This window comes from Mycobacteriales bacterium (assembly GCA_035690485.1).
Taxonomy (GTDB): Bacteria; Actinomycetota; Actinomycetes; order JAFAQI01; family DASSKL01; genus DASSKL01.
In genome coordinates this window covers 1-43,660 of sequence record DASSKL010000053.1, presented here as the reverse complement: position 1 = coordinate 43,660, position 43,660 = coordinate 1, and the positions used below count along the sequence as shown (strand labels likewise).

At 72.7% G+C, this 43,660-nt stretch carries 40 protein-coding genes, 1 pseudogene and 1 riboswitch; of the genes and pseudogenes, 19 read left to right on the top strand and 22 right to left on the bottom strand.

The features are described from left to right. Window positions 1-209: 209 nt before the first annotated feature. Both VFJ21_07080 and VFJ21_07075 read left to right on the top strand, forming a co-directional pair. Window positions 210-1,022 (top strand): ParA family protein, encoded by an 813-nt coding sequence (locus VFJ21_07080; GenBank protein ID HET7406887.1) that lies wholly within the window; start codon window positions 210-212, stop codon window positions 1,020-1,022. Then, on the top strand, window positions 1,019-1,966 hold the full coding sequence (locus VFJ21_07075) for a ParB/RepB/Spo0J family partition protein (protein ID HET7406886.1): 948 nt from the start codon (window positions 1,019-1,021) through the stop codon (window positions 1,964-1,966). The genes VFJ21_07080 and VFJ21_07075 overlap by 4 nt, the downstream gene beginning before the upstream one ends. Before the next feature lie 15 nt (window positions 1,967-1,981). Here VFJ21_07075 and VFJ21_07070 read toward each other — a convergent pair whose 3' ends face one another. Next, complete coding sequence (locus VFJ21_07070) at window positions 1,982-2,929, bottom strand: D-alanine--D-alanine ligase (protein ID HET7406885.1); 948 nt, start codon at window positions 2,927-2,929, stop codon at window positions 1,982-1,984. A 9-nt stretch (window positions 2,930-2,938) separates the two neighbouring features. Continuing rightward, complete coding sequence (locus VFJ21_07065) at window positions 2,939-4,312, bottom strand: PLP-dependent aminotransferase family protein (protein HET7406884.1); 1,374 nt, start codon at window positions 4,310-4,312, stop codon at window positions 2,939-2,941. Window positions 4,313-4,477: 165 nt separating this feature from the next. On the opposite strand from VFJ21_07065, the gene VFJ21_07060 reads away from it, so the two are divergent. After that, window positions 4,478-4,624: a hypothetical protein gene (locus tag VFJ21_07060; protein HET7406883.1), complete on the top strand. Its 147-nt coding sequence runs from the start codon at window positions 4,478-4,480 to the stop codon at window positions 4,622-4,624. After that, window positions 4,624-5,244, top strand: coding sequence for a GNAT family N-acetyltransferase (locus VFJ21_07055; GenBank protein HET7406882.1), 621 nt, complete (start codon window positions 4,624-4,626; stop codon window positions 5,242-5,244). The genes VFJ21_07060 and VFJ21_07055 overlap by 1 nt, the downstream gene beginning before the upstream one ends. Window positions 5,245-5,264: 20 nt before the next feature. On the opposite strand, the gene VFJ21_07050 is transcribed toward VFJ21_07055, so the two are convergent. From VFJ21_07050 to trxB, 3 genes are read right to left on the bottom strand one after another with little or no spacing between them, the layout of a single operon-like run. Beyond that, a complete protein-coding gene (locus VFJ21_07050) occupies window positions 5,265-6,455 on the bottom strand; it encodes an N-acetylmuramoyl-L-alanine amidase (protein ID HET7406881.1) in 1,191 nt (396 codons plus the stop codon). Window positions 6,456-6,488: 33 nt separating this feature from the next. After that, a complete protein-coding gene (trxA, locus tag VFJ21_07045) occupies window positions 6,489-6,815 on the bottom strand; it encodes a thioredoxin (protein HET7406880.1) in 327 nt (108 codons plus the stop codon). 31 nt (window positions 6,816-6,846) lie between these two features. After that, window positions 6,847-7,800, bottom strand: a complete 954-nt coding sequence (trxB, locus tag VFJ21_07040) for a thioredoxin-disulfide reductase (GenBank protein ID HET7406879.1) — start codon at window positions 7,798-7,800, stop codon at window positions 6,847-6,849. Between the two features lie 263 nt (window positions 7,801-8,063). Between trxB and VFJ21_07035 the strand changes: the two genes are divergently transcribed. Then, entirely contained in the window at window positions 8,064-8,444 is a 381-nt protein-coding gene (locus VFJ21_07035) for a hypothetical protein (protein HET7406878.1), read from the top strand. A 38-nt stretch (window positions 8,445-8,482) separates the two neighbouring features. On the opposite strand, the gene VFJ21_07030 is transcribed toward VFJ21_07035, so the two are convergent. From VFJ21_07030 to VFJ21_06985, 10 genes are all read right to left on the bottom strand, one after another. After that, window positions 8,483-9,508, bottom strand: coding sequence for a hypothetical protein (locus tag VFJ21_07030; protein HET7406877.1), 1,026 nt, complete (start codon window positions 9,506-9,508; stop codon window positions 8,483-8,485). Then, window positions 9,495-10,172, bottom strand: a complete 678-nt coding sequence (sigM, locus tag VFJ21_07025; protein ID HET7406876.1) for an RNA polymerase sigma factor SigM — start codon at window positions 10,170-10,172, stop codon at window positions 9,495-9,497. The genes VFJ21_07030 and sigM overlap by 14 nt, the downstream gene beginning before the upstream one ends. 48 nt (window positions 10,173-10,220) lie before the next feature. Further along, complete coding sequence (locus tag VFJ21_07020; protein ID HET7406875.1) at window positions 10,221-11,687, bottom strand: hypothetical protein; 1,467 nt, start codon at window positions 11,685-11,687, stop codon at window positions 10,221-10,223. Between the two features lie 55 nt (window positions 11,688-11,742). Beyond that, window positions 11,743-12,522, bottom strand: a complete 780-nt coding sequence (locus VFJ21_07015; protein ID HET7406874.1) for an NlpC/P60 family protein — start codon at window positions 12,520-12,522, stop codon at window positions 11,743-11,745. A gap of 5 nt (window positions 12,523-12,527) precedes the next feature. After that, a riboswitch (cyclic di-AMP (ydaO/yuaA leader) is annotated at window positions 12,528-12,691 on the bottom strand. A gap of 226 nt (window positions 12,692-12,917) precedes the next feature. Beyond that, a complete protein-coding gene (locus tag VFJ21_07010) occupies window positions 12,918-14,003 on the bottom strand; it encodes an NlpC/P60 family protein (GenBank protein ID HET7406873.1) in 1,086 nt (361 codons plus the stop codon). 89 nt (window positions 14,004-14,092) lie between these two features. Continuing rightward, window positions 14,093-14,506: a hypothetical protein gene (locus VFJ21_07005; protein ID HET7406872.1), complete on the bottom strand. Its 414-nt coding sequence runs from the start codon at window positions 14,504-14,506 to the stop codon at window positions 14,093-14,095. 64 nt (window positions 14,507-14,570) lie between these two features. Beyond that, a complete protein-coding gene (gene murJ / locus VFJ21_07000; protein ID HET7406871.1) occupies window positions 14,571-16,229 on the bottom strand; it encodes a murein biosynthesis integral membrane protein MurJ in 1,659 nt (552 codons plus the stop codon). Next, on the bottom strand, window positions 16,226-18,523 hold the full coding sequence (locus VFJ21_06995) for a DUF6049 family protein (protein ID HET7406870.1): 2,298 nt from the start codon (window positions 18,521-18,523) through the stop codon (window positions 16,226-16,228). The genes murJ and VFJ21_06995 overlap by 4 nt, the downstream gene beginning before the upstream one ends. Then, window positions 18,520-18,918 carry an NUDIX hydrolase gene (locus tag VFJ21_06990; protein HET7406869.1) on the bottom strand — a complete coding sequence of 133 codons (399 nt, stop codon included), beginning with the start codon at window positions 18,916-18,918 and terminating at the stop codon, window positions 18,520-18,522. Before VFJ21_06990 ends, VFJ21_06995 begins: the two co-directional genes overlap by 4 nt. A gap of 101 nt (window positions 18,919-19,019) precedes the next feature. Then, window positions 19,020-19,622, bottom strand: coding sequence for a YbaK/EbsC family protein (locus VFJ21_06985; protein HET7406868.1), 603 nt, complete (start codon window positions 19,620-19,622; stop codon window positions 19,020-19,022). A 207-nt stretch (window positions 19,623-19,829) separates the two neighbouring features. Here VFJ21_06985 and VFJ21_06980 point away from each other — a divergent pair, with 207 nt between their 5' ends. Both VFJ21_06980 and VFJ21_06975 read left to right on the top strand, forming a co-directional pair. Further along, complete coding sequence (locus VFJ21_06980; GenBank protein HET7406867.1) at window positions 19,830-21,260, top strand: CCA tRNA nucleotidyltransferase; 1,431 nt, start codon at window positions 19,830-19,832, stop codon at window positions 21,258-21,260. Window positions 21,261-21,308: 48 nt separating this feature from the next. Then, on the top strand, window positions 21,309-22,676 hold the full coding sequence (locus VFJ21_06975; protein HET7406866.1) for a hypothetical protein: 1,368 nt from the start codon (window positions 21,309-21,311) through the stop codon (window positions 22,674-22,676). Between the two features lie 22 nt (window positions 22,677-22,698). Here the strand turns inward: VFJ21_06975 and VFJ21_06970 are convergent, their stop codons facing one another. From VFJ21_06970 to VFJ21_06960, 3 genes are all read right to left on the bottom strand, one after another. Beyond that, window positions 22,699-23,898 (bottom strand): MFS transporter, encoded by a 1,200-nt coding sequence (locus tag VFJ21_06970; GenBank protein HET7406865.1) that lies wholly within the window; start codon window positions 23,896-23,898, stop codon window positions 22,699-22,701. Between the two features lie 127 nt (window positions 23,899-24,025). After that, entirely contained in the window at window positions 24,026-25,096 is a 1,071-nt protein-coding gene (locus tag VFJ21_06965; protein ID HET7406864.1) for an inositol-3-phosphate synthase, read from the bottom strand. Window positions 25,097-25,125: 29 nt separating this feature from the next. Then, window positions 25,126-25,683, bottom strand: coding sequence for a PadR family transcriptional regulator (locus VFJ21_06960; GenBank protein ID HET7406863.1), 558 nt, complete (start codon window positions 25,681-25,683; stop codon window positions 25,126-25,128). Window positions 25,684-25,835: 152 nt separating this feature from the next. On the opposite strand from VFJ21_06960, the gene VFJ21_06955 reads away from it, so the two are divergent. The 11 genes from VFJ21_06955 to VFJ21_06905 all read left to right on the top strand — a co-directional run bounded on the left by VFJ21_06955 (window position 25,836) and on the right by VFJ21_06905 (window position 36,103). Beyond that, a complete protein-coding gene (locus tag VFJ21_06955) occupies window positions 25,836-26,267 on the top strand; it encodes a DUF5318 family protein (protein ID HET7406862.1) in 432 nt (143 codons plus the stop codon). 66 nt (window positions 26,268-26,333) lie between these two features. Continuing rightward, window positions 26,334-28,529, top strand: a complete 2,196-nt coding sequence (locus VFJ21_06950; protein HET7406861.1) for a transglycosylase domain-containing protein — start codon at window positions 26,334-26,336, stop codon at window positions 28,527-28,529. 18 nt (window positions 28,530-28,547) lie between these two features. Then, window positions 28,548-29,972 (top strand): glycosyltransferase 87 family protein, encoded by a 1,425-nt coding sequence (locus VFJ21_06945; protein ID HET7406860.1) that lies wholly within the window; start codon window positions 28,548-28,550, stop codon window positions 29,970-29,972. Further along, window positions 29,969-31,138: a mannosyltransferase family protein gene (locus VFJ21_06940; protein ID HET7406859.1), complete on the top strand. Its 1,170-nt coding sequence runs from the start codon at window positions 29,969-29,971 to the stop codon at window positions 31,136-31,138. Before VFJ21_06945 ends, VFJ21_06940 begins: the two co-directional genes overlap by 4 nt. A 27-nt stretch (window positions 31,139-31,165) precedes the next feature. Next, on the top strand, window positions 31,166-31,948 hold the full coding sequence (locus VFJ21_06935) for a hypothetical protein (protein HET7406858.1): 783 nt from the start codon (window positions 31,166-31,168) through the stop codon (window positions 31,946-31,948). A gap of 183 nt (window positions 31,949-32,131) precedes the next feature. Beyond that, window positions 32,132-32,422: a 30S ribosomal protein S6 gene (gene rpsF / locus VFJ21_06930; protein HET7406857.1), complete on the top strand. Its 291-nt coding sequence runs from the start codon at window positions 32,132-32,134 to the stop codon at window positions 32,420-32,422. A gap of 9 nt (window positions 32,423-32,431) precedes the next feature. Beyond that, window positions 32,432-32,965 (top strand): single-stranded DNA-binding protein, encoded by a 534-nt coding sequence (locus VFJ21_06925; GenBank protein ID HET7406856.1) that lies wholly within the window; start codon window positions 32,432-32,434, stop codon window positions 32,963-32,965. A 62-nt stretch (window positions 32,966-33,027) separates the two neighbouring features. Continuing rightward, window positions 33,028-33,264 carry a 30S ribosomal protein S18 gene (gene rpsR / locus VFJ21_06920; GenBank protein ID HET7406855.1) on the top strand — a complete coding sequence of 79 codons (237 nt, stop codon included), beginning with the start codon at window positions 33,028-33,030 and terminating at the stop codon, window positions 33,262-33,264. Window positions 33,265-33,278: 14 nt separating this feature from the next. Continuing rightward, the gene (gene rplI, locus VFJ21_06915) at window positions 33,279-33,725 is read left to right on the top strand and encodes a 50S ribosomal protein L9 (GenBank protein ID HET7406854.1); all 447 of its coding nucleotides are present in this window, start codon (window positions 33,279-33,281) and stop codon (window positions 33,723-33,725) included. Window positions 33,726-34,044: 319 nt separating this feature from the next. Beyond that, on the top strand, window positions 34,045-35,403 hold the full coding sequence (gene dnaB, locus VFJ21_06910; protein ID HET7406853.1) for a replicative DNA helicase: 1,359 nt from the start codon (window positions 34,045-34,047) through the stop codon (window positions 35,401-35,403). Window positions 35,404-35,446: 43 nt separating this feature from the next. After that, on the top strand, window positions 35,447-36,103 hold the full coding sequence (locus VFJ21_06905; GenBank protein ID HET7406852.1) for a 50S ribosomal protein L11 methyltransferase: 657 nt from the start codon (window positions 35,447-35,449) through the stop codon (window positions 36,101-36,103). Here the strand turns inward: VFJ21_06905 and VFJ21_06900 are convergent. Then, entirely contained in the window at window positions 36,085-38,202 is a 2,118-nt protein-coding gene (locus tag VFJ21_06900; GenBank protein HET7406851.1) for a bifunctional diguanylate cyclase/phosphodiesterase, read from the bottom strand. The genes VFJ21_06905 and VFJ21_06900 overlap by 19 nt on opposite strands. A 117-nt stretch (window positions 38,203-38,319) precedes the next feature. On the opposite strand from VFJ21_06900, the gene VFJ21_06895 reads away from it, so the two are divergent. Continuing rightward, window positions 38,320-40,947 carry a glucosidase gene (locus VFJ21_06895; GenBank protein ID HET7406850.1) on the top strand — a complete coding sequence of 876 codons (2,628 nt, stop codon included), beginning with the start codon at window positions 38,320-38,322 and terminating at the stop codon, window positions 40,945-40,947. Window positions 40,948-40,954: 7 nt separating this feature from the next. Here VFJ21_06895 and VFJ21_06890 read toward each other — a convergent pair whose 3' ends face one another. The 3 genes and pseudogenes from VFJ21_06890 to VFJ21_06880 all read right to left on the bottom strand — a co-directional run bounded on the left by VFJ21_06890 (window position 40,955) and on the right by VFJ21_06880 (window position 43,574). Beyond that, on the bottom strand, window positions 40,955-41,758 hold the full coding sequence (locus VFJ21_06890) for a thioesterase family protein (protein HET7406849.1): 804 nt from the start codon (window positions 41,756-41,758) through the stop codon (window positions 40,955-40,957). Then, window positions 41,759-42,670, bottom strand: a complete 912-nt coding sequence (locus tag VFJ21_06885) for an LLM class F420-dependent oxidoreductase (protein HET7406848.1) — start codon at window positions 42,668-42,670, stop codon at window positions 41,759-41,761. It abuts the gene before it with no gap. Between the two features lie 67 nt (window positions 42,671-42,737). Further along, window positions 42,738-43,574, bottom strand: a pseudogene (locus VFJ21_06880) (SPFH domain-containing protein). Window positions 43,575-43,660: the final 86 nt, after the last annotated feature.

Below are 43,660 nucleotides of genomic sequence, written 5' to 3'. Positions count from 1 at the left end.
CTCCGGCGGTGGCCGGTCGAAGCAGCCGACGTGGTTACGTGCGGTGAGGGGGTTGTGGAGACGCCGACCACGGTGGTGCGAGTCCGGCTAGGGTCGGCGCCGACACGGCGGGGCCGTCCCGGGGCGGCTTCCGGTGCCAGGTCGCGGAAGGGAGGCGTGGGGTGAGCGAAGGGCCGACGGCGGTCGTTTCACGTGAAACACGCGCCACCCTGGCCGCGGGCGAGCCCTGGCCGCGTCCGTCACACGCCCGGATCATGACCGTCGCCAACCAGAAGGGCGGGGTCGGCAAGACCACGTCGGCGGTCAACCTCGCCGTCGCACTGGCGGCGGGCGGGCTACGCGTGCTGGCCATCGACCTCGACCCGCAGGGCAACGCGACGACTGCCTTCGGGATCGACCGGGAACCGGGGATGCCGTCGGTCTACGACGTCATCATGGGCGAACGCACGATTGCCGAGGTCGTGCGGCCCGCCGGCGACGCGACCGGCGTGTCCTGCGTGCCGGCCACGGTGGACCTGGCCGGCGCGGAGATCGAGCTCGTGTCCACCGTCGCCCGGGAGATGCGCCTGCAGCGCGCGGTCGCCGCGGTCGCCGCCGACTACGACTACGTGCTCATCGACTGCCCCCCCTCGCTGGGATTGCTGACGGTCAACGCGCTGGTGGCGGCGGCTGAGGTGCTGATCCCGATCCAGTGCGAGTACTACGCGCTGGAAGGACTGGGCGCGTTGCTGGGCAACGTCGAGCTCGTGCGAGCACACCTCAATCCGCAGCTGCGGGTCTCGACGATCCTGCTGACGATGTACGACGCACGCACGCGTCTCGCCGACCAGGTCGCCGCCGAGGTGCGCCAGCACTTCCCGGACATCGTGCTCACGTCGACGATCCCGCGCAGCGTGCGGATATCCGAGGCGCCGGGCTTCGGTCAGTCGGTGCTCACCTACGACCCGGCATCGCGAGGCGCCCGAGCCTACGTCGCCGCCGCACAGGAGATCGCTCAGCGAGGGGTGGAGGAACGACCGTGAGTGCTCGCCGTGGCGGCCTCGGCCGCGGGCTCGGCGCCCTGATTCCCACGGCTGCTGCCGGCACCGGCCCCGAGGGCGCCGCCGAGACGGTCCCCGGCGCGCGGTTCGCTGCGGTGCCGGTCACGGCGATCGAGCCGAACCCGCGGCAACCCCGTGACGCCTTCGACGAGGAGGCCATGGCCGAGCTGGTCACCAGCATTCGCGAAGTGGGACTCCTGCAGCCGGTGGTGGTCCGCCCGCTCGGCGACGAGCGCTACCAGCTCGTCATGGGGGAGCGACGCTGGCGAGCGGCTCGCGAGGCCGGTCTCGACGAGGTGCCGGCCATCGTCCGGGAGACCGGCGACGACCACATGCTCCGTGACGCGCTGCTCGAGAACCTGCACCGCCAGCAGCTCAATCCACTCGAGGAGGCGGCGGCGTACGAGCAGCTGCTCGGGGACTTCGGGACCACGCACGAGGAGCTGGCCGCCCGCATCGGGCGGTCCCGCTCGCAGGTGACCAACACGCTGCGGCTGCTGCGCCTGCCGCTACCGGTGCAGCGCCGGGTGGCGGCAGGCGTGTTGAGCGCCGGGCACGCCCGGGCTCTGCTGGCGCTGGAGGATCCCGAGGCCCAGGAGCGGTTGGCCGCCCGCATCGTCGCCGAGGGGTTGTCGGTGCGTGCCGTCGAGGAGATGGTCGCCGTCGGCGACGTGCCGGCGGCCCCCCGCTCGCGGCGCGGCGCCGCCGGACGTCGAAGCCTGAGCGAGGTCGCCGCGGCCTTGTCCGACCGTTACGAGACCCGGGTCAAGGTCGAGGTCGGCCGGAGCAAGGGCAAGCTGGTCGTGGAGTTCGGATCGATGGAGGACCTGCAGCGGATCCTCGACGTGATGGCACCGGGAGTTGCCGCGGAGGCCTTGCCCGGTGGCGACGAGCCGGTAGACCGGGACGAACCGGCCGTTTCCTGACGAATTGGACCGGGATCAGGCCCGGCCGGCCGCCTGCTGGAGCAGGTCGCGGCACAGGGTGCCGAGGTCGATGTCGGCGGCATCGGCCGACAACGGCAGCAGCGACGTCTCCGTCATCCCTGGCGAGACGTTGACCTCGAGGAAGTGCGCCACCCCGTCGGCGACGATGAGGTCCGTGCGCGAGAGGTCGCGCAGGCCGAGGGCGCGGTGGGCGGTCAGCGCCGCGTCGGCGGCCGCGGACGCCTCTTCCGGGGTCAGCCGCGCAGGGCAGTGGTACTCCGTCATCCCGGCCGTATAGCGCGCGGCGTAGTCGAAGGCGCCCTCCAGCGGGGTGATCTCGGTGGCCGGCAGCGCGACCGGCCCGCTTCCGGTGTCGATGACGCTGACCGCCACCTCGACCCCGGTGACGAACGCTTCGACCAGGGCAACCTCGCCGTAGGAGAAGCAGCCGACCATCGCGCTCGGGAGCTCCTCCCGGGTGCGGACGACTCCGGCGCCGAGGGCGGAACCGCCGCGAGCCGGCTTGACCATCAGGGGCAGGCCGAGTCGCTCGACGATCCGGTCGAGCACGACCGAGGCCCCCAGCTCGCGGAAGGTGGCGTGCGGTAGGGCCACCGACCCCGGGGTGAGCAGACCGGCCGCCCGCACTGCCGCCTTGGCGCTCGGCTTGTCGAAGGCCAGCCGGCAGGCGGCGGCGTCGGAGCCGACGTAGGGCAGGCCCATCAGGTCGAGCACGTCGCGGATGGCGCCGTCCTCCCCGGTGGCTCCGTGCAGGGCGATGAAGATCGCCGACGGCGGGTCGGCCGTCAGCGCCGGCAGCAGCCCTGGGTCGACATCGGCGAGCTCGGCCTCGACGCCGATGGTCCGTAGCGCGTCGACGACGCGGCGTCCGGAGTGCAGGGACACCTCTCGCTCGTAGGACAGGCCGCCCGCCAGCACCAGCACGCGGTCGAGGTCGCTCATGCTGCTCCTCTAGGAGAGGTCGGGGCCGGGGGCGCTGGCGGAGGTGGGCTGCGCCGGTCCCGGCATCAGGCCGGCGGGCGGTGGCTGCACGCCGAACGTCTCGAGCAGCTCCATCTCCTCTTCGAGCACCCCCGCGAGCCGGCGTACGCCCTCGTGGATGCGGTCGGGGTCGGGGTAGCAGTAGGACAGGCGCATGTGGCCGGCGCCGCCACCGTCGGCGTAGAAGGCGATGCCGGGGACGTAGGCGACGCGGGCCTGCACCGCCCGCGGCAGCATCGCCTTGGCATCGACTCCCTCGGGCAACGTGGCCCAGACGTAGAACCCGCCGGTCGGCTTGGTCCATGTGCAGGTCGCGGGCAGCAGCTGTTCCAGTGACGAAAGCATCGCGTCACGACGTTCTCGGTAGATCTCGCGGTAGACCTTGATCTGCTGCTGCCAGGGCTGGGTCGCGAGATACTCCGCCACGATCGCCTGGGTGTAGGAGGGCGGGCACAGCACGCTCGCCTCCGCGGCGAGGACGAGCTTCTCCTTCACCCCGCGCGGCGCGAGCGCCCAGCCGACGCGTAACCCGGACGCGAACGTCTTGGAGAACGACCCGAGGTAGATGATGCCGTCCTCCTGCTCGGCGCGCAGCGCGGGCAGCGGGTCGCCGTCGAAGCCGAGCAAGCCGTAGGGGTTGTCCTCGAGGATCAGCAGGTTGGCGGCCTGGCAGATGCGGCTGATCTCGCGGCGGCGCTCCAGCGCCAGCGAGACTCCCGCCGGATTGTGGTAGTTCGGCACGGTGTAGAGGAACTTCGCCCGCCGGCCTTCGCGGGCGAGGCGGTCGATCGCCTCCTGCAGGGCTCCCGGCACCAGCCCGTCGTCGTCGAGCGGGACGTGCACGACGTCGACCTGGTAGGACGCGAACGTCCCGAGCGCGCCGACGTAGGACGGGGCCTCGGCGAGCACCACGTCGCCCGGGTCGCAGAAGATGCGGGTGACCAGGTCGAGCGCCTGCTGCGAGCCCACGGTGACGACGACGTCGTCGGGCCCGGCCTGGATGCCTTCGAGCGCCATCACCTGGCAGATCGCCTCGCGCAGCACGGGGTTGCCCTGACCGGAGCCGTACTGCAGCGCGGTCACGCCGGTGCGGGCGGTCAGTTCACCGATCATGTCGGCGATGGCGTTCATGGGCAGCGCCGCCAGGTAGGGCATCCCCCCGGCGAGCGACACGACCTCGGGTCGGGAAGCCACGGCGAACAGCGCCCGGATCTCGGAGGCGGTCATCCCCCGGGTGCGGGCGGCGTAGCGGTCGACGTAGGGGTCGAGCCGGTTGGCGGAGCCTGCGGCCGGCGGCACTCCGGTGGGGGACGATCCGCCGGTGGCCGGCGTGGGGACGGACACGGAGGCGCTCCTTCCCGTTGCAGGCGCCACTCGGAGTGTGTGTTCAGGTTACCGCCGGCGCGGGCGCGCACCTTCTCTATTTCGGCCGCCGCCGTTAGCATCGAACCCGGTTGCGCGCCGTGTGGGGACCGGCGCTTCAGTCATCGCCTGTCGCCAGGAGCGCCCGTGCCGTCGCCGAGGCTGGTCGCACGAATTGCCACCGGCGTGCTGCTCGGCCTCGCGCTGGGCTTCCTCGGTGCGTTGCTCACCGTGTCCGACGACGCCGATGCGGCCGGTGGTTCGCCCGCCGGGGCGCCCGAGGAGGCGGCCTGATGGGCCGGCGGCTGGCAAACGTCACTCTGGACAACCTCGACGACCTGCCGAGCCGTTGTCGTTCCTGCGTCTTCTGGGAGCTCGACCCGGTCGCCCGCGGTCGGGCCGAGGACGCCGGTGACGTCTCCCTCGAGAAGGAAGCGTGGGTCTCGGCCACGCTGCTCGAGTGGGGCAGCTGCGGCAAGATCGCCTACGTCGACGGGGTGCCTGCCGGCTTCGTGCTCTTCGCTCCCCCGGCCTACGTCCCGCGGTCGGTGGCCTTCCCGACCAGCCCCGTCAGTGCTGATGCGGTGCTGCTCATGACGGCGCACGTGCTGTCGGAGTTCGCCGACGGCGGGCTCGGCCGAATGCTGCTGCAGGGCGTGGCGAAGGACCTGACCCGGCGAGGGTTGAAGGCGATCGAAGCGTTCGGCGATGCGCGGTGGAAGGAGATCGGCCACTGCGTGCTGCCCGCCGACTACCTGCGGGCGGTCGGTTTCAAGACCGTGCGCCCGCACCATCGCTACCCCCGGCTGCGCCTCGAGCTGAAGAACGCCGTGTCATGGCGGGAGGACGTCGAGGTCGCACTGGAGCGGCTGCTGGGTTCGATGTCGCCCGAAACGGCGCTGCGCCCGGTCTGACGGCAGCAGTGGGTCCGGTGTCAGCCCGCGGCGGCCAGCCCCGCGCTGCCTGCGCTGCGGAGCTCCTCGAGCTCGGGGGTCAGGTAGAGGCGGTGGACCGCGGCCACGATGCCCTCGGCGACGGTGTCGCGGAACTCCGGGCTGGCCAGCCGCGCGGCATCGCCGGCGTGTGACAGGTAGCCGACCTCGACGCGTACGGCGGGCATGCGGGTCAACCGCAGCAGCTCCCAGGTCTTCGGGTGCGTCCGGCAGTCGAGCAGGTCGGTGCGCTCGGTCAGCTCGTGCTGGATCAGGCCGGCGAGCCGTGCGCCCACCGCCGACCCCGTGCCCCGGCTACGTGCGTGCGGGCGGCCGCTGACCTGGACGGGCTGTGCCTTCGCCGGCTGCCGCTCCGCCGTGCCGTAGTAGTAGGTGGCCGCGCCGTGGCACTTCGGGCTGCTCCCGCGATCGACGTGCAGGGACAGGAACAGGTCGGCGTGCGCTTCGTTGGCGAAGGCAGCGCGATCGCTGTCCGACGGGTTCGCGTCGGGACCGCGGGTGAGGAACGCGGTCACCCCGGTCGCGCCGAGCCGGCCTTCGAGGCGGTTCGCCAGGTCCCACACCACGGCAGCCTCGGCCAGCCCGTGGCCCTCTCCGCCGGGATCGTCGCCGCCGTGACCGGGGTCGATGACGACGAACTTGCCCGCCGGGGTCGGACCGGCCGCCAGGAGCTGCTCCTCCTCCCGGATCCGCTCGGGTGAGCCGCCCACCACCGTGCGGGCCAGCCGGTGCAGCGCCTTGAGGGTGCGCGGCCCGCACGTGCCGTCGGCGGGCAGCCCGATGTTGCGCTGGAACTCCCGCAGAGCCGCTTCGGTGCGGGAACCGAACATGCCGTCGCAGCGCCCCGGGTCGAAGCCGAGCTGGAGGAGGCGGTGCTGCAGCTCGGCCACGTCGTCGCCGACGAACAGGCGGCTGGCGCCGTGGCTGAGCACCCGGTCGCCCAACCGCCACCGCGCCTCGTCGAGGGCGCGGTAGGTCTCGGGTCCGACGATGCCGTCGACCCGCAGCCCGCGCTCCTGCTGGAAGCCACGGACCGCGCGGTCGCAGGCGTCGTCGAAGACGGCGTCGTCGTGCTCGGTGGCCGAGGGGTCACCGAGGAACCCGAGCGCGCCGAGCTTGCTCCGGATCTCGGCGACGATCGGGCCGGTCGACCCGCGCCGGATCAGCTCCATGGGGATCTCATGCCGCAGCGGGGGGCGCGGCGATCAGATGAACTGGTCGAGATCCTTCAGCAGCGCCGACTTCGGCTTGGCGCCGACGATGTTCTTCACGATCTCGCCGCCGGAGAACACCGACATCGTCGGGATCGACATGATCTGGTAGCGCCGGGCGATCTCGGGGTTCTCGTCGATGTTCACCTTCGCCACCGTGATCTTGTCGGCGTGCTCGCTGGCGATCTCGTCGAGGATCGGCGCGACCATCTTGCAGGGTCCGCACCATTCGGCCCAGAAGTCGACGAGCACCGGCTTCTCGCTGCCGAGGACGTCGGTGTCGAAGCTGCTGTCGGTCACGGTCTTGGTAGCGGCACCCATGGGGTCTCCTGTCGTTGGTTCGGGTGGTGCGTCAGTCTGACTGGGCGGCGAGCCAGCGCTCGGCGTCGAGCGCCGCGGCGCAGCCGGTGCCCGCCGCCGTGATCGCCTGGCGGTAGGTGTGGTCGACGAGGTCGCCGCAGGCGAACACGCCGGGCAGGTTCGTGCGCGTGCTCGGCGCGTCGACGACGACGTACCCGGCGTCGTCGAGGTCGATCTGCCCTCGCACGATGTCGCTGCGCGGGTCGTGCCCGATCGCGACGAACATGCCGGTCACGTCGAGCGTCGACTCCTCGCCGGTGCCGACGTTGCGCAGCTGCAGACCGGTGACCTTGTCGTCGCCGAGGACGTCGACGACCTCGGTGTCCCAGAGGAACCGGATCTTCGGGTCCTGCAGCGCGCGGTCCTGCATGATCTTGCTCGCTCGTAGCGTGTCGCGGCGGTGGATGACGGTCACCGACCGGGCGAACCTGGTGAGGAAGGTCGCCTCCTCCATCGCCGAGTCGCCGCCGCCGATGACCGCGATGTCCTGCTCACGGAAGAAGAAGCCGTCGCAGGTCGCGCAGGCGGAGACGCCGTGACCGAGCAGGCGGGCCTCGTTGGGGAGGTCGAGGTAGCGGTACTTGGACCCCATCGCGAGGATCACGGCGTGCGCGGCGTAGGTCGTGTCGCCGACCCGCACGATCTTCGGGTCGCTGGTCAGGTCGACCTCGGTGACGTCGTCGGTGACGAACTGCGCGCCGAACTTCTCGGCCTGCTTGCGCAGGTTGTCCATGAGGTCCGGACCCATGATCCCGTCGGGGAAGCCCGGGAAGTTCTCGACGTCGGTCGTCTGCATGAGCGCCCCGCCGAACTGCGCGCCCTCGATCACCACCGGCGCGAGGTTGGCCCGGGCGGTGTAGACCGCGGCCGTGTAACCGGCCGGTCCCGACCCGATGATGACGACCTCGTGCGTGGTCGCACCGGGGTTGCGCGGCTCGTGCGTCATGCGTCTGGTCCTTCGTTCGGCGTCCAGCCCGGGAACGCAATCCTACGGACGGAGATTCCCGCAGCCGGGCATGCGCAGCGTGGCAGGGTGATCGCATGCCGCCGGCCTCCGTTCCCCACGCGGAGCGGTGCGCGGTGCACCCGGCCCGGCCCGCCGTCGACCACTGTTCGGCCTGCGGTGCGCCCCGCTGCGGGAGTGACGCCGCGGCGGCCCCCGGCGGGGGCTGCTTGGCCTGTCAGGGCGGCCGGGCGGCTGCCACTCCGGTGGCCGAGGTCCCGCTCGGCGAGGGCCTGATCCGGGGAGCGCTCGCGGCCCTGCCGGTCGCGGTCGTGGGCGGCGCCGTCACCAGCGAGTACGTCGGCACCGGTGCGTTCGCCGTCATCACGCCGTTCCTGCTCGGCGTGGCCTGCGGCGCCGCCGCGATCGCTGCTGCCGGCCGGGTGCCACGCCCGGCCGGCCTGCGGTGGGTGCGGCTGGTGGGGGTGCTGTTTGCGCTCATCGGTACGGCGTACGGCTATCGCTTCGTCGTCGGCGGCGAGGACCCGTTCGGTCCCGCGGGGTCACGGATCGGCCCTTACGTCGCTGCCGCCGTCGGGGCGTGGCTCTGGACCGTGCCGCCCCGCAGACGCCGGCGTGGACGGTAGGCGACGAGAGCACCGCCACCCGAGAGCCGGGGAGCGATTTACGCGCGGGGGACGCGTTGCCAGAAGAGCACGTCGTTGCCCGGCGTGCGGCCGCAGCCAGGCCCGACCACCCATGCCTCGACGTCGGCCGGGTGGCCGGGGCTCGGCAGCACGATCACGGCGGCGGGCCGGTCGTTGAAGCGCGCGATGTCGACCGCGAGCGGCACCGCGCCCGACCGCGAGCCGCTCAGCGCGGCGATGCACGCGAACAGCACGGCGGGCTGCTGGGCGAGCGGGTCCATCACCGACAGGCTGGTCAGCCCGCTCTTCGCCTCGCTCGCCCCGGCGGCGCTCGTCGGCGCCGGTGGCGCCGGTGGCGCGGGGCTGCCGGCGGTGCCCGCGACTGCCTGGTCGCTGCCGCTGTTGTAGAGCGGTGCGGCGTGCGGAGCCCCGGCCGGCGAGCCGATCAGTGCGGGTATCGCGGCCGCGAGCGAGGCCTTGGTGTAGTCGGCGCCGCTGTGCGTCGTGGCGTAGGTGTGCGGTGGCGCCGCGAGCGTGGCCCCGCCGGAGTTGCCGGCCGACGTCTGGCTGTGCGCGTCACCGCCGTTGCGCAGGTGCAGCGCACCGGCCACGACACCGCCGACCAGCAGCACGACCGCGGCCGCCGCGGCGAGTGCGGCCAGGCCGGTGCCGGTCCGGCCGGTGCGCCAGCGCCGCCAGCGCGACGTCGAGCCCAGGGGGCGGCCCACTGTCGTCATGGCGGGCGCAGGCTGCTGCAGCGAGGGTGCGGCGACAGGTGTCGGCTCCGCGCCCCGGCCGGCGGCCTCCTCGCGCAGCGCCTCCTCGAGGCGTGCCAGCACGTCGTCGGGCATGCGCACCGGGGGCAGGTCGTGCAGCAGGCGGGCGACGTCGTCGTACGACGTGAGACGGCTCCGGCACTCGGCGCAGCCGTCGAGGTGCCGGCGTACGCCATCGGCGACAGGCGCCGCGAGCTGGCTGGCGCCGAAGTCGGCGAGCGTGTCGACGTCGGGGTGCTCGACCGCCGACGGCTCGGGCGGCCGGTCGGAGGCGTCAGGGCGTGACATCGCTGCCGACCTCCTCTCCCGGCGGGGCGGGCGCGTCCGCCTGTGCAGGTAGGACGGACCCGCCCGGGGTGGGGTTCCCGCCGGGCCGCAGATGCGCCAGCGACTCGGCCAGGCGGGCCCGCCCACGCGCGCAGCGGCTCTTCACGGTGCCGGCGGGCACGTCGAGCATCGCGGCAGCGACATCGACGGGCCAGCCCTCGATGTCGACGAGGACCAGCGCGGTCGCCTGCTCGACGGGGAGGGCACGCAGGGCCGCGAGCACGTCGAGGGACAGCTCGCGCGCCCCGACGGCATCTCGCGGGTCGGCCGGAGCCCGCTCCTCGTCCGGCATCGCCACGGTCGGCCGGGCCGCCTTGCGGCGCATCCGGTCGACGCAGGCGTTGACCACGATCCGGTGCAGCCAGGTGCTGACCTGCGCCTCGCCGCGGAACGACGAGGCCGAGCGGAAGGCGGAGACCAGTGCGTCCTGCACGGCGTCGGCCGCGTCGTCGGGATCCCCGAGGGTGCGCACGGCGACGGCCCACAACCGGTCGCGGTGCCGCCGGACCAGGTCGGTGAAGGCGTCGGGATCGCCCGCCACGTGGCGGCGCATCAGCTCGCGGTCGTCCGGGCCGGAATCCTCGAGCGCCGGCGCGGCGAAGCCGTCAGCCGCCGGATCGCCCACGAGGTCAGGGTAGTCGCGGGACCCGTCCGGCGCGGACGAACCGGACGATCACGTCAGGAACGCCAGCTCGGCGATCCCGACGCCGTAACCGCCGTCCATGGGCGGCAGCTTCGTGATCCACAGCAGCCAGTAGCGCTGCGGCGGCCCCGTCACCGGGATCGTCGCCTCCTGCCCCGCGCCGGCCAGCCGGCCCACCGGCGTCGCGGTCGCCGGCTGGATGTCGAGGGAGTCAGCGGAGTAGACGGCGAGCGCCGCGCCCGGAGCGGTCAGCGACACCTTGACCTGCCGGATGGTCTGCGGCCGGCCGAGGTCGATGAGCAGGCCCACGCCCTTCTTCAGCCCGCCGAACTCGGGGCTGCCCTGGTAGCGGCTGGTGTACCACGCGGTGCTCGGGTCGTCGTCGGCGGCGAGCGGCGCCTCGGCGGAGTTCTCGTGCCCGTCGCCGTAGGGGTCGTAGTCGCGCAGCGCGACGATGCGCACGGGTGCGTGCTGGGCGGGGCGCTGCGACGGGCCCGGCGAGGCAGGGAGCGACAGCGCGGGAGCGGCGTTCTTCTGGCCCGGCACGCCGCCCAGATCGCTGCCCGCCTGCCAGGCCACGACGCCGATCGTCACGATCGCCGCCGCGGGGAGTGCCCGCGTCAGCAGCAGCTTCGGCCACCGGGAGGACCGCCGCGCGTTCGGCTCGGCGGCGGCGCCCGGTCTGCGGTGCGGGAGCGCGGCCAGCACGCCGGCGGCGCGGGCGGCGTCGTCGACCCGGCCGACCGCGCCCGCTCGCGGTGGGAGCAGCAGGCGCATCGTGGCGCCGTCGATCTCGCGGGCGAGGTTGTTCACCAGCTCGCGGGGCGGTACCGGGCGATCGCCGACGCGCGGGGCGGCGGCCAGTGCTGTGGCGGTGTCGGCCCGGGGCCAGTGCGCGGTGGTCGCCGCGTAGAGCAGGGCTCCCAGACCCCGTACGTCGTCGTCGGCCGGGTCGTCGCCCCAGGCGCTCGCGAGCGTCGCTGCGATCTCGAGGTCGGTCACCCGGACCGCCCCTTCGGGCAGCACGAACACGTTGTCCGGGTGCAGCGCCCCGTGAAAGGCGTCGACCGCCGCGGCCGCGGCCAGTGCCTGGGCGACCTCGTGCACGACCGCGACCGCCTCGGGACCGGGCAGCGGCCCGTCGCGCAGCAGGGCCGACAGCGGTGGTGCGTCGAGCCACTCGGTGACGACGTAGCCATACGCGGCGCCGGGCTCGGCGCGGGCGTCGTACATCCGCACCAACCGCGCGTCGCCGGCCCGGCTCGCGCGGGTCACCGCGTCGAGGACGAGGGCCGGATCGGCACCGTCACGGCCCAGCGGGAACGTCTTGACCGCCACGGGACGACCCAGCACGTCGTCGACGGCTCGCCACAAGGTCGCGTGCGAGCGCACCGCCCGCGCGCCGAGCAGCCGGTAGCGACCGTCGAGGAGGGCGTCGGGCCGTAGGTCGTCGAGCGGGCCGGTCGGCGCGTCCCGGCTCGACGGTGGTGTCGCCACCGTCACATGCTAGGGAACCGCGAGCCGGCCGGGACCGTCGCCGAGCCGCGTCCGGTCAGGCGAGCCGGCCGACGTAGTAGGACGACGAGTAGATGTTCTCCAGCCGGACGTAGTCGCCGGTGTGCGTCGCCGCCCAGATCTTGCCGTTGCCCGCGTAGAGGCCGACGTGGTAGATCCCGCTCCCGTTGTGGAAGAAGATCAGGTCGCCGGGCTGCTGCCGACCGGCCGGCACGTGCGCGACCTGGTTGTACTGGTCGGCCGCGCTGTGCGCGAGGTGCCGGCCGAACCGGCCCGCGACGTACATCGTGAAGCCCGAGCAGTCGAAGGCGTTGGGCCCCGCGGCGCCGTACTGGTACGGCGCGCCGTTGTGCCGGGCCGCCTCCTGCACGAGCTCCTGGCCGAGGCGCGGCCGGACCGGGTAGTCGGGGTTGACGCTGGCCGCCGGGGCATAGCTGCCGTCACCGCGGAACCGTGCCGTGAGGTACTCGGTGCGACTCGCCGAGTAGGGCACGGCGGCGTAACCATGCCCGTCGGTGGTGACGCTTCGCCACTGCCGCCACGGCTGGCTCTCCGACTCGCGCATGAAGATGAGGACGGTCTTGCCGGGCAGCTCGGTGCCACCGGAGACCAGCCGCAGGTAGATCGAGAACCGTTGGCCGTAGTTGACGTACTGGCTGCCCGGGCCGAAGTAGAGATGCGTGCCGGCACGCGTGTCGGTGGCGGCGTGGGCGGGTAGGGCGGTCGTGGCGATGGCTCCGGCCGTGGTGGCGGCGGTGAGCGTGGCGGTCAGGGCGGCGAGGGCGCGCGAGCGCGCAGAAGGACGCCTTGCAGGCACGGGGGATTCCCTTTCCCGAACGCCTGCGGGGTCAGCTGTCGGGTTCGGGCGGGGAAGGCTGCCCGGCCACCTGTGTCAGGTGGCTTCACCCCAAGATCTCCGGCGCCGTTGCCGGGAGATCGAAGGACCTTGGGTCCCCCGCTCCTGCCCCAGTCGGTGAGTGCGTGTGGTGTGCGGGGCGCATCACGACCGAGGGGCAGGATTCGGCGGTCCGGCCGGATGCGTGTTTGGGGTGGATGTCCCGGGCCACCTGGACCCGGGTTCGCGGTCGACCATAACCGAGCATCTCGGCGATGGGGCCGCGACTGGGCTGTCTGTGGGAAATCTCCTTCCTTTGGCGGGCGCCCGTCCGGGTGACGGGTGGACGGGGGGCGGAGTCCGAGTCGCCTAGTCCGTCAGGGTCCGTGGGCAGTCGGCCGGGTCGCTCCGACGAAACCGGTCAGGTAGACCGGCTGCACTCGCACGACGTCGCCGGTGTGCGGCGCCGCGATCATGTTGCCGCCACCGAGGTAGATGGCGACGTGGTGGATCGTCGAGGGGTCGCTCGGATCGGTCGCCCAGAACAGCAGGTCGCCGGGCGCGAGCTGCGCGAGACCCGGATGGGGTCCGGCGTTCCACTGGTCGGCGGCGACCCGCGGCAGCACGACACCCGCCTGGGCGTAGGCCCACTGGACCAGCCCGGAGCAGTCGAAGGTGTGCGGACCGGCCGCACCCCAGACGTACGGCGCGCCGAGCTGGGTCGTGGCGGCCGCGATGGCCGCCGCGGCGGCCGCATCCGGCGGCTGGCTGCCGCCGAGCAGTGACGGGTCGATCACGGCGGCCCGGGCGGCGGCGAGCCGGGCGGCGAAACCCTCGGCCGCGGCACGAGCGGCCGCCGCCTGCTGCGCGGCGACGAGCTGGGCGACCTGTGCATTAGCTCCGGCGAGCAGGGTCTGCTGCTGGGCGAGCAGCGACTGCACCGCGTCGGCCTGGTCCGCGGCCGCCTTCTGCAGCTTCGTCCGAACCTGCGCCAGGTCGCGCAGCTTCCGCTCGATGCGGGAGGCGTCGCCGAGGGCGCTGTTGGCGGCGTCGAGGTGGGAGCGGTCCGCGGCGACGACGGAGCGGACCGCCCGTAGCCGGGTCAGCGCATCGTCGATGTTGTCGGAGTCGAGCACCGTCGCGATCAGCGTCAGGGGGCCGCCGGACATGTACAGCGCGCGCACCCGCCGGTCGAGTGCGGTGGTGCCGCCGTGCACGGCGTTCTGGGCCGCCTCCAGCTGGCGCTGCGCGAGCACGTGCTGGGTGACGACTTGGGCCAGGTGGGCCTCGGTGGCGTCGTAGCGCTCGGTCGCCACCTCGGCCTGGGTCTGCAGCTGCGCGACCTCCGTCTGCAGGGCAGCGGCCTGGGCCCGGGCGTCCTGGACGCTCGGGTCGGCGGCGGCGGGCACCGCCTGGGCCAGACCGGCGACGAGCGCGGTCGCGGTCGACAGGACCCCGAGCACGGTCAGCGCTCGGCGATGCCCCGGTGGGCGTGTACCGGCGCCCGGTGGCGGCGCGGTGCGCACGCCGGTCGACGTCGGGTGACGGCGCACTAGTTGTCGCTCGGACTCGCGCTGCCCGATTCCACGACGACGGTGAGGTGGCGCAGTGGACCGATGTGTCGCATCAGCAGGGTGGTGGTCTCGCGCCGGACCTTCAGGGTCACCGTGCCGGTCGGGTCGATCGAGAAGCTGCTGGTCGGGATCGAGTCGTCGGGTTTGTCGGACAGGGACGAGACGGCAGCGTCGTACGCCTTCTGCAGGTCGTGGCTCTGGGCCCACGCGTCGCGCGCCGCGACGGCTGCCGTGCCCGCGTCGTCGGCCGCCCCGACCGCGCCCGCGGCGACGGAGATGCCGTCGAAGGCGACCACGCCGAAGAGGGCGAGGACGACGATGATGCGGGTCAGCCAGCCGATCACGATGTCCCCGTGCTCGGCGGCCGCCCACCCGGGCAGCAGCGGTCTCACGCTTAGGGGGTCGGCGCGCCGCTCGTCGGGCTTGAGCGAAGCGGGCCGAACGGCCGATCGCCGGCTAGCCGAAGCGGCGGCGCACCATGCCGGCTACCTGGCGCATTTCGGCCACCCGCATCCGCATTGCGGCCGCGACGTAGACCGGGGTGCCGAGCAACAGCCCGCCGAAGACTCCCACCCCCGCGCCGAGCGGCCCGTCGTCGAGGACGTGGACCGCCGCCGTGGCGACGACCCAGGCCACCGCGGTGCCGAGCATCGCCGCGACCGACAGGCGCACGTAGGTCTGCAGCAGCCGGGTGCGGCGCTCGGGGCGTTGCAGGCGGCGACGCAGCAGCGCGGTGAAGAGGATGAACCCGGCGATGTAGGAGACGGAGTAGCCGATCGCGAGCCCGACCACGCGGTCTCGCCCGTGCAGCGTGACGAAGAGGATCACGTCGACGACGACGTTGAGCACGGCGATCGCGACGTTGACGAGCGCGGGTGTCCGCGTGTCCTGCAGCGCGTAGAAGCCGCGCAGCTGCAGCTGGAACGCGGAGAAGGGCACCAGGCTCACCGCGTAGGCGGCGAGCACGGCGCCGATGAAGCGGGCCTGGTCGACGTCGATGTTCAGGTGGGCGAAGACGACGGTGGCGATCAGCGGCCCGAGCACGATGCACACCAGCTGAGCGGGGACGAGCAGGACCCCGGCGAGCTTGAGCCCGGTCGCGAGGTCGTCGGCCACCAGGTCGCGGCGCCCGGCGGTGGCCGCTCGGCTCATCCGTGGCAGGAGCGCGGTGATGACCGAGACGGCCACGATCGCGTGCGGCAGCTGTACGAGGAAGAACGCGTAGGTGTAGGCCGAGAACCCGCCCTGGTAGGCGCCTCGCGCCAGCCGGACGATCGCGATGAACGCCAGCTGGTTGGCCGCGACGTAGACCAGCACCCACCCGGCGAGGCGCGCCGCCCGACGCAGGCCGGAGTTGCGGAAGTCCCAACGCACCCGGAGCCGGAAGCCGGTGCGCCGAAGCGCGGGCAGCAGGGCGACGGTCTGTACGACGATGCCGAGAGTCGTCCCGAACCCGAGCACCCACGTCTGCGTGGTGGACAGGTGCCCTGGCTGCGGCGCCCCGGTCGTCACGGCGATGAACAGCAGGCCGGTCGCGATGACGACGATGTTGTTGAGGATCGGTGTCCACATCGGCGGTGCGAAGCTGTCGCGAGTGTTGAGGATCGCGCCGATCAGCGCGCCGAGACCGTAGAAGATGATCTGCGGCAGGAAGAACCGTGCGAACGTCGTCGCCAGGTCGACGGTGGCGGGGTCGCGCCCGCCGGTGTAGAGGCGAATGATCCACGGCGCGAGCAGTACCGCGACGGTGGTCGCCGCCGTGAGAGCAATCGCGACCAGGGTGAGCAGCCGCTGCGCGTAGGCCTCGCCGTCGTCGCCGTCGCGGGTCGCCGCCTCGACGACGAGGGGTACGACGACGCTCGTGAGCACGCCGCCCAGCAGCAGCTCGTAGACGACGTTGGGCAGCGTGTTGGCGACGTTGTAGGCGTCGCCGACCGCGAGCCCGATCGCGGTGGCGAGCACCACCGTGCGCAGGAAGCCGGTGGCGCGCGAGATGACGGTGCCGAGCGCCATCGCGGTGCTCGACCGGACGATGCCGCCCGTGCCCGGGCCGGCCTCGCCGATGTCGCCCGGGGTTCGACCGGCCGATCGGCCCGACGTCGTACCCGTGGTCACTGCGGGGCCTCGTGCGGATCGCGCCCCACTCGTCTGGCCCGGCGCGCCGCCAGCCCGCGCCGGGTCAGCCGCACGGCCACGGCGAGCAGCAGCACCGCGAGAGCCCCGCCCGAGATGCCGAGGGCCACGGTGCCGTAGGCCGTCGACCGCACGAGCAGCGTCTGCACCCGTCCGTAGGCGCGGGCGTCGGGCGTCGGGGTCAACAGCTGTGCACGCACGCGGAACACGCCGTTGGTCTGGGCCTGCATCCGGACTTCGAGCTGGGTCAGCTGGCCGGCGGCGAGCGTCTGCACCGCTCCGCTGTCGGTGACCTTGGCCCGCCCGCCCGCGTCGACGGCGAGGCGGACCCGGACCGGCTGGTCGAGCCTGTTGGCGACGGTGATCGGCACGGTGCCGCTGCTGCTGGTGAGGGTGACCAGGCCGCGCGAGACGATCTGCACCTTGCCGTAGTCGTCGGCCACGGTTGCCTCGGTGGCGTCCAGGAACGCCCGTCCGGTGCGCAGGTCGTCGCGCCAGGCGGTCGACTCCGCGCGCAGCCCGCCGAGGAAGAGCTCGCGCGCCGTCTGCGTCTTCGGGTCGGTGAAGATCGACTCGAGGTCGTTGATGCGGCCGCCCGTCGCGGCCACGTCGTTCAGGTAGCTCTGCGGCAGCTCGGCCCGCCGCTGCTTGGCCGGGTAGCTCAACTCGCCGCGCGGCGCGTCAGACGGCGGGGTGGCCCGGACGTCGTCGAGAGTGACCGGCGTCAGCCACGGCATCGTCGCGGTGTCGTCGAGCAACGCCTTGGCGTAGTGCGCCGGAGGCTGCCAGCGCCGGTCGGGGGCGACGACGACGTCGCGCTGCGAGCTCGGCAGCTCCTCGGTGAACAGCAGCGTCTCGGCCAGGAACCGCTGCTCGGCCCAGCGCGCGTCGGCCGGGTGGTTGACGCCGGCCATGATGCTGTCGTCGAGGGCACCGTCGGTGAGTACGACGTCGACCGTGCCGCCGGGTACGGCGAGCGTGGTGTGCGCGGTCGGCGTGTAGGTCACGTCGGAGTCGAGCGGCAGCGCGTCGCTGCGCAGGATCAGCCCGTCGACGCCGGCCCCGGTGAGCGTCTGCAGCGCGTCGGTCGTGACGTAGCCGCCGCTTGGCCATGCCTCGCGGGGCCCACCCGCCGCCGCGCCGAGCACCGCCCCGGCGATGTCCGTGCCGGAGAACATCGCCTGCTCCACGTCGGTGCCGAGCCCCGCGCGCACCAGCGCGTCGATGTCGACGTCGGCGTAGGGCAGGGTGACCACGTCGCCGCCGCGCACCGCGGCGCGCAGGTCGGTGAGCCACGAGGCGGCGGTGGCCTGCCCCGGGCCCTTCGTGATCTGCCCGCTGGACTGCCGGACCCGGTAACCGGCCGCCATGTGCGCCGCATCTTGAAGGAGCAGCGGGTCGACGACCCACGTGACCGGCACGACCGCGGGGGCTGGTGGGGCCGGCGGCGGGGGGGTGGTCGGGCCGGGCGACGGCGACGCGGCCGGTTGCCCGTCCGGGCCCCCCGGAGCGGCCGGCGGCCTGGCCGCGGTCGCCGGAGGATGCGCGGCCGCGACGGCCACGTCGAGCAGTCCGCGCAGCCGCCCGCCGTCGGCGAGATCGTGCGCGAGCGCGTCGTCACGGAAGATCGCCGTCGCGCCCCGGTGCGGCCGGTCCACGAGCGGCCACAGCCAGGCCAGTCCCGTCTTCGTGTCGATGCTGTGCGGCGGGGCCCAGGGCAGCGGGATGCGCAGCCGGCCGGCCGTGCCGTAGCCCCGCTGGTCGGTCGCGCCGCGGGCCTCGATGCCGAACGCGTAGACGCCGGGCCGGCCGAGGTCCAGGTCGTCGACGGCGACCGACAGGTGGAACGGCACCGAGGCGCCCGGCTTCAGCTCGCCGGGGTCGAGCACGACCTGCGACTGCGTGAGGCGTACGCCGATGAAGCCGTCGCGGTTGCCGCTCCAGGACGCCAGCAGGCTGCGGTTGCCGATGTAGCTGCCCAGGTCGAAGACCACGCGCAGCCGGGTCACCGTGTCGCTGCCGGTGTTGCGCAGCACCCCGTCGGCGACCAGCTGCTGGTGCGGCTGCGGCGCCTTGGGCTCCAGCCGGTCGAGCTGGACCTGCACCGGCAGCGCGTCGCTGTCGGTCGCGGCGGCGGCCGGCGGCGACGCGGGCGCCACCGACACGAGGGCGATCACCGCGAGGGCGACCGCTAGCAGGAGGCCGCCGGCCCGGTGACGTGCAGGGCGGCGGCGGCCCCGGCGCGCCCTCGTGGTGCGGCGCGCCGGACGCGTCATGCCGTGTCCGCCAGCAGGTCGGGCACCTTCTCGACGAGGCGGCGTTCGTCGGCGTAGGCCAGCCGGTCGACGACCTGGGTCAGGGGCACCCAGGCGACCTCGGCCACCTCGACGTCCTCGTCGGAGAGCTCACCGCCCTCGGCGACGAGCAGGTAGTGGTGCACGGTCTTGTGGATGCGCCGGCCCTCGGCGACGAACCAGAAGTCGATGACCCCGAGTGGCGCGATCACCCGCCCGGTGATGCCGGTCTCCTCGGCCACCTCGCGCACCGCCGTGTCCTCGGGTGTTTCGCCCTCCTCGACGTGGCCTTTGGGCAGCGACCACAGCAGCCGGCCGCGCCGGTCGACGCGGCCGATGAGCGCGGCCCGGACCCCCTCGCCGTCCCGGTCGACCACCAGGCCACCTGCCGATGTCTCCTCCACGCGCCGTAACCGGCGGCGGGGAGGACGGGGGGACGGCACCCCCCGATCGTAGTGCCGCGCGCCGCGGTGCCGGCTCAGTGACGAGGGTGGGCGGGGCGGCCCGCAAAGGTCAACTCGGGCGGGTTGGCGGCGGTCGCCGCCGGCTGCGTCGTGGTGACCTCGGGCACGGCCGAGAGGGCCGGGCGGGCCGGCGTACGCAGGTCGATCTCGGCGCCGGTCGTGAGCTCGACGAGGCGCGCGTCGCTCTCCGCCGCGAGGGTCGCGCTGGGAATGCCGATCACCGTGCCGCTGTCGCCAGTGGGCACGTAGAGCACTTCCTCGCGCAGCAGCACGAGGTCCATCAGCACGGTGACCTCCTCCGGCTGGAGCAGGGGAGAGGCCAGTGCCACGGCGTAGTCGGTGACCCGGTTGACGATCTCGGCGGGAGCCGCGGTGATCGTCGTCGCCTGGAGCGCGGTCAGGACCGCTGCCGGCCGCATGGTGGAGCCGGCGGGGACGACGGCGGCGACCAGCGCCTCGTCGACGAGGTAGTGGCGGACCACGGCGCACCGGTGGGCGGGCAGGCCCGTCGCGTCGGGGATCTCGTCGGCGGCCGCGATCGCCCGGGGCAGGCGCACCACCTCGTGGGCAACACCTCGGCCGAGCAGCGCACGGTGGATGTCCAGCACATCCTTCACGGCCGCCTCCGTGGGTCGCGCCCCCGAGTGACTGTGCCTTCCCCCCGCGCGACCGTAATCCGAACGGCGGTGCAGGGGAACCCCCAATCGGGCGACACCCGCCTGCTCTCGCGGCGACCGATGGGTGGCCCGCGGGCGATAGGCTTGCCCCCCGTGCCCGCCGACCGTTCCGCCTCGACGGCATCGCGCGCCACCTCGTCGGCGCCGCTGTCGGAGTCGCAGCGCCGGGCGGTCGCCGAGCTGCTGCGCATCGCGCCGGTCGCGGACGATCTCGGGCGGCGGTTCGAGGCGGCGGGGCACCAGCTCTTCCTCGTCGGCGGCTCGGTGCGCGACGCCTTCCTCGGGCGGTTGGGTGCCGACCTCGACTTCACCACCGACGCACGGCCCGACCGCGTCCTCGAGCTCGCCCGTGGCTGGGCCGAGTCGGTCTGGGAGACCGGCATCGCGTTCGGGACCGTGGGGCTGGCGAAGTCCGGCTACCGGCTCGAGGTCACGACGTTTCGCAGCGACGCCTACGACCGCAGCTCCCGCAAGCCCGACGTGACGTACGGCGACACCCTGGCCGGCGACCTCGAGCGGCGCGACTTCACCGTCAACGCGATGGCGGTGCGCGTGCCGGTGACCGGGACGGCGGAGTTCGAGGACCCGTTCGGGGGTCTCGCCGACCTCGCCGCCGGCAGGCTGCGCACGCCCGGGCCGGCCACCCGGTCGTTCGACGACGACCCGCTGCGGATGCTGCGTGCGGCGCGGTTCCGGGCCCAGCTCGGCTTCGACGTCGCGCCGGACGTCGTCGCGGCGATCCGCGGCATGGCCGACCGGCTGGACATCGTCAGCGCCGAGCGCGTCCGCGAGGAGCTGACAAAGCTGGTCTGCGCCCCGCACCCGCGCGAGGGTCTGGAGCTGCTCGTCGACACCGGGCTGGCCGACCACGTGCTGCCCGAGCTGCCCAAGCTGCGGCTGGAGATCGACGAGCACGCGCACCACAAGGACGTCTACGCGCACACGCTCCAGGTGCTCGACCAGGCGATCGCGCTGGAGCCCGAGGGGCCCGACCTGGTGCTGCGGCTGGCGGCCCTGCTACACGACATCGGCAAGCCGGCGACGCGCAAGGTCGAGGCCGGCGGCAAGGTGTCGTTCCACCACCACGAGAGCGTCGGCGCGCGGATGGTCCGGGCCCGGCTGGCCGCGCTGCGCTACCCGAAGGACGTGGTCGACGACGTCGCCCACCTCGTCGAGCTGCACCTGCGCTTCCACGGCTACGCCGACGGCGAGTGGACCGACTCGGCGGTGCGCCGCTACGTGCACGCGGCCGGCGAGCTGCTCCCCCGGCTGCACCGGCTCGTCCGCTCCGACTGCACGACCCGCAACCGACGCAAGGCCGCGGCGCTCGCTGCGGCGTACGACGACCTCGAACGCCGGATCGCCGTCCTGGCCGCGGAGGAGGACCTCAAGCGGATCCGCCCGGACCTCGACGGCAACGAGATCATGGCGATCCTCGGCATCCCGCCCGGCCCGGCCGTCGGCAAGGCCTACCGGCACCTGCTCGACCTGCGGATCGAGCACGGCCCGCTCGGCCACGAGCTGGCGGCCGACGAGCTGCGGCGATGGGCGGCACAGCACCTCGACATGCGGGACTAGTCACTTCGAGCCATGGATCAGCGTCGCGAAAGCCGTGACCATGGGCGCGTGGGGCAAATCGCCCATGCCGGGCCGATGCGGCGGTCGGGCGTCGCACGGCTGGTCGCCGGTGGTGCGGCGTCGGTGCTTGCTGCCGGTGTGGCGGGGGCGGTTGTCGTCTCGGGCGGTTCTTCGGCGTCGGCGGCCGTCACCGTCGTGCACCACCCGCGGGCCGCGACGATCCTGGCGCCGGACGGCCGGACGAGCGCCGCGCACGACGGTGCGCGGCTGCGGCCGGGCGACGTGCTGCGGACCGCCGCCGACGGCTTCGCCACGCTCCTGACGGACGGCCGGCGCGAGTACGTCGCGGGCGGGTCGTCGGTCCTGGTGCGTGACGGCGAGCGCCAGCAGGTGCGTGCCGGCGCGCTGGTGGCCGACCTGCGCAGCGGCCCTTCGCTCGACGTGCTGGTCAGTGGCAGCACCGTCCGCGCCACCGCGGGCGACGTGGTGCGGATCGAGCACGGGTTCACCGTGAGAGTCGGCGCGCTCGCGGGTGATGTCGTGGTCCGCAGCCCGGCCGGACGTTCGGCCGCGGTGCCTGCGCTGCACCAGGTGCGCATCAACGCCGATGCCCTGCCCGATGACGCCCCCGCGCCGCTGGCCCTCGTCGACGACGAGGCCGAGCGCGCCACGAACCTGCCGGTCGTCGTCGACGACGTGCTGCTGCACCGCTGGGCCGTCGGATCCGCCGCGGACACGGCCGCCCAGCCCCGGCTCGCCGCTGCCGTCGCCGCCTTGCCGGCCGTGAACAGCAGTGCCACCCAGTGCCTGCCGCCGGTGTCGGCGCCGGTCAGCGAGCGGGTGCTGCCGGTGGCCATCGCCCGCTCGTCTCACGACCGTATGTCGCTGGGAGACCGCTACGGCCGCGCGCTGTGCGACCGGGCCGAGGGCGGGTCGTGGGGCGTGGTGGCGCACCTGATGGAAACGACGGCGGTGCGCACGCTGGCCCAGGTCGATGCCTTGCAGAGCGACCGCCTGCTGGCCCTCGGTGCGCAGACCGGTGTGCCGCGCGCCGGCGTCATCGCGCCACCCGCGGCGCCCGGCGACGGGCCGGCGACGGGCGGCCGGCAAGCGCCCTCGGAGCCGACGACCGCGCCGCGCAGCTCCGGAGGCTCCGCGGCGCCGCCGCCGTCCACCGGACCGACGCCGCCGCCCAGCGGCGGCCTCCCGTCGCCCGCGCCGTCGCCGGTCCCGACGCCGCCGCCACCGGACACCGGGGTCATCGGCAACCTGGTCGGTGCCGTGGCCGGCGTCCTGCCCCCGGCGCCGTCGCCGGCGCCCTCGCTCCCGGCGCCCGGTGGCGGTTTCTCGGGGACCGGCCTCCTGGGCGCTCCGTTGCTCGGCCTTCGGGTTTCGTTGCTCGCCGCCGAGATCTGACCCACTCGGGGCTGCGGCTGGGTCACGCGGCGGGCGCCGCCAGCTCGATCCCGCTCGTGCCCATGGCATCCATGCGGCGCACGGCCGCCGCGTAGGCGAGCCCGGCCAGCAGGTACGTCGCGGCGATCGCCACCAGCACCGGGTAGGACTTGCCGCTGGCCGGCAGCACCGCCGCACCGACTGCGGCGGCGCCGACGAACGTCAGGTTGAACAGCGTGTCGTAGAAGCTGAAGACCCGGCCCCGGTAGTCATCCGCGACCGCCTCCTGCACGATCGTGTCGACGCAGATCTTCGAACCTTGCGACGAGATGCCGAGCAGCAGCGCTGCGCCGAGGAACGGCCCGAGCGCGTAGGGCAGCCCGAGGGCGAGCTGCACGGTGCCCGCGAGGATCAGCGCGCCGGTCAGCACTCGTTCGAGGCCGACCCGGCGGCTCAAGGCCGGTGTCACGAGCGCGGCGACGACGATGCCGGCGAACACCGCGAGCGACACCTCCGCGAGTCCGCCCAGCCCCGCCCGCAGCACGCCGTGGTTGTCGAAGTAGTTGCGATAGAGCAGCAGCGTCGCGACTAGCGACAGCCCGTAGGCGAAACGGTGCGCACCGATCGCGAGCAGTGCGGCCGAGGCACGCGGTCGCTGCCGTACGTGCCGGGCCCCCTCCACGAGACCTTTGACCACTTCGGCCAACGCGTCCCGCACCGGCGTGGCGGCCGGGTGCAGCGGCCCGAGCCGCTCGCGGGCGATCGTGCGTGCGACGAGGGCCGCGGCCAGGTAGCCGGCCGCGGCGAGCAACGCGACGACGGCGCTGCCCTCGTCGTCGGCTCCGGACAGCGCGCGGACGCCGAGCCCGATGCCGCCACCCACCAGCGCGGCCAACGTCCCGGACGTCGTCGTGAGGCTGTTGGCGCTGACCAGTGCGCCGCGAACCACCACGTGTGGCAGCGACGCGGACAGCGCCGACAGGTAGAACCGGTTGATGCTGATGGCCGCGAGGGCGGCGGCGTAGAGCCCCGGACCGGTGCCGCGGTCGCCGAGCAGCAGCGCGGCCACGGCGAGCACGAAGACCACGCGCAGGACGTTGGCGCGCACCAGCACCCGCTGGCGACGCCACCGGTCGAGGAAGACGCCGGCGAAGGGGCCGACCACGCAGAAGGGCAGCAGCAGGACGGTGAAGCCCACCGCGATCCTGGCGGCGTCGGTCTCCCGCTCGGGGCTGAAGAGCACCGCCGTCGCGAGACTTGCCTGGAAGACGCCGTCGGCGCACTGCGACGTCAGCCGGGTGGCGAACAGCCGGCCGAAGTCGCGGCCCAGCGCGGGGTGGCGCAGCAGAGCCCGCAGGCCCTGCCCCGGGTCACTCGCCCGCGATGAACGCCTCCAGCATCTGCCGGGCCACCTCGTCGCGGTGCTGCTCGGGCGGTGACTTCATGAAGTAGGACGAGGCCGGCATGATCGGACCGCCGATGCCGCGGTCCTTGGCGATCTTCGCGCAGCGCAGCGCGTCGATGACGACGCCCGCGGAGTTGGGCGAGTCCCAGACCTCGAGCTTGTACTCGAGGTTCAGCGGCACGTCGCCGAACGCCCGTCCTTCGAGCCGCACGTAGGCCCACTTGCGGTCGTCGAGCCAGGCCACGTAGTCGGACGGGCCGATGTGCACGTTGCGCTTGCCGATGTCGTGCTGCAGGTTGCTCGTGACCGCCTGCGTCTTGGAGATCTTCTTGGACTCCAGGCGCTCACGCTCGAGCATGTTCATGAAGTCCATGTTGCCGCCGACGTTGAGCTGGTAGGTGCGGTCGAGGATCACGCCGCGGTCCTCGAACAGCTTGGCGAGCACCCGGTGGGTGATCGTCGCGCCGACCTGGCTCTTGATGTCGTCGCCCACGATCGGGACACCGGCGGCGCGGAACTTCTCGGCCCACTCCGGCGTGCCGGCGATGAAGACCGGTAGGCAGTTGACGAACGCCACGTTGGCATCGATCGCGCACCGGGCGTAGAACTTCGCGGCGTCCTCGGACCCGACCGGCAGGTAGCAGATCAGCACGTCGGCGCCGGACTCGCGCAGGGCCGCGACCACGTCGACGGGCTCGTCGGTCGACTCCTCGATGGTCTCGCGGTAGTACTTGCCGAGGCCGTCGAGGGTGTGACCGCGCTGCACGGTGATGCCGAGCGGCGGCACGTCGGCGATCTTGATCGTGTTGTTCTCGCTCGCCACGATCGCCTCGGACAGGTCGCGACCGACCTTCTTGCCGTCGACGTCGAACGCCGCCACAAACTCGATGTCGCTGACGTGGTAGTCGCCGAGCTGGACGTGCATCAGGCCGGGTACGCGTGCCGACGGGTCGGCGTCGCGGTAGTACTCCACGCCCTGCACGAGCGATGCGGCGCAGTTGCCGACGCCGACGATCGCGACCTTCACGGAAGCCATCCGGCCTCTCCTCACTGAGTAACTTGGAACTACGGGGTGTGCTTGGTGGTGTTGCCGGTGCGGGGGCCACCGGAGCGCTCGGTGGCGATGAGCTCGTTGAGCCAGCGGACCTCGCGCTCGACCGACTCGAGGCCGTGCTCCTGCAGCTGCAACGTGTAGGCGTCGAGCCGCTCGCGGCCGCGGCGGACGCCGGTGCGCACGCTCTCCAGCCGGTCCTCGAGCCGGCTGCGCCGGCCCTCGAGGATGCGCAGGCGCACCTCGGCGTCGGTCTGGCCGAAGAACGCGAAGTGGACGCCGAAGGTCTCGTCCTCCCAGGCGGCCGGACCCGACTCGGCGAGCAGCTCCTGGAGCCGCTCCTTGCCGTCGGCGGTCAGCTTGTAGACGATCTTGCTGCGGCGCCCGGCGGCGGACTCGTCGCTGGCGTCCTCGGTGATCCAGCCCCGCGCCTCGAGCTCGCGCAGGCTCGGGTAGAGGCTGCCGTAGGACAGCGCGCGGAACGTGCCCAACAGGGTGTTGAGCCGCTTGCGCAGCTCGTAGCCGTGCATCGGCGACTCGTGCAGCAGGCCGAGGACGGCCAGCTCGAGCACCCCGGACTTGCGGCTCACGTGACTCCCTGAGGCGGTGATCCGCGCGAGATCGTGACACCTCGCGCCGATGTATCGAACCGATACATCACGACGATACGCACGCCGGGCCAATGCTGGCAAGTGACACCCCGGTGCGTCGTACATTGGCCGGCATGTGGTCGCAGCGGTCGGTCGTCGACTACGCGCTCGCGCGTCGCGCCACGCTCGCCGACCTGTTCGCCGGGCGTGCGTCGACCTACGACGTGTGCGACGCGCACCCCTACCTGCTGCGTGCCGCCCGCTTCCACGGTGAGCAGACGGAGGCCTCCTGCCCCGTCTGCCGGCGCGAGCGGCTGACCCACGTGACCTACACCTACGGCGACTGCTTCCCGAAGGAGGTCAACGGCCGGGTGCGTGCGCCGGCCGAGCTGACCCGGCTGGCGCGCGAGCTGGCCGAGTTCTCGGTCTACGTGGTCGAGGTCTGCCGCGGCTGCGGGTGGAACCATCTGGTCACGTCGTACGTCCTTGGCACGGGGCAGGAGACCGCTCGCTCGGCCGCCGGATCGCGCAGGCGTAAGGCCCGGTCGGGCGGGGCAGACTCCTAGCCCCCGACCGCTGACCGTCACACTCTGACTACGCAGCGCCACCCGACCTCGAGGACACATTCGACGGTGAACGCCGCCACGCGGCCCGGCTCCGACGCGGGCTGGCGCCGGTTCCTACCCTCCTGGCGCCAGGTGCTCTGGGTGGTGCTCGGCGCCTTCCTGCTGCTGGTGCTGCTGGTCGTCGTCGGCTACCTGACGACCGGGATCCCCGCCGCCAACGCGATCGTCAAGAAGCAGACGACCTACCTCTACTACAGCGACGGCAAGACCGAGCTCGGCCGACTCGGCACGGTCAACCGCACCAGCGTGCCGCTGTCCGACGTGCCGCCGCCGGTGCGCCAGGCGGTGCTCGCGGCCGAGGATCGCAACTTCTACCACGAGGCCGGCATCTCCCCGACCGGCATTCTTCGGGCGCTGTGGGTCGACGTCACCGGCGGCGAGGTGAAGCAGGGCGGCTCGACGATCACCCAGCAGTACGCCAAGAACGCCTACCTGACGCAGGACCGCACGTTCACCCGGAAGATCAAGGAGATCTTCATCGCGGTGAAGCTCGACCACAGCCGCTCGAAGGACCGGGTGCTGCAGGACTACCTCAACACCATCTACTTCGGCCGTGGGGCCTACGGGATCGAGGCGGCCTCGCGCGCCTACTTCGGCAAGCCGGTGCACGACCTCGACGCGGCGCAGGGCGCCGTGCTCGCCGGGCTGATCCGTTCCCCGTCCGGGCTCGATCCGGCGGTCAACCCCGCGGGTGCCCAGCGGCGCTGGCACCAGGTGATCGACGGCATGGTGAAGGGCGGCTGGCTCACCCCCCAGCAGGCGAGCGGGTTGCAGTTCCCGACGAAGTCGCTGATCCCGCCGAGCCGCGCGACCAACACCGTGAGCGGGCCCAACGGCTACGTCATCCAGGCCGTCAAGAAGGAGCTCACCGCCAAGGGCTTCGACGAGAGCCGGCTCAACCTCGGCGGCTACCGGGTGGTCACGACCATCGACAAGAGGGCGCAGGACGCCGCGGTCAAGGCCGAGCAGGACATCCTCGCCAGCCGCCGGGCCGCGGGCGGCGAGCCGCTGTCGGCGCTCGTCGCGGTGCAGCCCGGCAACGGCGCGGTGCGCGCGATGTACGGAGGGCAGGACTACGGCAGCCCGAACATTCCCAAGAGCTTCGTCAACCTCGCCTACGAGCCGCGCCAGCCCGGGTCGTCGTTCAAGCCCTACACGTTGGTGACCGCGCTGGAGCAGGGCATCGGGCTCAACACGGCCTATGACGGCAGCTCGCCCAAGCACGTCCGCGGCTACGGCGCAAAGCAAGAGGTGCAGAACGACAGCGGCGAGCAGTGCCCCTACCCCTGCACGTTGACCGTGGCCACGGCGCGCTCGATCAACACGGTCTTCGTGCCGCTCGCCGTGCAGGTCGGCCCGAAGAACGTGCGCAACACGGCCTACGACATGGGTGTCGCCCGGTCCAACCCGCTGTCGGACCAGGGCGGCTTCGTCGGCGCCGGCATCACGCTCGGCATCTACGACGTGCGCCCGATCGACCAGGCGGTGGGCTACGCGACGATCGCCGACGGGGGCACCCGCGCGACGCCGTACCTGGTGGCGAAGGTCCTGGACAACGGCGGGCACACGGTCTACGAGGCGCACCCCGACACCAGCCGGGCCATCGACCCGGACGTCGCGGCCAACGCGGCCTACGCGATGCGCCAGGTGCTGGAGAGTCCGCAGGGCACGGCGTCCGGCAAGACCCTCCCGGGGCGGCCGGCTGCGGGCAAGACGGGAACGACGACCAACAACGCCGACGCGTGGTTCGTGGGCTTCACCCCGCAGCTGTCGACCGCGGTGTGGATGGGCAACAAGACCGAGAGCGAGCCGCTCACGAACGTCCGCGGCTTCGAGGGCGGCGTCTACGGCGGTGGGCTGCCCGCGTCGATCTGGCAGGAGTTCATGACCTCCGCCCTCGCCGGCCAGCCGGTCATGCAGTTCCCCACGCCCACGTTCTCCGGACACGGGCAGTCGCCCAGCCCGGCCCGTACGACGTCGGGCGGGGCCTCCCCGACAACGAGCCCGTCGCTCACCCCGACCGTCACGCCGAGCATCCCGCTCTCGCCGACGGTGACGCCCTCGCCGACGCTGCCACCGTCGACCCAGCCGTCGCCGTCACCGACGGCGACGCAGAGTCCGCCGCCGCCCTCGCCGAGTGCGAGCGCCACCGCGCAGCCCGGCGGCGGGGGTCATGCCATCACCGCCTCGCCGCCTCCCTAGCTGATGCACGATGGCACGGTGAGCGCACCGGTCGACCCCGTCGCGCCGTCGCGCCAGGACCCGTTCGCGCACGGCGCGAGCGAGCTCTACGGCGGGCCGGTGGGCGGTCACGCCGCTCGGCGGACGTCGTGGTTCTGGGTGCCCGTGCGGGTCGTGCTGGTGCTGATGGTCGTCGGCCTCGGCATCGCCTACCTGCAGAAGCTGCCCTGCAGCACGCACGCCTGGTCGGGCGAGTACCAGTACACGCGCATGTGCTACTCCGACGTCTACGCCCTCTACTACGCCGAAGGTCTCGACCGCGGGCAGGTCCCCTACAAGGACCATCCGGTCGAGTACCCGGTCGTCATCGGCGGCATGATGCAGGCCGCCTCGTGGGTGGCCTCGCACGCCGACCCGGCGGACAAGGCCGACGTCTTCTTCGACGCCTCGGTGGCGATGCTCGCAGTCGGGGGCCTGGTGGTGGCGTGGAGCACCGTGCGGCTCGCGGGTCGCAGCAGGCCCTGGGATGCCGCGATGCTCGCCGTCTCGCCGGTGCTGTTCGTCCACGCATTCACCAACTGGGACCTGGCGGCAGCGGCGTTCGCTGGGGCGGGCCTGTGGGCGTGGAGCAGACGCCGGCCGGCCTGGGCCGGCGTGCTGCTCGGGCTCGGTGTCGCCACCAAGCTCTACCCCGTGCTGCTGATCGGCGCCCTCTTCCTGCTGTGCCTGCGGGCCGGGCGGCTGCGGTCGTGGGCGGTGATGTTCGGCGCGGCCGCGTTGACGTGGCTGCTCGTCGACCTGCCGGTCTGGATCGCCTGGCCGGCGTCGTTCGGGCGCTTCTACTCCCTCAACCGCAGCCGCCCGGCCGACTGGGACTCGCTGTGGTTCGCGATCGAGCACTGGCGCGGCAAACCGCTCGACAGCGGCCTGCTGCCCGGGCAGTCGCCGACGATCCTCAACACGCTGAGCGCCGCGGCGTTCGTCCTCGTCGCGATCTCGATCGCCGTGCTGGTGCTGCGCGCCCCGCGCCGGCCGCGAGTGGCGCAGGTCGGGCTGCTCGTCGTCGTGGGATTCCTGCTGACCAGCAAGGTCTACTCGCCGCAGTACGCGATCTGGCTGCTGCCGCTCGTCGTGCTGGCGCGGCCCCGGTGGCCGGCCGTGCTCGCGTGGCAGGCGACCGAGGTGCTGCTGCTGTTCATGCGCTTCTACTTCTTCGTCGGGCACGACCACGCGGGGCAGGGTCTGCCGATCGGGTTCTTCCTTGCCGGCGTGGTGATTCGCGACCTCGTGCTGGTGGTCATCTGCGCGCTGGTCGTCCGGGAGATCTGGTCGCCGCGCCGCGACGTCGTACGTGCCGAGGGTGTCGATGACCCTGCCGGCGGGGTGCTCGCCGGGTCCGAGGACCGCATCGTGCTGCCCGGCCCGCGGGTGGCGGCGACGGCAGGCAAGCCGGCGCTGACATGACCCTCGCACCGGCGTCGCCCGCCACTCGCGACCGGGCGGCCCGGCGGTGGTCGGCGGGCGACCGCCTGTCCGGTGCGGATCGGCGCGCTCTCGTGCTGTGGTTCGCCAGCCGTGCCGCGGTCGCCGTGCTCGCCGTCGCCGGTGCCTGGAATCTCCGCGACCACGCGGCGGCCGGCATGCCGTCGTTCGTGTCGCTGTGGGACCACTGGGACGTCGGCCTGTTCACGAAGGTCGCGCACTGGGGCTACGACGGCTATCCGGCGCACTATCCCGACCGGGGCGTCGTCGCCTTCTTTCCCGGCCTGCCCCTGGTCCTGCGCGCCCTGCACCCGGTGCTGGGCGGCTGGGTCGGACCCGGCCTGCTGGTCTCGTTCGTCGCCGGCGCGATCGCCTCGGTGGCACTGGTACGACTCGGCGCGCTCGAGGACGACGCGTCGACCGGTTCGCGCGCCGCGCTCTACCTGGTGTTGTCGCCCTACGCGGTGTTCCTGTTCGCCGGCTACTCCGAGGCGCTGTTCCTGGCGCTGGCAATCCCCGCGTGGCTGTCGGCCCGGCGGGGTCGCTGGTGGGCGGCGGGCCTGCTCGCGGCCGGCGCGGCGTCGGTGCGGGTCACCGGGCTGTTCCTGGCGGTCGCGCTGGTCGTGCACTACGCGGTGACCGTACGCCGACCTCGCCGGGACGCCGGTTGGCTGCTGGCGCCCTTCGCCGGCGTGGCCGGCTATGCCGGGTACCTCTACACACTCACGGGCGACTGGCTGGCCTGGCCGCATGCGCAGCGGGTCTGGGGGCGACAGTTCACGCTGCCGTGGACGGCGTTCGTCAACACCTGGCACGGTGCCTTCAACTCCGGGCGCATCGACAACTACGCGTGGTCCTTCCGCGCCGAGATCCTCGCCGTGCTCGTCGGGGTGGCGCTGACCGTCGTGCTGCTGTGGCTGCGGCGGTGGGGAGAGGCCACCTACGTCGGCTTGCAGGTGATCGCCTTCGCGACGTCGTCGTTCTACCTGTCGGTCGGTCGGGCGACTCTGCTGTGGTGGCCGCTGTGGCTCCTGCTCGCCCGGTGGTCGTTGCGCCGGCCCGCCGTGCACGTGGCCTACCTGTCGGTGGCGCCTGCCCTGATGGCGGTCGCCGTGCTGTCGTTCACCAGCGGTCGCTGGGTCGGGTGAGCGCGGCCCGTGCGGCACCATGATCTCGTGAAGCGCTCGCGGCTGGCCGTCTCCGTGGCGAGCGCTGCCCTCGTCCTGCCCTTCGCCGGCATGCTGGCACTCGCCGGACCGGCGGCTGCCGCCGACTACCAGATGCGGATCGTCGCCACCGGTCTGTCACCCGCGTCGCTGACCGTGCGCCCCGTCGACCGGGTGGTGTTCACCAACGCCACCGCCAACAGCTGGCGGGTCACGGTGGGTTCGTCGTACGACATCGTGCTCTTCCCCGGCCAGTCCGCCGACGGCGCCGGAGTCGACCCGGACCCCTACACCGCGACCGCGCTCGGGACCTACCGCGTCGCGGCGAGCTCGCCCGCGCGCCAGTCGAGCTTCAGCGGGACCATCGTGGTGCGTTCTGCTGCGACGTCCTCCCCGGCGCCGACTCCGGCGCCGACGACGTCGTCCCCCGCACCGAAGCCGCCACCCGCCCCGGGCGCGTCGAGCACACCGACGGCCTCGTCGTCGCCGGCCGGCCCCGCGCCGTTGGTCACCGCGTCGCCGTCCTCGGCCCGGTCGAGTACCACCCCCGCAGCGGGGTCGCGGTCGCCGTCCGCGCGGCCTCTGGCCGTCGGACCCGTGCCACCGCCCTCCGGGCCGGCCGGCGGGCCCGCTGCGCAGTCGTCGCAGGCGCTCAGCGGGCCGGTGCAGCACTTCGGCAACAGCGGAGTCGCGCTGCCCGGCGCCGTCGCGTCGGTGCTGCTGGCCGGCTTGGTCGCCGCGATCGTGCGCGTCCTGCTCGCCGAACCCGTCGAGGAGCGCGGCCTGCGCTGACCGCCTGTGGATCGTCGGCGGCGACGGTCGCGACGGTCGGTTACCGTGCTCGGCACCCCGGTGCACCGTGCAGCGCTGTTAGGCTGGGGTCCTGCACTGACGCAGAGACCTCCTGTCACGGATCGTCCGTGGCCGCCGCGGCCCAGCCGCTCGAAACCAGTCCAGAGGAGGTGAGGTTTCCGCATGCGTCACTACGAACTCATGGTCATCCTCGACCCCGACCTCGAGGAGCGCACCGTCGCGCCCTCGCTCGACACGTTCCTCAACGTCGTCCGTCAGGGCGGCGGGAGCGTCGACAAGGTCGACGTGTGGGGCCGCCGCCGGCTCGCCTACGAGATCGACAAGAAGGTCGAGGGCATCTACGCCGTCGTCGACATGTCCGCCGATCCCGACGTCGTCAAGGAGCTCGACCGCCAGCTCAACCTCAACGAGGCCGTGCTGCGCACCAAGCTCATCCGCCCGGACGCGAAGTAGGGGGCAGCTGTGGCCGCTGGCGACACGACGATCACGATCGTCGGCAACCTGACCAACGACCCCGAGCTGCGGTTCACGCCGAGCGGGGCCGCGGTCGCGTCCTTCACCGTCGCCTCCACCCCGCGCTACCTCGACAAGGCCTCCGGCGAGTGGAAGGACGGCGAGGCGCTGTTCCTGCGTTGCTCCGTCTGGCGGCAGGTGGCGGAGAACGTCGCCGAGTCGCTCACCCGCGGCACCCGGGTCATCGTGCAGGGCCGGCTCAAGCAGCGGTCCTACGAGACCAAGGAGGGTGAGAAGCGCACAGTCGTCGAGGTCGAGGTCGACGAGGTCGGCCCGGCCCTGCGCTACGCCACCGCCAAGGTGCAGAAGACCTCGCGCGGTGGCGGTGGCGGTGCCGGTGGCGGTGCCGGTGGCTTCGGTGGTGGCGGCGGTGGCGCCCAGCGCGGCGCGCCGTCCGACGACCCGTGGGCCTCGCCGGCGCCGGCCGGCGGCGACCCCTGGGCTACACCGATGGGCGACACCTCCGACGAGCCACCGTTCTGACCATCCATCATCCCTGACCATCCCCGCCGGACGGCGGGGCCCAGCACCCCTGGAGCACCACGATGGCCAAGCCACCAGTGCGCAAGCCGAAGAAGAAGGTCTGCGCATTCTGCAAGGAACAGATCAGCTACATCGACTACAAGGACACCGCGCTGCTGCGCAAGTTCATCTCCGACCGCGGCAAGATCCGCGCGCGGCGGGTGACGGGCAACTGTTCGCAGCACCAGCGCGACATCGCGACGGCGATTAAGAACAGCCGGGAGATGGCGCTGCTGCCCTACACGAGCACCGCGCGCTGAGGAGGGTCGCCATGATGAAGATCGTCCTCACCCAGGAGGTCACCGGCCTCGGCAGCCCCGGCGAGATCGTCGAGGTCAAGGACGGCTACGCCCGCAACTTCCTGCTCCCGCGGGGGTTCGCGATCCGGCACACCCGCGGCGCCGAGAAGCAGGTGGAGACGATCCGCCGCGCCCGTGAGGTGCGCGAGGTCCGTGACCTGGGCCAGGCTCGCGAGATCGCCGCGCAGCTGCAGGCACTGACCGTGCGGCTGCGCACCCGCGCCGGCGAGGGCGGCCGGCTGTTCGGCTCGGTCACCGCGGCCGACGTCGCCGAAGCGGTGAAGGCCGCTGGCGGGCCGTCCGTCGACAAGCGCCGTATCGAGCTGTCGGCCCCGATCAAGACGGTCGGCAGCCACGTCGTCAGCGTCCGGCTGCACCCGGAGATCTCCGCGCAGGTGGAGGTCGACGTCGTCGGCGCCTGAGCCCGCTCAGGCAGCTGGGCCCGGTCACCGTTGTGGCGGCCGGGCCCAACTTTTTTTCGTCCACAGCATCGGGACACTGCTTCGCCTGCTCCACCGCGTGAACCCGGCGGTGCGGCGTACGCCGTCCACAGGGTCGTCCCCAGCTGGTGCACAGCGACGCGGCGTCGCGTCCCCACCGGTTCCCCAGCGGTGTCCACAGCGGCGGGGAGCAACTCCCGGCGCGGCGGGCTGCGTTGTCACACCCCTCCGGTAGACACGGTGCGAGCGCCGGTGGGCGGAAGGAGCGCAGCGGACCGTGAGTGTGGCCGACGTCGTCGCGATGGGCCCGGTCGGTGACGGCCGGGAGGAGTTCGAGCGGCTGCCGCCGCAGGACATCACCGCGGAGCAGTGCGTGCTCGGTGGCATGCTGCTGTCCAAGGACGCCATCGCCGACGTGGTCGAGGTGCTGCGACCCGTCGACTTCTACCGCCCCGCCCACCAGACCGTCTTCGAGACGGTCATCGACCTCTACGGCCGCGGGGAGCCGGCTGACCCGGTGACGGTCGCCGCCGAGCTGACCCGCCACGGCGAGCTGGCCCGCGTGGGTGGCGCGCCCTACCTGCACACGCTGATCGCGTCGGTGCCGACGGCTGCCAACGCCGGCTACTACGCGCGAATCGTCGCCGAGCGGGCGATCCTGCGCCGGCTGGTCGAGGCCGGCACCCGCATCGTGCAGCTCGGTTACGGCGCGGCCTCGGGCCACGGTGGCGACGTCGACGAGATCGTCGACCGGGCGCAGGCCGCGGTCTACGACGTCACCGAGCGGCGCACCAGCGACGACTACCTGCGGCTGGAGGAGGTGCTGCAGGGCACCCTCGACGAGATCGAGGCGATCAGCAGCCGCGACGGCGGCATGGTCGGTGTGCCGACCGGGTTCAAGGACCTCGACGAGCTGACCAACGGGCTGCACCCGGGCCAGATGGTGATCGTGGCGGCCAGACCCTCGCTGGGCAAGTCGACGATCGCTCTCGACTGGCTGCGCTCGGCCGCCATCAAGCACGGGCTGCCCTCGGTTATCTTCAGCCTGGAGATGAGCCGCAACGAGATCACCATGCGGCTGCTCTCGGCCGAGGCGCGGGTGCCCCTGCACCACATGCGGTCCGGCACGATGAGCGACGAGGACTGGGCCCGCCTGGCGCGCCGGATGGGCGAGGTCGCCGAGGCGCCACTGTTCATCGACGACTCACCCAACCTGACGATGATGGAGATCCGCGCCAAGGCTCGGCGGCTCAAGCAGCGCCACGACCTACGTCTGATCGTCATCGACTACATGCAGCTGATGACGTCGCCGCGCAAGGTCGACAGCCGGCAGCAGGAGGTCTCCGAGCTGTCGCGCAGCATCAAGCTTCTCGCGAAGGAGCTGGAGGTGCCGGTTGTCGCCGTCAGCCAGCTCAACCGCAATCCCGAGCAGCGTGCCGACAAGAAGCCGCAGCTGTCGGACCTGCGCGAAAGTGGCGCGATCGAGATGGACGCCGACGTCGTTCTGCTCCTGCACCGCGAGGACTTCTACGAGAAGGAGTCGCCGCGGGCGGGCGAGGCCGACCTCATCGTCGCCAAGCACCGCAACGGCCCGACGGCGACGGTCACCGTGGCGTTCCAGGGCCACTACAGCCGCTTCGTCGACATGTCGCCGGGATAGCCGGGCCCCTCGATCCGGGCCCGCCGTCCTACGCTCACCGCCCGTGGACGACGTGCACCGGCGGCGAGCCTTCGTGCAGTGCCACACCCTGCTGCGCCGGCCGCCCTATGTCCCTGAGCTGCAGCTCTACCTGGCCGACGAGGTCACTCCCATCTGGGAGTGGACCGAGGAGGAGCTGCAGGAGAGTGGGGTGCCGCCGCCCTACTGGGCGTTCGCCTGGGCCGGCGGCCAGGCGGTAGCGCGCTACGTCCTCGACCGGCCCGAGATCGTCGCCGGTCGCCGGGTGCTCGACTTCGCCGGCGGCTCGGGGCTGTGCGCGATCGCCGCGATGCGCGCCGGCGCGGCGGAGGCAACGGTCGCCGACATCGACGCTTTCGCCGGCGCCGCGGTCGCCCTCAACGCGGCGGCCAACGGCGTCGCCGTCACCTTCGTCGGCGCGGACTTGCTCGACGGCGGCGCTCCCGACGTCGACCTGATCCTTGCCGGTGACGTCTGCTACGAGCACGCGATGGCCGGTCGCGTCGTCCCCTGGCTGCGGGGCGCTGCTGCAGGGGGCATCGACGTGCTGCTCGGTGACCCGGGCCGGCGCTACCTGCCGGCCGACGGGCTGACGCAGCTGGCCGCCTACGACGTGCCGACGACGCCGGAGCTCGAAGAGTCCGACTTCACCACGGCAAGGGTTTACGCGCTGTCGGCGTGACCGGTCAGACCGGCGGGGCGCAGGTCGGTGCGCCGGCGACCGAAGGGGACCGGCTCGTCGGACTCCGCCGCCGGACGCTGCTGCGGCAGTGGCGTCAGGTTCGGCGCGGCGGCGACTGCGGCCGGTGCGACCGGGTCGAGCTCGGCCGCGGGTGCGGCGGCGGGGGCCGGCGCTGCCGTTGCATCGCTGATGCGACTGGTGAGCGACCGTGGCTGGCCGCCCGGGCGACCGTGCGCGGAGGGCATGAGCCCGATCCGGGTCGAACCGTCGGACTCGCTGGTGCGCAGCAGGCCCCCGTCGGCGGGAGCCAGCGCGAACGGCGCCGCGGCGATGTCGAGGTCGTCGGCGGCCACCGGCCGGCTGAACAGGTAGCCCTGGCCGATGTCGCAACCCACGTGCCGAAGCAGGCCGACGTGTTCCTGCGTCTCCACGCCTTCGGCGACCACCTGCAGGCCGAGCCCGTGCGCCATGGCGACGGCGGAGGAGATCAACGTCGCGTTGGCCCGGCCCTCGGCGTCGGCCGTGAGCCCCAGCGTGAACGACTTGTCGATCTTCAGCTTCTGGATCGGCAAGCGGTTGAGCCGGGACAGCGACGAGTAGCCGGTACCGAAGTCGTCGACCGCCAGGCGTACGCCGAGCGCACGCAGCTTCCACAGCACGTCGAGGGCGAGCTCGTCGTCGTCGAGCAGCAGGCTCTCGGTGATCTCCAGGTTGACCCACCGCGGGTCGACCGCCGTACGCCGCAAGACGTCGGCGAACCGCGCGACCACGTCGTCGTCGGCGAGCTGTCGGGCGCTGACGTTGACCGCCATCGTGAACGGCGCGTCGCCACCGAGCCTGCGCTGCCAGGCCGACAGCCGGCGGCAGGCCTGCTCCAAGACCCACTCGCCGATCCCGACGATCGCGCCGGTCGCCTCGGCCAGCGGGATGAAGACGTCCGGGGGCACCGGTCCGTGCTCCGGGTGCGCCCAGCGGCTCAGTGCCTCGCAGCCGATGATGCGGCCGCCGTGCAGGTCGACCAGTGGCTGGTAGACGAGCTGCAGCTGCCCGTTGGTGACCGCGGCCGCCAGGTCGCGCTCGAGCTCGGCGCGCTCCTGCCGGGTGCTCTGCATCTCCTGCGCGAAGACCGCCAGGTCGGACTTGCCGCGCTCCTTGACCGAGTACATCGCGAGGTCGGCCTTGCCCAGCACGCCGAGCGCCGTGTCGTGCCCGTCGCTCACCACCAGGCCGGCCGACGCCCGGACGTGCACCATCCGCGAGCCCAGCCGGATCGGGTTGTTGAGCGTGTCGAGCACGCGGTTGACGACGGCGTCCGCGGCCGCCGGATCGAACTCCGGGAACAGCACGGCGAACTCGTCACCGCCGAGCCGGGCCACCAGGTCGGAGAACCGGATGCCGTTGCGCAGCCGGTCGCCGACGACCTCGAGCAGGTGGTCGCCGGCGCCGTGCCCGAGCGTGTCGTTGACGGCCTTGAAGTCGTCCAGGTCGAGGAACAGCACCGCCGCGCGTCCGCCGTCGGCTCGCCGGGCGTCCAAGGCTTCCTCGATCGAGGCCAGCAGGAGCGTGCGGTTGGCCAGCCCGGTCAGCGCGTCGTGCGTCGCGTTGTAGGACAGCTGCTGCTGCAGGTGCTCGCGCTCCATGGCGATCTGCACCGCGCGGTTGCGCTCCGACTCCACGTCGGACAGCCGCAGCTCGTGCTCGGCGTTCAGCCGCCGGAACAGCCGGTAGAACGTCGCGGCCGACGCGAGACCCACCGCCACGTAGCCGGTCGCCATGATCCCGACCAGCTGCAGCGTGTGCAGGGTGACGCCGTCGCCGGTCAACCAGCCGCCGAGGACGGCGCAGGCTGCTGCAGTCGGGACGACGCCCTTGGGGCCGAACCGATGGCTGGCCAGCAGGACGAGCGCGGTCGCCCACACGGGCGCGATCTCCGCGACCATGCCGAGCAACGTGGCCGCCGCCGCGGAGACGGTGGCCGCGACGACCAGGATCACGCCGACGGCCCACGGGTTCATGCCGAGGTGCCACTCGGTCGCCATCCGGTTGACGACGACGGTGACTCGCGACTCGGCGGGAGCCGCGGAAGGCGATGTCGTCACGAGCGCGGCGTGGCGGCTCACGGGGCGCCTGGCGCGTCGGGCGGACACCGCAACCTCATCGGCAGGTATGGGCGGGGGCTGTAGCAACCGGATTGTCCGTACGGCAAGGTAGCCGGCATGACCGCCGAGAGTGACCGGCTGGCCGAGGCCGATGACTCCGGTGTGCCCTGGCGGGCCTGGGGCCCGTACGTCGCCGAGCGGGCCTGGGGCACCGTCCGCGAGGACTACAGCGCGGACGGCGACGCGTGGGCGTCGTTCCCGCACGACCACGCGCGCTCGCGGGTCTACCGGTGGAACGAGGACGGTCTCGGCGGCTTCTGCGACGACCAGCAACGGTTCTGCTTCGCCTTCTCCTTCTGGAACGGCCGCGACCCGATCCTCAAGGAGCGGGCCTTCGGGCTGACCAACGCGCAGGGCAACCACGGCGAGGACGTCAAGGACTACTGGTGGTTCCTCGACGCGACGCCCACGCACTCGTGGATGCGCTGGCGCTACCACTACCCGCAGTCGCGGTTCCCCTACGAGGACCTCATCGCCGAAAACGGCCGGCGCAGCCGCGACCAGCCGGAGTACGAGCTGCTCGACACCGGCGTCTTCGACGGCGGCTACTGGGCCATCACCGTCGACTACGCCAAGGCCTCGCCGACAGACGTGTGCATCCGGCTGACCGCGGAGAACCGCGGCCGGTCCCGTGCGACCCTGCACGTGCTGCCGTCCCTGTGGTTTCGCAACGTCTGGTCGTGGGGGACTCCCGGCGCGCCCGAGCCGGTGCTGCGGGCCGACGGCGCCCGGCTGGTGGGCGAGCACCCGACCCTCGGCACGCTGGTCCTGGTCGGCGACGGCAAGGGCCGGCCGCTGCTCTGCGACAACGAGACGAACTCCGAGCGGCTCTACGGGTCGCCGGGGCGGTCGGCGTACCCGAAGGACGGCATCAACGACCACGTCGTCACCGGCGCCGACACCGTCAACCCCCTGGGCGTCGGAACCAAGGGCGCGCTGCACTACCGGGTCACCGCCAACGCGGGCAACACCGCGACGGTCCGGCTTCGGCTCGCGCTGACCGAGACGACCCCGCCCCTGCGCGGTGAGTGGACCCGCGTGCTGTCGTTGCGCGAGCGGGAGGCGCACGACTACTACGCCGAGCTCACGCCGGCGGACGCGACGGCCGATGAGGCGCTGGTGCTGCGGCAGGCGAGCGCCGGGCTGCTGTGGAGCAAGCAGTTCTACCACTACGACGTCGAGCGCTGGCTCGACGGTGACCCCGGCCAGCCCGCCCCTCCCGTGCAGCGCGAGCACGGGCGCAACATCGAGTGGCGGCACCTGAACAACCACGACGTGCTGTCGATGCCGGACACCTGGGAGTACCCGTGGTACGCCACCTGGGACCTCGGCTTCCAGTGCATCGCGCTGGCACGGCTGGACCCGACGTTCGCCAAGGAGCAGCTGCTGCTGCTCTGCCGCGAGTGGTACATGCACCCGAGCGGCCAGCTGCCGGCGTACGAGTGGGACTTCGGCGACGTCAACCCGCCGGTGCACGCGTGGGCCGCCCTGCGGGTCTTCGAGATCGACGGCAGCAGCGACTGGCACTTCCTCGAGCGGGTGTTCCACAAGCTGCTGGTCAACTTCACCTGGTGGGTCAACCGCAAGGACACCGAGGGCAACAACCTGTTCGAGGGCGGCTTTCTGGGCCTCGACAACATCGGGCCGTTCGACCGCTCGTCGTTGCCGATCGCCGGTCGCCTCGAGGAGAGCGACGGCACCGCCTGGATGGCGCGCTACTGCCTGGACATGCTGGAGATGGCGTTGCTGCTCGCGCGCCACGACGAGACCTACGCCGACGTCGCGACCAAGTTCCTCGAGCACTTCGCCTACATCTCGACGGCGATGCAGCGCCAGGGGTTGTGGGACGAGCAGAGCGGCTTCTTCCACGACCTGCTGCACCTGCCCGACGGTCGCGAGATCCCGCTACCGGTCCGGTCGATGGTCGGGTTGCTGCCGCTGTGCGCAGTGCTCGAGCTCGATGTCGAGACGCTGGAGGCGCTGCCCGATTTCACCGACCGGCTGCAGTGGTTCCTCACCAACAAGCCCGAGCTCTGCCGCGGGTTCTCCTACGACGACGGCGTCGCGCCCGATGCCCGCGAGCGCCGGCTGCTGTCACTGGTCGAGCCCGACCAGCTGCGCCGGCTGCTCGCCGCGGTGTTCGACGAGGCGGAGTTCCTGTCACCGCACGGGCTGCGGTCGCTGTCGGCGCGGCACCGCGACCACCCGGCAGTGGTCGACCTCGACGGCCTGCACGCCACCGTCGACTACGAGCCCGCCGAGTCGCGCAGCGGCCTGTTCGGCGGCAACTCCAACTGGCGGGGCCCGGTGTGGTTCCCGCTCAACCACCTGCTGATCCACGCGCTCGACCGGTTCGGCCGCTATCTCGGTGACGGGGAGACCGTCGAGCTGCCCGCCGGATCGGGTCGACAGGTGCCGTTCCGGGTTGCCGCCCAAGAGCTTCGCGACCGGCTGATCGGCCTGTTCCGCAACGACGCCACCGGCCGCCGGCCCGTCTTCGGCGACGTCGCGCTGCTGCAGGACGACCCGGGCTGGCACGACCTGCTGCCGTTTCACGAGTACTTCCACGGCGACACCGGTGCCGGGCTCGGCGCGGCCCACCAGACCGGGTGGACCGGGCTCGCGCTGCCGCTGCTGCTGGAGAAGTACGCCGGCGACACCGGTTCGCCCGATGTGACTGCTTGAGCAGGTCCTAGCGACGCTGCATGGCGGTGCCCGACAGTGCGAGCTGTCGGGACTGTGCGACCAGCTGCCCGGACGCGTCGTAGACCTCGGCGTTCTCGTCGAACCAGCCGTCAGCCGACAACGCGTTGGCGTCGGCGTGCACCTGCAGCCAGCCGGGCACCGGCAGTGCACGCAAGAGGAACGTCAGCTCGACGGTGGGTGCCCACCCCATGTGCCCGAGCTCGAGCACCACCGGCGGCAGTGCGTCGACGGCCACGATGAGCATCAGCGGATCGGGGTCGGCGCCGTCGGCCAGCCGCATCCAGCCGCTCATCCGTGCCTCACCCGCAGGCTCACCGCGGGTGAACCCGAGCGTCGCCGGGTCCATGCGCAGGTCGATACGGCTGCGCACGCCCTGAGGGTCGGGACCCTCGCCCGCGTGCGACTCCGCCAGCGGTGCCATGGCCGGCGGCTGCCGGCGCGTCCACTCCAGCGGCTGCTCGCTGATCTCCCCGACGGCGGCGACGGCCTCGATGCAGACCTTGCCCTCCTGCACCAGCCGGGCGTGCACCGTGGAGACCGTGCGGCCACGGCGTACGACGTCGGTGAGCACCTCCGCGGGCGCCCACGTCGGCGGGCGCAGGAAGTGCGCGCTGACCGACAGTGGGTGCGGCCGGTCGGCGGCGAGCAGCGCAGCCCGGGTCAGCGTGGCCATCGTGTAGCCGCCGTGCGGCTTGTCGCCGATCGACCAGGCCGGGTCGAGGTGGCACGACCACCGGCCTTCGGCGACGCGCGTCACTGCGGTGGCCTGCTCGAACTGGCTCTCACCCATCTACAGCTCCAGGAGGGCAGGGGCCAGCTCGCGCCACTGCCGGCGCGGCAGACCGCGGCGGTCGGGGTCGAGCACCTGGACGGCGACGTGGTCGGCGCCGGCGTCGAGGTGAGCCTTGACGCGGGACACGACGGCCTCCGGGCCGCCCCAGGCCACGATCGTGTCGACCAGCCGGTCGGTGCCGCCGCCGGCGAAGTCGTCGTCGGTGAAGCCGAACCGCTTCAGGTTGTTGGTGTAGTTGGGCAGGCGCAGGTAGCTCGACGTGTGCCGCCGGGCGATCTCCCGTGCCGTGGCGGCGTCGCGCTCGAGCACGACGGCCTGCTCCGGCGCGAGCAGCTTGCCGGCCCCGAGCCGCCGGCGTGCCTCGGCGGTGTGCTCCGGCGGCACGAAGTAGCTGTGCGCCCCGTCGGCGCGCTCGGCGGCGAGCTCGAGCATCTTCGGGCCGAGGGCCGCGAGCACCCGTGGCGGCGCGGGTTCCGGCCGCACCGCGCGGTAGACCTCCGCGCCCTTGTCCATGCCGTCGAGGTAGCCGCGCATGAACGCCAGCGGCCTGGTGTAGTCCTCGCCGCGCACGTCGAGCAGCGGCTTGTGGCTCACGCCGATGCCGAGCACGAAGCGGCCGGGGAACGCCTCGCCGAGGGCCAGCTGCCCCGCAGCCATGGCCAGCGCGTCACGGGCCCAGATGTTCGCGATGCCGGTCGCGACGACGAGGGTGCTCGTCGCCCCCAGCAACAGCTGCGCCGCCGTCAGCACCTCGCGGCCGACGGCCTCCCCGGTCCAGAGCGCGCCGTAGCCGGCGGCTTCGACCTCGAGGGCGGCGGCACGCGCGTCGTCGGCGGTCGAGTAGTCGAGCTGCCCGGTCCAGACGCCGACGCGGCCCATCCGCGCGCGCAGGTCGGGGGGAAACGTCACACCCGGCACGCTACCGGCCGGGTGGCTCGCCTCCGGGCGACCGGTGGCCGAACGCCGTGCCGATCTGCTTGACCGCCTCGGTGAGCTCGCCCGGGACGACGAACACGCTGCTGCCCTCGCCCGCGGCGAGCTTCGGCAGGTTCTGCACGTACTGGTAGGCCAGCAGCTTCGGGTCGGCGTCGCCCGCGTGGATCGCGCCGAAGACCGTCTCGATCGCCTTCGCCTCACCCTCGGCGCGCAGGATGGCGGCGTCGCGGTCGCCCTGCGCACGCAGCACCGCGGCCTGCTGCTCGCCCTCTGCGGTGAGGATCGCGGACTGCCGCTGCCCTTCCGCGGTCAGGATCGCCGCGCGCTTGTTGCGCTCGGCCCGCATCTGCTGCTCCATCGAGTCCTGGATGGACGGCGGCGGGTCGATCGCCTTGAGCTCGACCCGGTTGACCCGGATGCCCCACTTGCCGGTGGCCTCGTCGAGCACCACGCGCAGCGCGGCGTTGATGTCCTCGCGCGAGGTCAGCGTCTTCTCGAGATCCATGCCGCCGACGACGTTGCGCAGGGTGGTGACCGTGAGCTGCTCGACCGCCTGGATGTAGTTGGCGATCTCGTACGTCGCGGACCTGGGGTCGGTCACCTGGAAGTAGACGACCGTGTCGATCGACACGACCAGGTTGTCCTCGGTGATCACCGGCTGCGGCGGGAAGCTGACCACCTGCTCACGCAGGTCGATCGTGGTGCGCACCTTGTCGAAGAACGGCATGAGGACGTGCAGACCGGGGTCGAGGGTGCGGGCGTAGCGCCCAAGACGCTCGACGATGCCAGCGGTCGCCTGCGGCACGATGCGGATGGTGCGCACGATCGTCGTGAGGACGAAGACGACCAGAAGTAGGAGAACGACGAGAGCGACGATGCCACCAGGGCTCATCAGGACCCCCCGGACCTTTCGGTAGACAGCCGAGGAGACCTGCTCATGCGAGGTCTCCGCCACGTAGAACA

Excerpts from the sequence above, each read along its gene's own strand:
- VFJ21_07070 (HET7406885.1), bottom strand. The coding sequence starts at position 2,929 with ATGAGCGACCTCGACCGCGTGCTGGTGCTGGCGGGCGGCCTGTCCTAC.
- VFJ21_07055 (HET7406882.1), top strand. The coding sequence starts at position 4,624 with ATGGGCCGGCGGCTGGCAAACGTCACTCTGGACAACCTCGACGACCTG.
- VFJ21_07050 (HET7406881.1), bottom strand. The coding sequence starts at position 6,455 with ATGGAGCTGATCCGGCGCGGGTCGACCGGCCCGATCGTCGCCGAGATC.
- trxA (HET7406880.1), bottom strand. The coding sequence starts at position 6,815 with ATGGGTGCCGCTACCAAGACCGTGACCGACAGCAGCTTCGACACCGAC.
- trxB (HET7406879.1), bottom strand. The coding sequence starts at position 7,800 with ATGACGCACGAGCCGCGCAACCCCGGTGCGACCACGCACGAGGTCGTC.
- VFJ21_07030 (HET7406877.1), bottom strand. The coding sequence starts at position 9,508 with ATGTCACGCCCTGACGCCTCCGACCGGCCGCCCGAGCCGTCGGCGGTC.
- VFJ21_06995 (HET7406870.1), bottom strand. The coding sequence starts at position 18,523 with ATGACGCGTCCGGCGCGCCGCACCACGAGGGCGCGCCGGGGCCGCCGC.
- VFJ21_06965 (HET7406864.1), bottom strand. The coding sequence starts at position 25,096 with ATGGCTTCCGTGAAGGTCGCGATCGTCGGCGTCGGCAACTGCGCCGCA.
- VFJ21_06955 (HET7406862.1), top strand. The coding sequence starts at position 25,836 with ATGTGGTCGCAGCGGTCGGTCGTCGACTACGCGCTCGCGCGTCGCGCC.
- VFJ21_06940 (HET7406859.1), top strand. The coding sequence starts at position 29,969 with ATGACCCTCGCACCGGCGTCGCCCGCCACTCGCGACCGGGCGGCCCGG.
- rpsF (HET7406857.1), top strand. The coding sequence starts at position 32,132 with ATGCGTCACTACGAACTCATGGTCATCCTCGACCCCGACCTCGAGGAG.
- rpsR (HET7406855.1), top strand. The coding sequence starts at position 33,028 with ATGGCCAAGCCACCAGTGCGCAAGCCGAAGAAGAAGGTCTGCGCATTC.
- rplI (HET7406854.1), top strand. The coding sequence starts at position 33,279 with ATGAAGATCGTCCTCACCCAGGAGGTCACCGGCCTCGGCAGCCCCGGC.
- dnaB (HET7406853.1), top strand. The coding sequence starts at position 34,045 with ATGGGCCCGGTCGGTGACGGCCGGGAGGAGTTCGAGCGGCTGCCGCCG.
- VFJ21_06895 (HET7406850.1), top strand. The coding sequence starts at position 38,320 with ATGACCGCCGAGAGTGACCGGCTGGCCGAGGCCGATGACTCCGGTGTG.
- VFJ21_06890 (HET7406849.1), bottom strand. The coding sequence starts at position 41,758 with ATGGGTGAGAGCCAGTTCGAGCAGGCCACCGCAGTGACGCGCGTCGCC.